Source organism: Croceivirga thetidis (assembly GCF_012272815.1).
Lineage (GTDB): Bacteria > Bacteroidota > Bacteroidia > Flavobacteriales > Flavobacteriaceae > Croceivirga > Croceivirga thetidis.
This window is the reverse complement of record NZ_JAAWWL010000001.1, coordinates 57672-115342: the sequence shown is the minus strand read 5'-3', so window position 1 is coordinate 115342 and position 57671 is coordinate 57672. Positions and strand designations below refer to the sequence as shown.

At 38.5% G+C, this 57671-nt stretch carries 54 protein-coding genes and 1 tRNA gene (2 of these 55 cut by a window edge); 30 read left to right on the top strand and 25 right to left on the bottom strand.

Going from position 1 to position 57671, the window contains the following annotated elements:
- The 13 genes from HCU67_RS00490 to HCU67_RS00430 form a co-directional block, all read left to right on the top strand.
- Positions 1–893, top strand: partial view of an FtsW/RodA/SpoVE family cell cycle protein gene (locus HCU67_RS00490; protein WP_168550654.1) — the 3' portion only. 319 nt of this gene lie to the left of the window's left edge; only the last 893 of its 1212 coding nucleotides appear in the window; its start codon lies off the left edge, out of view; it ends in the stop codon at positions 891–893.
- On the top strand, positions 880–1968 hold the full coding sequence (gene murG, locus HCU67_RS00485) for an undecaprenyldiphospho-muramoylpentapeptide beta-N-acetylglucosaminyltransferase (RefSeq protein ID WP_168550653.1): 1089 nt from the start codon (positions 880–882) through the stop codon (positions 1966–1968). Before HCU67_RS00490 ends, murG begins: the two co-directional genes overlap by 14 nt.
- Positions 1965–3317: a UDP-N-acetylmuramate--L-alanine ligase gene (gene murC, locus HCU67_RS00480; RefSeq protein WP_168550652.1), complete on the top strand. Its 1353-nt coding sequence runs from the start codon at positions 1965–1967 to the stop codon at positions 3315–3317. Before murG ends, murC begins: the two co-directional genes overlap by 4 nt.
- A complete protein-coding gene (locus HCU67_RS00475) occupies positions 3307–4026 on the top strand; it encodes a cell division protein FtsQ/DivIB (protein ID WP_168550651.1) in 720 nt (239 codons plus the stop codon). The genes murC and HCU67_RS00475 overlap by 11 nt, the downstream gene beginning before the upstream one ends.
- A gap of 2 nt (positions 4027–4028) precedes the next feature.
- Complete coding sequence (ftsA, locus tag HCU67_RS00470; protein WP_168550650.1) at positions 4029–5360, top strand: cell division protein FtsA; 1332 nt, start codon at positions 4029–4031, stop codon at positions 5358–5360.
- A gap of 25 nt (positions 5361–5385) precedes the next feature.
- Entirely contained in the window at positions 5386–7332 is a 1947-nt protein-coding gene (ftsZ, locus tag HCU67_RS00465) for a cell division protein FtsZ (RefSeq protein ID WP_168550649.1), read from the top strand.
- A gap of 159 nt (positions 7333–7491) precedes the next feature.
- Positions 7492–7941, top strand: coding sequence for a GatB/YqeY domain-containing protein (locus tag HCU67_RS00460; protein ID WP_168550648.1), 450 nt, complete (start codon positions 7492–7494; stop codon positions 7939–7941).
- Between the two features lie 37 nt (positions 7942–7978).
- A tRNA-Arg gene (locus HCU67_RS00455) sits at positions 7979–8052 on the top strand.
- Positions 8053–8418: 366 nt separating this feature from the next.
- Entirely contained in the window at positions 8419–9237 is an 819-nt protein-coding gene (locus HCU67_RS00450) for a LytTR family transcriptional regulator DNA-binding domain-containing protein (protein WP_168550647.1), read from the top strand.
- Between the two features lie 187 nt (positions 9238–9424).
- Entirely contained in the window at positions 9425–10687 is a 1263-nt protein-coding gene (locus HCU67_RS00445) for a M20 metallopeptidase family protein (protein ID WP_168550646.1), read from the top strand.
- A 156-nt stretch (positions 10688–10843) separates the two neighbouring features.
- Entirely contained in the window at positions 10844–11434 is a 591-nt protein-coding gene (locus HCU67_RS00440; protein ID WP_168550645.1) for a hypothetical protein, read from the top strand.
- A 105-nt stretch (positions 11435–11539) separates the two neighbouring features.
- Positions 11540–12103 carry a mycothiol transferase gene (locus HCU67_RS00435; RefSeq protein ID WP_168550644.1) on the top strand — a complete coding sequence of 188 codons (564 nt, stop codon included), beginning with the start codon at positions 11540–11542 and terminating at the stop codon, positions 12101–12103.
- A 134-nt stretch (positions 12104–12237) separates the two neighbouring features.
- The gene (locus HCU67_RS00430; RefSeq protein ID WP_246865675.1) at positions 12238–12936 is read left to right on the top strand and encodes a DJ-1/PfpI family protein; all 699 of its coding nucleotides are present in this window, start codon (positions 12238–12240) and stop codon (positions 12934–12936) included.
- 87 nt (positions 12937–13023) lie between these two features.
- Here HCU67_RS00430 and HCU67_RS00425 read toward each other — a convergent pair whose 3' ends face one another.
- From HCU67_RS00425 to HCU67_RS00415, 3 genes are all read right to left on the bottom strand, one after another.
- Positions 13024–14568, bottom strand: coding sequence for an SLC5 family protein (locus tag HCU67_RS00425; protein WP_168550643.1), 1545 nt, complete (start codon positions 14566–14568; stop codon positions 13024–13026).
- A gap of 10 nt (positions 14569–14578) precedes the next feature.
- Positions 14579–15730 (bottom strand): LLM class flavin-dependent oxidoreductase, encoded by a 1152-nt coding sequence (locus tag HCU67_RS00420; protein ID WP_168550642.1) that lies wholly within the window; start codon positions 15728–15730, stop codon positions 14579–14581.
- A 95-nt stretch (positions 15731–15825) separates the two neighbouring features.
- Positions 15826–16848 carry a LacI family DNA-binding transcriptional regulator gene (locus tag HCU67_RS00415; protein WP_168550641.1) on the bottom strand — a complete coding sequence of 341 codons (1023 nt, stop codon included), beginning with the start codon at positions 16846–16848 and terminating at the stop codon, positions 15826–15828.
- Between the two features lie 174 nt (positions 16849–17022).
- On the opposite strand from HCU67_RS00415, the gene HCU67_RS00410 reads away from it, so the two are divergent.
- From HCU67_RS00410 to HCU67_RS00390, 5 genes are all read left to right on the top strand, one after another.
- Positions 17023–19686 (top strand): TonB-dependent receptor domain-containing protein, encoded by a 2664-nt coding sequence (locus HCU67_RS00410; RefSeq protein WP_168550640.1) that lies wholly within the window; start codon positions 17023–17025, stop codon positions 19684–19686.
- Positions 19687–19774: 88 nt separating this feature from the next.
- Positions 19775–21088: an MGH1-like glycoside hydrolase domain-containing protein gene (locus HCU67_RS00405; protein ID WP_168550639.1), complete on the top strand. Its 1314-nt coding sequence runs from the start codon at positions 19775–19777 to the stop codon at positions 21086–21088.
- Positions 21089–21091: 3 nt separating this feature from the next.
- Positions 21092–21685, top strand: a complete 594-nt coding sequence (locus HCU67_RS00400; RefSeq protein ID WP_246865674.1) for a GNAT family N-acetyltransferase — start codon at positions 21092–21094, stop codon at positions 21683–21685.
- Positions 21682–23286, top strand: coding sequence for a sodium:solute symporter family protein (locus HCU67_RS00395; RefSeq protein WP_168550638.1), 1605 nt, complete (start codon positions 21682–21684; stop codon positions 23284–23286). Before HCU67_RS00400 ends, HCU67_RS00395 begins: the two co-directional genes overlap by 4 nt.
- Positions 23287–23294: 8 nt before the next feature.
- On the top strand, positions 23295–24425 hold the full coding sequence (locus HCU67_RS00390; RefSeq protein WP_168550637.1) for a glycerate kinase: 1131 nt from the start codon (positions 23295–23297) through the stop codon (positions 24423–24425).
- Between the two features lie 3 nt (positions 24426–24428).
- Here the strand turns inward: HCU67_RS00390 and HCU67_RS00385 are convergent, their stop codons facing one another.
- Genes HCU67_RS00385 through HCU67_RS00365 form a run of 5 tightly spaced genes read right to left on the bottom strand, consistent with a single transcriptional unit; the run spans position 24429 to position 27055 of the window.
- Positions 24429–24710, bottom strand: a complete 282-nt coding sequence (locus HCU67_RS00385) for an EF-hand domain-containing protein (RefSeq protein WP_168552011.1) — start codon at positions 24708–24710, stop codon at positions 24429–24431.
- A gap of 46 nt (positions 24711–24756) precedes the next feature.
- The gene (locus tag HCU67_RS00380) at positions 24757–25419 is read right to left on the bottom strand and encodes an SCO family protein (RefSeq protein ID WP_168550636.1); all 663 of its coding nucleotides are present in this window, start codon (positions 25417–25419) and stop codon (positions 24757–24759) included.
- A complete protein-coding gene (locus HCU67_RS00375; protein ID WP_210423591.1) occupies positions 25400–25948 on the bottom strand; it encodes a toxin-antitoxin system YwqK family antitoxin in 549 nt (182 codons plus the stop codon). Before HCU67_RS00375 ends, HCU67_RS00380 begins: the two co-directional genes overlap by 20 nt.
- A 31-nt stretch (positions 25949–25979) precedes the next feature.
- Positions 25980–26756 carry a YHYH protein gene (locus HCU67_RS00370; RefSeq protein WP_168550634.1) on the bottom strand — a complete coding sequence of 259 codons (777 nt, stop codon included), beginning with the start codon at positions 26754–26756 and terminating at the stop codon, positions 25980–25982.
- 11 nt (positions 26757–26767) lie between these two features.
- Complete coding sequence (locus tag HCU67_RS00365) at positions 26768–27055, bottom strand: EF-hand domain-containing protein (RefSeq protein WP_168550633.1); 288 nt, start codon at positions 27053–27055, stop codon at positions 26768–26770.
- A gap of 111 nt (positions 27056–27166) precedes the next feature.
- Between HCU67_RS00365 and HCU67_RS00360 the strand changes: the two genes are divergently transcribed.
- The 4 genes from HCU67_RS00360 (at position 27167) to HCU67_RS00345 (ending at position 29551) form a co-directional block, all read left to right on the top strand.
- A complete protein-coding gene (locus HCU67_RS00360; RefSeq protein ID WP_168550632.1) occupies positions 27167–27748 on the top strand; it encodes an RNA polymerase sigma factor in 582 nt (193 codons plus the stop codon).
- A gap of 33 nt (positions 27749–27781) precedes the next feature.
- The gene (locus HCU67_RS00355; RefSeq protein ID WP_210423590.1) at positions 27782–28108 is read left to right on the top strand and encodes a hypothetical protein; all 327 of its coding nucleotides are present in this window, start codon (positions 27782–27784) and stop codon (positions 28106–28108) included.
- Complete coding sequence (locus HCU67_RS00350; protein ID WP_168550630.1) at positions 28105–28557, top strand: hypothetical protein; 453 nt, start codon at positions 28105–28107, stop codon at positions 28555–28557. The genes HCU67_RS00355 and HCU67_RS00350 overlap by 4 nt, the downstream gene beginning before the upstream one ends.
- 235 nt (positions 28558–28792) lie before the next feature.
- The gene (locus tag HCU67_RS00345) at positions 28793–29551 is read left to right on the top strand and encodes a flavodoxin family protein (RefSeq protein ID WP_168550629.1); all 759 of its coding nucleotides are present in this window, start codon (positions 28793–28795) and stop codon (positions 29549–29551) included.
- 7 nt (positions 29552–29558) lie between these two features.
- On the opposite strand, the gene HCU67_RS00340 is transcribed toward HCU67_RS00345, so the two are convergent.
- From HCU67_RS00340 to rpsO, 8 genes are all read right to left on the bottom strand, one after another.
- A complete protein-coding gene (locus HCU67_RS00340; protein WP_168550628.1) occupies positions 29559–30293 on the bottom strand; it encodes a hypothetical protein in 735 nt (244 codons plus the stop codon).
- Positions 30294–30357: 64 nt separating this feature from the next.
- Complete coding sequence (locus HCU67_RS00335) at positions 30358–31335, bottom strand: YpdA family putative bacillithiol disulfide reductase (protein ID WP_168550627.1); 978 nt, start codon at positions 31333–31335, stop codon at positions 30358–30360.
- Positions 31335–31994, bottom strand: coding sequence for a ribulose-phosphate 3-epimerase (rpe, locus tag HCU67_RS00330; protein WP_168550626.1), 660 nt, complete (start codon positions 31992–31994; stop codon positions 31335–31337). Before rpe ends, HCU67_RS00335 begins: the two co-directional genes overlap by 1 nt.
- A gap of 37 nt (positions 31995–32031) precedes the next feature.
- Positions 32032–32724, bottom strand: coding sequence for a 3-keto-disaccharide hydrolase (locus HCU67_RS00325; RefSeq protein ID WP_168550625.1), 693 nt, complete (start codon positions 32722–32724; stop codon positions 32032–32034).
- On the bottom strand, positions 32702–34897 hold the full coding sequence (locus HCU67_RS00320; protein WP_168550624.1) for a DUF7133 domain-containing protein: 2196 nt from the start codon (positions 34895–34897) through the stop codon (positions 32702–32704). Before HCU67_RS00320 ends, HCU67_RS00325 begins: the two co-directional genes overlap by 23 nt.
- 221 nt (positions 34898–35118) lie before the next feature.
- The gene (locus HCU67_RS00315) at positions 35119–35982 is read right to left on the bottom strand and encodes a sigma-70 family RNA polymerase sigma factor (RefSeq protein ID WP_168550623.1); all 864 of its coding nucleotides are present in this window, start codon (positions 35980–35982) and stop codon (positions 35119–35121) included.
- Positions 35983–36148: 166 nt separating this feature from the next.
- Positions 36149–38383, bottom strand: coding sequence for a polyribonucleotide nucleotidyltransferase (locus HCU67_RS00310; protein WP_168550622.1), 2235 nt, complete (start codon positions 38381–38383; stop codon positions 36149–36151).
- Between the two features lie 165 nt (positions 38384–38548).
- A complete protein-coding gene (gene rpsO, locus HCU67_RS00305; RefSeq protein WP_168550621.1) occupies positions 38549–38818 on the bottom strand; it encodes a 30S ribosomal protein S15 in 270 nt (89 codons plus the stop codon).
- A gap of 239 nt (positions 38819–39057) precedes the next feature.
- On the opposite strand from rpsO, the gene HCU67_RS00300 reads away from it, so the two are divergent.
- The gene (locus tag HCU67_RS00300; protein ID WP_168550620.1) at positions 39058–39927 is read left to right on the top strand and encodes a hypothetical protein; all 870 of its coding nucleotides are present in this window, start codon (positions 39058–39060) and stop codon (positions 39925–39927) included.
- An 85-nt stretch (positions 39928–40012) separates the two neighbouring features.
- Here HCU67_RS00300 and accD read toward each other — a convergent pair whose 3' ends face one another.
- From accD to tamL, 3 genes are read right to left on the bottom strand one after another with little or no spacing between them, the layout of a single operon-like run.
- The gene (accD, locus tag HCU67_RS00295) at positions 40013–40891 is read right to left on the bottom strand and encodes an acetyl-CoA carboxylase, carboxyltransferase subunit beta (RefSeq protein ID WP_168550619.1); all 879 of its coding nucleotides are present in this window, start codon (positions 40889–40891) and stop codon (positions 40013–40015) included.
- Positions 40892–40906: 15 nt separating this feature from the next.
- A complete protein-coding gene (gene fbaA, locus HCU67_RS00290) occupies positions 40907–41974 on the bottom strand; it encodes a class II fructose-bisphosphate aldolase (RefSeq protein ID WP_168550618.1) in 1068 nt (355 codons plus the stop codon).
- Between the two features lie 52 nt (positions 41975–42026).
- Positions 42027–44618, bottom strand: coding sequence for a translocation and assembly module lipoprotein TamL (tamL, locus tag HCU67_RS00285; RefSeq protein WP_168550617.1), 2592 nt, complete (start codon positions 44616–44618; stop codon positions 42027–42029).
- A 24-nt stretch (positions 44619–44642) separates the two neighbouring features.
- Here tamL and HCU67_RS00280 point away from each other — a divergent pair, with 24 nt between their 5' ends.
- Positions 44643–45368, top strand: coding sequence for a TrmH family RNA methyltransferase (locus HCU67_RS00280; RefSeq protein ID WP_168550616.1), 726 nt, complete (start codon positions 44643–44645; stop codon positions 45366–45368).
- Positions 45369–45381: 13 nt separating this feature from the next.
- Here HCU67_RS00280 and porT read toward each other — a convergent pair whose 3' ends face one another.
- On the bottom strand, positions 45382–46080 hold the full coding sequence (gene porT, locus HCU67_RS00275; protein ID WP_168550615.1) for a type IX secretion/gliding motility protein PorT/SprT: 699 nt from the start codon (positions 46078–46080) through the stop codon (positions 45382–45384).
- 4 nt (positions 46081–46084) lie between these two features.
- A complete protein-coding gene (ubiE, locus tag HCU67_RS00270) occupies positions 46085–46813 on the bottom strand; it encodes a bifunctional demethylmenaquinone methyltransferase/2-methoxy-6-polyprenyl-1,4-benzoquinol methylase UbiE (protein WP_168550614.1) in 729 nt (242 codons plus the stop codon).
- Between the two features lie 171 nt (positions 46814–46984).
- Between ubiE and trkA the strand changes: the two genes are divergently transcribed.
- From trkA to HCU67_RS00245, 5 genes are all read left to right on the top strand, one after another.
- Positions 46985–48334 carry a Trk system potassium transporter TrkA gene (gene trkA, locus HCU67_RS00265; RefSeq protein ID WP_168550613.1) on the top strand — a complete coding sequence of 450 codons (1350 nt, stop codon included), beginning with the start codon at positions 46985–46987 and terminating at the stop codon, positions 48332–48334.
- Positions 48334–49824 carry a TrkH family potassium uptake protein gene (locus tag HCU67_RS00260; RefSeq protein ID WP_168550612.1) on the top strand — a complete coding sequence of 497 codons (1491 nt, stop codon included), beginning with the start codon at positions 48334–48336 and terminating at the stop codon, positions 49822–49824. Before trkA ends, HCU67_RS00260 begins: the two co-directional genes overlap by 1 nt.
- Before the next feature lie 58 nt (positions 49825–49882).
- Positions 49883–50857 (top strand): bifunctional Delta(1)-pyrroline-2-carboxylate/Delta(1)-piperideine-2-carboxylate reductase, encoded by a 975-nt coding sequence (gene lhpI, locus HCU67_RS00255; protein ID WP_168550611.1) that lies wholly within the window; start codon positions 49883–49885, stop codon positions 50855–50857.
- Entirely contained in the window at positions 50838–51902 is a 1065-nt protein-coding gene (locus tag HCU67_RS00250; RefSeq protein ID WP_168550610.1) for a proline racemase family protein, read from the top strand. The genes lhpI and HCU67_RS00250 overlap by 20 nt, the downstream gene beginning before the upstream one ends.
- 104 nt (positions 51903–52006) lie before the next feature.
- Positions 52007–53170, top strand: coding sequence for a glycoside hydrolase family 5 protein (locus HCU67_RS00245; RefSeq protein WP_168550609.1), 1164 nt, complete (start codon positions 52007–52009; stop codon positions 53168–53170).
- A gap of 32 nt (positions 53171–53202) precedes the next feature.
- Here the strand turns inward: HCU67_RS00245 and HCU67_RS00240 are convergent, their stop codons facing one another.
- Positions 53203–54393 carry a pyridoxal phosphate-dependent aminotransferase gene (locus HCU67_RS00240; RefSeq protein WP_168550608.1) on the bottom strand — a complete coding sequence of 397 codons (1191 nt, stop codon included), beginning with the start codon at positions 54391–54393 and terminating at the stop codon, positions 53203–53205.
- Between the two features lie 13 nt (positions 54394–54406).
- On the bottom strand, positions 54407–55507 hold the full coding sequence (locus HCU67_RS00235; RefSeq protein WP_168550607.1) for a fatty acid desaturase family protein: 1101 nt from the start codon (positions 55505–55507) through the stop codon (positions 54407–54409).
- Positions 55508–55601: 94 nt separating this feature from the next.
- Here HCU67_RS00235 and rsmG point away from each other — a divergent pair, with 94 nt between their 5' ends.
- Complete coding sequence (gene rsmG / locus HCU67_RS00230; RefSeq protein WP_168550606.1) at positions 55602–56237, top strand: 16S rRNA (guanine(527)-N(7))-methyltransferase RsmG; 636 nt, start codon at positions 55602–55604, stop codon at positions 56235–56237.
- A 305-nt stretch (positions 56238–56542) separates the two neighbouring features.
- On the opposite strand, the gene HCU67_RS00225 is transcribed toward rsmG, so the two are convergent.
- Together HCU67_RS00225 and HCU67_RS00220 are read right to left on the bottom strand one after the other, a co-directional pair.
- Complete coding sequence (locus HCU67_RS00225; RefSeq protein ID WP_168550605.1) at positions 56543–57073, bottom strand: DinB family protein; 531 nt, start codon at positions 57071–57073, stop codon at positions 56543–56545.
- Between the two features lie 92 nt (positions 57074–57165).
- Positions 57166–57671: the 3' portion of a DUF4442 domain-containing protein gene (locus HCU67_RS00220; RefSeq protein ID WP_246865673.1), read on the bottom strand. It continues 70 nt past the right edge of the window; the window shows 506 of its 576 coding nt (coding positions 71–576); the start codon falls outside the window, past its right edge — the gene reads right to left on this strand; its stop codon occupies positions 57166–57168.

Genomic DNA, 57671 nt, shown 5'->3' with positions numbered 1-57671 from the left:
TTCGAATTCCAGTAATCGGTATGAACTTTCAGACTTCAACTTTGGCATCCGTGGTTTTGATGGTCTGGATAGCCCGTTATTTAACAAAAGTTCGAGATAAGGATATTAGTTTCAACGAAAGTTTTGTGCCATTATGGTTACCCATAATTCTTGTTGTTGGACTCATTCTTCCTGCTAATTTTTCTACAGCGGCCTTGGTCGGTTTTTTGGCACTATTGCTATGTTTCTTAGGCGGTTATCCAATTCGTCATCTGGCCAGGATACTGATTTCAGGTATTGCGGTTGCAGGTATGTTTTTGTTTGTGCTATTCACGAATCCTGATGTAATTCCATCTTCGAGGGCGGTTACTTGGAAAAATAGAATAGAGAATTATTGGAATGGCGAGCAGAATCAAACCGATGGGCAGATTCTCACACAATTGGATAAGGCCAAAATGGCAATTGCCGAGGGCGGATTACTTGGTAAAGGGGCGGGGAAAAGTGTAATGAAAAACATTCTTCCTGAAAGTGACTCAGATTTCATTTTTGCAATTGTTGTTGAAGAATATGGCCTTGCTGGAGGATTTGCATTACTGTTCTTTTATCTACTCTTATTATTTAGAATTGTAGTTGTCGCCAATTCGGCTAAAAGCATTTTTTCAAAGCTTGTCGTCATTGGTGTTGGACTTCCGATTGTGTTCCAAGCCCTATTCCATATGGCAGTTTCCGTAGGATTGCTTCCTACGACAGGTCAACCCCTGCCACTTATAAGTAGAGGTGGTACATCTATTTGGATGACCTGTTTGGCTATTGGAATCATATTAAGCGCGAGCGATAAGAAGCAACATGAGGAGCGTAAAACTGCGACCATCGATGAAAGTAATCCTTTAGAAGTATTGAGTGGGCAATTATAGATTCATCATATCAGGGGGCGGTACAGGAGGACATATCTATCCTGCCATAGCCATTGCCAATGAATTGAAAAAACGCCATTCCAATGCCGAGTTTTTGTTTGTTGGGGCTAAGGATAAAATGGAAATGGAAAAGGTTCCAAAAGCGGGCTATGAAATCAAAGGTCTTTGGATAAGTGGACTACAACGAAAATTGACCATCAAGAACCTATTATTTCCTATAAAACTGATTCAAAGTTTGTTAAAGGCAAGAGGGATTATACGAAGATTTAAACCCGATGTGGCTATTGGAACAGGTGGTTTTGCAAGTGGCCCAACCTTAAAAGCTGCTGCATCTTCCAAAATACCCTATATACTTCAAGAACAGAATTCATTTGCTGGGATTACGAACAAACTTCTGGCAAAAAATGCTGCAAAAATTTGTGTTGCTTATGACGGTATGGAGCGCTTTTTCCCGAAAGGGAAATTGGTCAAAACCGGTAACCCTGTTCGCGCAGACTTGGTAAAATTGAATGTGACACGCGAAACTGCAAGTGAGCATTTTAAATTAAATCCAAACCAAAAAACACTCTTAATTCTTGGAGGTAGTTTGGGGGCAAGAAGAATCAATCAATTGGTTGCAGAAAAGTTGGATTTTTTCGAACAGTTGAATGTTCAATTGATTTGGCAGTGTGGTAGACTCTATTTCGATGAATACAAGGGATTTGAATCGGAAACAGTCAAGGTCTTGGCCTTTATCAACAAAATGAATTTTGCCTTTACTGCAGCCGATATTATCATATCAAGGGCCGGTGCAGGGTCAGTTTCTGAATTGTGTTTGGTAGGTAAGCCTACTATTTTCATTCCATCTCCAAATGTTGCGGAAGACCATCAAACAAAAAATGCTGAAGCCCTGGTCGAGAAGAATGCAGCAATACTATTAAAAGAGTCAACTATTGATTCTGATTTTGAGACGATTTTTAAAACACTACTAGATTCTCCAGACCAACAAAAAGAACTGGCAAACAATATCAAGCAATTGGGAAAACCAAAAGCAACGGAAGAGATAGTGGATGAAATTGAAAAATTATTAAAGTGAACCTGAAGGATATCCATAGTGTTTATTTTGTGGGCATTGGGGGCATAGGCATGTCAGCCTTGGCAAAATATTTTCAGTTCATTGGAAAAAAGGTTGCCGGGTATGACAAAACCCGTACACCACTTACCGATGAAATGGAAAAGCTTGGTATCGAAATCCATTTTGATGAAGCAGTTGCGGCTATTCCAACTCCATTTAAAAATAGTACTAGCACTCTTGTGGTATATACCCCTGCAGTGCCAAATTCACATGTAGAGCTTCGCTATTTTCAAGGCAATGATTTTCACATAAAAAAGCGCTCAGAGGTATTAGGTTTGATTACTCAAGATAGTATTTGTCTTGCAGTAGCAGGTACCCATGGTAAGACCACTACGACAAGTATCTTAGCGCATCTTTTGGCAGAATGTGACTTTCCTTTTACTGCTTTTTTAGGTGGTGTTTCGGAAGACTTTAATAGCAATTTTGTTTTTGAAGGTGAAAAATATACCGTGGTTGAAGCCGATGAATTTGACCGTTCCTTTTTGAGGCTTTCTCCAGATATTGCCAGTATAACCTCCATGGATGCTGACCATTTAGATATCTACGGTTCCCATGATGAATTGAAAACAGCCTTCGAAGATTTTGTAAATAAGATTGTTCCGAATGGTAAACTGATTGTACGTAATGGCCTACCTCTGGAAGGATTAACGTACGGTATAGAAGACGGTTCTGATTATAGTATCAAAAATATCAAAATCGAAGATGGCTCTTATGTATTCGATATACAAACGCCTACGGAGTTTTTGACTGATATTAAATTTTATAAACCCGGCGAGCATAACTTACTTAATGCATTATCAGCTTTTGCAATGGCGGTCGAAATTGAATGCCCCACCGACCGCCTTGTAAAAGCCCTTTCGACCTTTAAAGGAGTGCAACGCCGATTTACATATCACATTAGGGAAAACGATTTTGTTTTTATTGACGATTACGCGCATCATCCAACTGAAATTGAGGCGGTTCATCAGGCCATTCGACAGATGCATCCCAATCTAAAGGTAACTGTTGTTTTTCAGCCCCATTTGTATTCACGAACACAAGATTTTGCAAATGATTTTGCAGTATCACTTGGGCAGTTTGACGAAGTTATTTTGTTGGAAATCTATCCAGCAAGAGAAGAACCGATTGCGGGTATAACTTCTGCTTGGTTGTTGGATAAAATTGACAATCCCAATAAAGAGTTGGTTGAGAAGCACAATTTAATTGAAAAGATAACTAATTGTAAAACAGATGTTTTGGTAACACTTGGCGCTGGCGACATAGGTCTTGAAGTGCCGAAGATTAAAAAAGTATTAGCGCATGCGAGTTAACTGGATACCTATAAAAATTATTGTTTTGTTATTGGTCTTGGCTGGTCTGTTTGGCTTTGCCAATTATCGGGTAAATAGCAAATCTATTGAAGATATACAGATCAAATTTCTGGGTGACAATAATTTATACCTAACCGAAGAAGCGGTTAATAAATTGTTAATACAAAATCATGGTAGCGTAAAAAATAGGTCTAAGGATGCGATAATTTTGAACGATATAGAGGAGGTCATTGAGGCCAATCCTATGGTCAAAAATGCCCAAGTTTACCTTTCGGTTAAGGGGGAGCTTATTTCAGAAATTCAACTACGGAAACCTATTGCCCGTATTGCGGGAGTTGACCAGTTTTATCTGGATGACATTGGTGAACGTATGCCGTTGTCAAAGTATCACTCAGCACGCGTTCCGCTGATTACAGGCAAGATTTCCGGAGAGGCCCTCAAAGACGTTTATAAAATTTTGGAGCATGTCAATCTTGATGAGTTTCTACGAAAAAATATCATAGGAATCCATATCGAAGATAAAGGCAGTTACATTCTAAAATTGCGACTTGAAAACTTTGAGGTTCGGTTGGGTGGTGCAGAAGATTTGGATCACAAGTTCAAAAATTTTATCGCCTTTTATTTAAAGGCAACAAAAGACAAAACCTTGAACGCCTACGCGGCGATAAGTTTAGAATTTGATAATCAGGTAGTATGCACAAAACTATAACTATGGAAGCAGAAAATTTTTCGGTCGGCCTTGATATTGGAACAACAAAAATTGTGGCCATAATAGGTCGTGAGAACGAATATGGGAAAATAGAGGTTTTAGGTTCCGGTAGAAGCAAAAGCCTTGGTGTTCATCGTGGGGTAGTTAATAACATAACCCAAACGATTGAATCGATACAGATGGCTGTGGAGCAAGCCGAACTAAATGCTGGACTGAAAATAGGTTCTGTTGTTGTAGGTATTGCCGGTCAACACATTCGCAGTTTGCAGCATAGTGACTACATCACAAGACCGAATGCAGAAGAGGTTATCAATGAAGATGATTTGGAGCGACTCTGCAATCAAGTTTACAAACTGGTGATGCTTCCAGGTGAAGAAATCATCCATGTGTTACCGCAGGAATATAGGGTTGATGGACAATCTGAAATCAAACATCCGGTAGGGATGTACGGGGGCAGATTGGAAGCTAACTTCCATGTTGTTGTAGGTCAAGTTTCCTCAATTAAGAATATTGGCCGATGCATTAAAAGTGCCGGCTTAGATCTTGGTAATATTACCTTGGAACCTTTAGCTTCTGCAGATGCCGTTTTGAGTCAAGAAGAAAAGGAAGCTGGTGTTGCTTTAATTGATATAGGTGGTGGTACAACTGATTTGGCCATTTTTAAAGATGGTATAATTCGCCATACTGCTGTAATACCTTTTGGTGGCAATGTAATTACCGAAGACATCAAAGAAGGTTGCTCCATCATTGAAAAGCAAGCCGAGTTATTAAAGATGAAATTTGGTTCGGCATGGCCTGGAGAGAACAAGGATAACGAGATAGTATCAATACCTGGTTTACGTGGTCGTGAACCCAAAGAAATCACACTTAAAAGTCTTTCCAAAATCATTCATGCCCGTGTCGTGGAAATAGTGGAACAGGTCTATGTTGAAATTAAGAATTACGGGCACGAGGAACAGAAGAAGAAATTAATCGCAGGCATTGTTTTGACCGGCGGTGGTAGCCAGCTAAAGCATCTTAAGCAGTTAGTGGAATACATCACTGGAATGGATACAAGAATAGGGTATCCTAACGAACATTTGGCTGGTGATTCTGACGAGGAAGTGGCAAGCCCTTTATACGCTACGGCAGTTGGTCTTTTAATGAAGGCCATAGATGGTGACCGAAAGCCAATTCAAATTGAACCGGAGATAGAAGATAAAGAGAAGGAAGCTTCCCCAAAAGACGTTGATTCCAGGGCAGAAACCTTGGCTAGAGCACAGCAAAAAGGACGTAAATCAATTTTCGACAAATGGTCTGAAAAATTGAAGGAATTTTTAGATAACGCAGAATAAGAAAACCCCACAAAAACCTAATAAAATGAGCAAGAGCAACGAATTGGATAGTATTAATTTCGATCTCCCCAAGAACAAAAGCAATGTCATCAAGGTTATTGGTGTAGGTGGTGGTGGCGGTAACGCAATTAACCACATGTTTGAGTCGGGTATAAATGGTGTTGATTTCGTCATCTGTAACACAGATTCACAGGCGCTTCAAAATAGTCAGGTACCTAATAAGATTCAACTAGGGGTATCATTGACCGAAGGATTGGGAGCGGGTGCAAATCCCGATATAGGGGAACAAGCTGCCATCGAAAGCTTGGAAGACATTAAGGCAATGTTGGAGACCTCTACTAAAATGGCTTTTATAACTGCCGGTATGGGAGGTGGAACAGGTACGGGTGCTGCCCCAATCATTGCGAAGCTAGCTCGAGAAATGGATATCCTTACCGTTGGTATTGTCACTACACCATTTCAATTTGAAGGCGCAATGCGTTGTACACAAGCCCAAGAGGGTATTGAAAAGTTACGTGCAAATGTTGACTCACTTATTGTTATCAATAACAATAAATTACGAGAGGTCTATGGTAACTTAGGTTTTAAGGCTGGATTCTCAAAAGCAGATGAGGTGTTATCCACGGCAGCTAAGGGCATTGCCGAAGTTATTACGCATCATTATACCCAAAATATTGACTTACGGGATGCAAAGACGGTTCTCTCAAATAGTGGAACGTCCATCATGGGTTCAGCACAGGCGTCGGGTTCCTCAAGAGCACAAGAAGCTATAATGAAAGCCTTGGATTCGCCTCTATTGAATGATAACAAAATCACAGGAGCCAAGAACGTATTGTTGCTTATCGTTTCAGGTGCACAAGAAATAACCATAGACGAGATTGGTGAAATCAATGATCATATACAGATTGAAGCCGGTCATAGTGCCAATATTATTATGGGTGTCGGGGAAGATGAAAGCTTAGGTGATGCGATTGCAGTAACCGTAATTGCTACGGGTTTTCATATAGATCAGCAAGATGATATTGTAAATACGGAATCAAAGAAAATTATTCATACCCTTGAGGATGAACAAAAGGCGGTTCACGATTTAACTGGTGGTGAAAAACCAATGCGTAAGTTGGATATTGACCAACCACTTGGCATCGAAGAGCCTGTTATTAAGCACCAATTGGAAGAGTTACCAGAAGAACCGAAAGAAAATGAGTTGATACCAACAACCAATCAGATAAAGAACCTTTTTGTTTTTTATGAGGAAGTAACCGTAGAAGCAACTCAAGTGGAAGAAAAAATTGACGTTCCGGTTTCTGAAGATGACTTTATCATCATTGAATCAAAAGACATTCTTGATATTGAAGTTAAAGATGCAATAGTTGTTGAACCTGTGGATTCACAAGAAGAACAATTCGCGTTTACATTCGATTTGCCAATTAAAGAGGTGGAGAAGAAGGTCGAAGAAACACCAATTGAATTTGATCTGACCGATTCAATAAAAAACATTGAAGTAGACTATGATGAGGTTACTCCGGAGGTATTGGCGGAGCCTGTTGCCGAAAAGCGATATGATCTAGAAGAATACATGGAGTTGGAATCTCAATTGGTGTCTGCTCAATCAGATGAGCCGGTTGTTCTGGAAGAGGAATTAAAATTGGAAAAGAAGACCGTAGCTGTTGAGGAAACCCATGCTGAGGCTGAAGAGAAAGTAGACCCTTTTAATAGTTCTATAAGTGACTTGCTTAAAGAGAGGGCTGATGAGCGTAAAAAGAAGCTTAAAGACTTCAATTATAAATTCAAGAACAACAATGTGAACAGCATTGATGAGATTGAAAAGGAGCCTGCCTATAAAAGACAGGGGGTTGATATTGAGCAAAAACCTAAAGAGCAAAAGCTATCTAGAACTTCACTAGGTGAGGATAGTAACGATGAAATGCAGTTACGCTCAAACAACTCATTTCTTCACGATAATGTTGATTAGTAGTGTTTAAATTTCCCTTTCTGAGGAAAGGAATATACCCGAAAGTTTCCTGCTTTCGGGTTTTTTATTTGATGGTATTGGTACAAGGGCCCCCTAGTATATGAGAGCATATAATTGCCAAAATTCTTTCTTATCTTCGCAGCCCAAAATGCACAAAAAATGAGTTTGCAAGCAAAGGTAATGGAAGAAATGAAGGCTGCGATGAAAGCTAAGGATACCGTGGCTTTAGAATCATTACGTGCTATTAAATCCGCAATTTTATTAGCTAAAACAGAAAAGGGAGGTGGCGACGAACTTGCAGAAGCTGATGAAATAAAGTTGGTGCAAAAGTTGGTGAAACAGCGCAAAGACAGTGCTGCTATTTTTACAGAGCAGGGGCGTGATGATTTGGCTGCACCTGAGTTGGCACAAGTAGCAGTAATTGAAAAATTTCTACCAGAACAATTAACTGAGGAAGAAATAGAAAAAGTAGTCGTTCAGACCATAGATGCTATAGGTGCATCTGGAATGAAAGATATGGGCAAGGTTATGGGTATGGTATCAAAAGAGTTGGCAGGTCAGGCTGACGGAAAGACCATTTCTACTATTGTCAAAAATAAATTGGCATAAAACTGTACTCTTCGAGTAAAAGGATTGTGTTAAAAAAGGCCACGTAGCTCAGCTGAATAGAGCACTGGATTTCGGCTCCAGCGGTCGGGGGTTTGAATCCCTCCGTGGTCACGAATGAATCGAAAAAAGATTCAAAATTGAGCGAGTTTCAAAACAGAAGCTCGCTTTTATTTTGAAATAAAGTGAAAGATTGTTTTTTCGATTCTCAAAACGGAGCTTTGTAGGGAAGGATAGCGTAGCGCTGAATCTGCATCGTATCATTCAATTGCAAATTACAATTTGCTTACTTGAACTTTCTCAAATTTTTGACTTAGGCAACAGCCTTAATAAGGAGCTTTATGGGAAGAAATCTTTAAACACCAGCTCCAAATCTGTTTCCCCAAGCATCTTTTTTATCATTTTTTGATAATAGGTTATATTCATGATGAAATTTAAAAGAGGGTTTAAAAGTCAAAACTAGATTTAGTATAAACGCTAATGATAAAGCTTCTAAACAAGCATATACCATTTAATTTTAGGGTAAAGAATCAACTGGTGATAGCGTTCGTCCTAGGTTGTCTTCTCTCTCTTATCATGATTTTTTTGGGTCCATTTGGCACTTATGATTTTCAGTCAAGTTACAAGCATTTAATATTGGCGGGTTTTGGCATCGTGTTTTCAATTTTTTATTTGGTAAACTCAAGAATTGAAAGCTTGTGGTTCTCTACCCGAAATTATAAATGGACGGTAACCGATGAGATTTTTGCTTTTATAGCTTTGGTCTTGATTACCAGTATTCCCATTCATTTTTACAACCAAATCTTTTTAAACGATTGGTTCAATCAAAATGAATCTTATAACAATTATGTAAAGCACGGGATTTGGTTTTTTCGGGAAACCTTAATCCCGATAATGTTACTGATTCTACCCTTCTTTCTCTATTTAAGGAATAGGCTGGGAAAAGTTCATTCAGAGGGAAAAACAACGGAAATAGAGATTTTCGGGGTGAATAAGGGTGAGAAACTGGTTTTGCAAAAAAACCAAATACTATTTGTGAAATCATCAGAGAATTATGTTGAGATTTTTTACGAAGTAGAAAATGACATAAAACATACCATATTCAGAAATAAGTTATCCTCCATTAAAGAGCAGGCTTCATTTTTAAGCTATTGTCACCGTTCCTATCTCGTAAACACTTCTAACATAAAACGGATAAAGGGTAATTCGCAAAATGCCAAGATTCAATTTCATCTCAATTTGGAAATTCCCTTATCAAATACCTACTATAAAAAAGTGAAATCCGCCTTACCACTTTAGCCCTAAAATTTACGATTTGGGCCCATTATATATTGTTTCATCAAGAAGAATACCTATCCATCACTCTTTTTGGCGAGCCTAAGATTCTTGAATTCTCTTTGAAAAGTGATTTAAAAATATAGGCGTTCTAGAAAGTCTCTTTTTGCAACTAAAGAAACTTTAAATGGCCTGCTTAAAAAAGACAGAAATGAAATTTAAATTGGTTATTACTTTTTTTATTCTACTATTTAGTATTTCCAACGATTCAATTAAACATCTCAGATCAAATGAGAAAATAGCAAACCTCTCCCGAGAGATTTTTGATGAACTCATCGCTATTCGAAACGATTTACATGACCACCCTGAACTGGCAGGGAAAGAGAAAAGAACTGCAAAAATAGTGGAGGACTATTTGTTGAATTTAGGTTTAGAAGTGAAAACAGGAATCGGGGGTTATGGAGTAGTTGGAATTTTAAATGGAAATAAAAAAGGAAAGAAAATTGCCTGGCGCGCCGATATGGACGCTGCGCTTCATGTGTTTGACAACAAGCTCAATCATAAACCACAAGTAGCCCATATCTGCGGCCATGATGTACATACCACAATCGCCCTAGGTATGGCCAACGTTCTTTCCAAGTGTAAAGCTGACATTCAAGGTACTGTGTATTTTATTTTCCAACCTGCCGAAGAATCTTTTGAGGGAGCAAAATCAATGCTAGAAGATGGGTTGTTCGAGGAAATTCAAACTGATGAAATTTTTGGCCTTCATGTTTTTCCGACTGAAATAGGTTCTATTAGTTCGAAACCAAATGAATTGTTCGCTTATCAGAGAAGAATCAAATTGACGTTCGAAAATACTATTGAACAAGATGCTTTTAGTGATTTCTTTCAAAAGATATTAGAAGGTTTGGTTCGTCACAAAACCAACACTGAACCCTGGTCTTTGGACTTTTTGACCGACCCCCAAAATGGCCTTTCCAATCCAAATACGATTTATAGTGATTATTTCATTTTAGGCTCAACTATAGCTACGCGTTATGAAAAGAACACAACCTCATTCGAATGCACCTATTATGAGACGGATGCTGAAAGATTGGATCGTATTACCGATACTGTCATTAATTCTGAATTTGGTGAATTCTACATCAATACCTCATTTACTGCTGAACGACCAACAGTAATGAATGACCCAAAATTGACCAGTGAAAGCATTTCCCTTTTAAAGGGTTTACATGGTAAAGAGAATGTCAACCTATTTTACGGTCAGATGCCGTATTCGAATGAGGATTTTATTTATTATCAGAATAAAAAACCAGGCGTAATGTTCCTATTGGGAGCTTCAAATCATGAAAAGGGAATCTATGCCTTGCCGCATACCTCGGAATTTGAAGTTGATGAAGAGGTCATAAAAATAGGAGTTTACTATTTCTCCACTTTTTTAGCTGAAAAAATCAATACCGCTAAATCGTGAAAGAGACTAAAATTAGTATGATAATTTTTAGCCAAGTAAGACGGGATTTATTTTTTCGAAAAGCGTTAAAGCAACTATAAAGTCAAAATTGTATCCATTTAGAAGATTCTATTTAATTATTATTGTCTATAACTAAAACCGCTAACTATTACTCGAATGAAAAAAGTTTTCCCAATTTCAATTTTCGTTTTCTTTCTATCCTTAAGTGCAATTTGCCAAGAAGATGAACCTACGGATTCCCAAAAGCGAATTGCAACCTTCTCTATTGATAAACGAAACGAATTAAGTCTTGACGTTTTATCTGCAATTGCAATTCCCGCGTTGAATCCCAGGTACGAATATATTTTAGGTCGTTATTCCGGGGTTGGGGTTGATTTATTCGTGACACTTGACGGTGGGGAACTTGATGACTATTCAGAATTGGAGTCTTTTTCTATTACGCCATATTATCGTCAATATTTCTTTTCGAAGGAGGATTATGGTGCGAAAGGCTTTTACGCAGAAGGCTTTGTGAAGTTTTTTACGTTTAAGGAATTCGTATTTGAAGACTTTGATTCCAATTTTAATGAAGAAAGCTACTTTGATACTTCCATAGGGGCAGGTATCGGTTGGAAATGGATTAGTCAAAGTGGTTTTTTGGTTGACTTAGGTATTGGAGTGGGAAGAAATCTTGGTTTACCATCAGAAGAGTTTGTCGGAGAAGAAGTGCAATTGCGAGGAGGGCTCAACTTTGGTTGGCGATTTTAATTGATTGCTGTTGAGGCTCAGCATAATGAACTATAAAAACCCGTTCAGACTCTTAAGAAAACAACAAACGAATATTGCATTGGTAATAATTCAAATAGTTAAGTAATGAGATTTATAGCGATTATCGCCCTCTATTTTCTCTTTGTTTTGTGCAGTTCACCGGTAAGCGCACAAGGAGAATTAAAACCCTTAGAAGGGTACTCCCCTCAAATCGGGAACATGGTCTTTATGATGGAGGATTTAAAAAGTAGAATTACTGAACAAGTCAAAGATCTCGACCAATCGCAAACTGATTTTTTATACGATGCTAATGCGAATAGCATAGGGTCATTGTTAATGCACTTGGTATCCACGGAAGTTTACTACCAACTGGGAACCCTTGAAGGAATTGACTGGACCGAAGAGGAGTTAAGGACCTTGGAAATGGCAGGTGAATTAAATCCAAGGGTAAAAGAAATGCTCATTGGCAAGCCAATAGACTACTATTTGGACTTGTGGACCAAAGTTCGTGAAAAGTCTCTGGCTGGACTCAAAACCAAGGACGATGAATGGTTTGCTTCAAATCTTGAAGAGGGAATCAATTACCATTACGTCTGGTACCACGTCATGGAGCATTCTGCGAACCATATGGGACAAATTGCTACAATCATGAATCGACTGCCCAAATAATTAATTCCAAACAGGAAACTAAAAATGTATTGGCTTATGATTATCCAATCTTAAAGGTAGTAATGGTCAAAGAAGTTTTCGAATAACGCATTGGTAAATAAATCGATTAAAATAATATGGGTCTGAAGTTTTTTTTGAAAAGAAGATTTTCACTTTTGTTCGCTTTAATACTCATTTTGGTCGATGGAAATACCTTAAGCGCTCAGAAAAAAATTGATGCTACTAAAAAAGACACGACTATGGAAATCGCTATCATCATGTTCGATGATTATGAAACTTTGGATGTATTTGGCCCAGCCGAGATTTTTGGTCGATTGACCGACATTTATAATCTCAAATTCTATTCGTTGAAAGGAGGGGTGATTTCAAACCGGCATGGAGTACCGATAATGACAGAAAAATTGGAAATCATTAACAGTATACCCGAAATAGTCTTAATCCCTGGAGGTTGGGGGACAAGAAAAGAGGTGGATAATTTACTTCTTATCGACAAAATAAAAGAACTCGCTCAATCTAGTAATTATGTGCTTACAGTTTGTACGGGTAGTGCGCTTCTTGCAAAGTCTGGACTTTTGAACGGCAAAAAGGCAACCTCAAATAAACGGGCTTTTGCTTGGGTAGCTTCCCAAAATCAAAATGTAGATTGGAATAAGAAAGCAAGATGGGCAATTGATGGCAAATATTATACTTCTTCAGGAGTAAGTGCTGGAATGGACATGACATTAGGTTTCTTAGCGGATAGACATGGAATTGACTTTGCGAGAAAAGTTGCTAAAGAGATTGAATACAATTGGATTGAGGATAAGGACAATGATAGTTTTGTAGTCGAATGACAGCGACCTTTTAGTGGAGACTTTGAAGGAACATTCAAGTCTATCTTGCAGATAAATATCATATTGATTTTTTCACCCGTAGCGATATCAATGAAAAATAATATGTAGCAGTACCAGCGAAGCTAACATCCCAATTCCGAATTGGGTGATTTTCTTCGAAGCAGGGTTAAAAAGCTCCTTCCAAGAGGTGAATTTGGTCATAGAACCCAAAGCAATTATCAAAAAACCACAAACAATAACCCACATAGCCCGAATGAAGTAATTCATTTCAGGGAATGCGGCTTTAAAGACAAATTGTAGTGCAATAGTGGCAAAAAAGGCCAAAAAAGCCACTTTGTGCTTTGGAGCAAATAAGAATACCGCAGCGCATATCAAGACCACAATTGCACAATTAATGTAATAACGCAATTCATTCAAGGTATGGGTGAACGCAGCGTCCGGATCCGAAAATTTCAGATACAGTAGAACCACACCGATGGTCACCCCAGATATGAATGCAAATAAAATTGCACGTTTGCCAGCCTTTACTACTTCTTTATCCGGAGCATCCTTTTTTAAATATCCTTTATAAATATCAATTGACCACAACGTAGCCAATGAGTTGAAGGTTGAATCGACAGTACTCATTAAAGAGGCGAAAAGGGCACAAAGCACTAATCCTTTAGCACCAATAGGTAAATAGGTGTTGACCAAATAAGGGAAAGCCATGTCTGGGTCTCCAAGACCTTTCGAACCTAAAATACCAACCAATGCTATTCCAGGTACTACAATAATTATAGCCATTGCGTATTTCATCAGGCCTCCGACCATAAGGCCAATTTGGGCCTGTTTTAAATTCTTGGCAGCCAATGATCGTTGCACAACCGATTGGTTGGCGCACCAATAATTGATATTCAATAGGAACAGTCCAAAAATATGGGGCCAAGGTAATTTTTCATGATCCGCTGGAAGGTGTAAATGCATCAACTCAGGTGTTTTTTGATATAGCTGAGACCAACCTCCAAGATGATGAATGGCAATGAACAACACTGTAATACCCCCAGCGAATAGAATCAAAAATTGAATGACATCGGTCTTGACCACAGCACTTAGTCCGCCAAGATAGGTGTAGATAGCAGAAAACAATCCCAGAATAAAAATCAAGATGGTTATTCTAGTCAAGCGATCTTCATGTATTAAGGCAAGGTATTCACCAAAAACAATGTCTGCTGCATAGGCCCCCCAAAACAACGCAGCGCCTATAGTGATGGTCGAGAACAAAAATATGTTTGAAAGTGAATAGGCTAGTGCTACTTTTTTGCCCAATCTAGTTTTAATGAACTGGGTAATGGTCACCACCTTTTCTTTGAGGTAAAGTGGTACAAAAATGAAGGCAGCCAAAAGAATACCTTGTATGGCATTAATTTCGAGACTTGCTTGTGCCAGTCCGTAGAGGTAGGCCGAGCCCATCATGCCTAAAAACTGATAGCCCTGAACGTTTGTCGCAATGGTCGAAAATGCTATGGAGGGCCATTTTAAGCTTCTAGAACTTAAAAAATAGTCTTCACTCGTAACTTCACCTTTTTGCCGGCCAGAAATAGCTGCAATCATTACAGCTGCGAAATAGACCAGTACCAATACTAAATCAACCATTTAATATTATTTAAATACGAATTCCACCAGCTAATGGAGAACTAGGGATTTGATCAGTTACTTTTCCTTGTGATATCGGGAAGGAGACTGTTTTTAGTCGGGGTAAAACCAGTTCAGCAAAACGCTTGCATTCCTCTAGATGTGGATAACCAGAAAAAATAAAGGAACGGATACCCATTTCCATATACCTATTGATTTTATTTACTATTTGATCAGGATTTCCAACCAAGGCAGCCCCACAACCCGATCGGCCTTTACCTATTCCCGTCCATAAATGGGATTCAATATAACCATCATTATCTGCTTGGTCGCGCATTGCTGTTTGCTTGCTGACCCCATAAGATTTGGCATCCAATGCGCGCTCACGAATCTCTTTCCCTTGCTCCAAATCCAATTTTGAAATAATACTATCGGCATAAGCTCGTGCTTCTTCCTCCGTTTCCCGGACAACCATATGAACCCGAAGACCGAAATCAACGGTTCTGCCGTGGGCGGCTGCTTTTGCACTCATGTTGCGCATGTGTTTTTCCAAATTTCCCTCAGTTTCCGGCCACATGAGGTAAACATCACAATGTTCGGCACATAGGTCAACTGCTGGTGGAGAGTATCCGCCGAAATATAGCAAGGGGCCATTTTTTTGATAGGGTTTACCAGGATTTGAGGGTAATTTTAACTTGTAAAAGTTACCATCAATTTCAATTTCATCTTTGGTCCAAGCCTGTTTCAAAACTTCAATGACCTCTCGTGAACGTTGATAACGGTCTTCAGAACTCAATTCTTCGCCTGGCAGATTGGATGAGATGATATTTACGGTCAGCCTTCCTTCTAAAATGTGATCTATTGTTGCCAAGGTACGAGCCAACATCGGTGGGTGTATTTCGCCACAGCGAATCGCCGCCAAAAGATTAATGTTCTTTGTCAAGGGTGCTACAGCTGAAACAAAAGGTAGGGTATCTTGACCTACTTGATATGAAGATGGGCATAAGATGTTTCGGTACCCTAGTTCGTCAGCGGTTAGCAGTATGTCTGATGTATTTTTCCAATTGCTTTTAAAATTTGGATCGCGCTCACCTAAATAGCGATCATCACCATCACAAATTGGAGCAAACCATGAAATTTCAGCACCGTCTAAATCTTTGGAACGGATATTAATTTTCGTCATTTAGTTTAGCGTTAAGTCAGTTTGAAAAATTTAAAAATAGGAACAATTGTAAAAGTCGCTTGGTTGATAAAAATTATTTAGAAGTATGAAGACCATTAAGCAGGTAAAAATGAGGAGTCACGGATAATGAGATTCGTCTTTACCTCTATAGTTTTTGAAAATGAGTCTTCTGAAGGATTTTCGATTTCATCAACCAAGTATTTTAGTGCGGTCCTTCCGATTCTATTTCCGGGTTGATCTACGGTTGTCAAACTTGGACTCACAATGGTGGAACTTTTAGAATTACTGAAACCAACCACTGCGATTTCTTCTGGGATTTTGACCTTGAATTTATTCAAAGCTTTAATTACCCCAATAGCCGCACTATCGGTTATAGCAAATACGGCATCAGGTCTATTTTTTTGACTGAGCAAGATATTTCCCATCGATTTTCCTTTTTCAAGTGAGATGTCCTCCGTACTTAATATTATCTTTTCATCAATTTCAATATCATTATCTCGTAAAGCTTTGAGATATCCCTTAAATCGTTTTTCCGAATTATAAGAATTCTCGGTTTCTTTAATAATGGCAATCCTCCTTTTTCCGGTATGGATTAGGTGTTCCACGGCATTATAGGCAGCTACTTCTTCATCAATAACGACCTGGGTACATGGAATTTTATCGGATACCTTGTCAAAGAGTACCAAGGGTATTTGATTCATGATATTCAATATTTCTGCTATCGACTTGGTTCTTCTGGCCAAGGACATTAGAATGCCATCCACCCCAAATTGAATCATCGTCTGAAGCATTTCAATCTGTTTTTTTTCTTCGCCTTTTGATTCTGAAACGATAATGCGATATCCCAGTGCCTCCCCTTCATCCATGATTCCCTTGAGCATTGTAGTAGTGAAGTAGTGTGAAACATTCGGAACGATAACCCCAAGGATGTGGGAACGATGTGAGCGAAAACCTTGAGCAAATACATTGGGGGAGTAGTTCAGTTCTTTGGCCAGTTTTTGTACACGTTCTTTGGTCTTGTCACTGATGTCGGGATGATCTTTAAGCGCCCTTGAGATTGTAGATATTGATAAGTCCAATTTTTTGGCCAGTCCTTTTAAAGTAATGTTTTGCCGCATTGTCAGGTTTTGTGAAGGCAATAATACGTTTTGCAATCGTTTCCGCAAACGTTTGCATAAGAATTTGCTGATTTTTTAGGGGTATCAGGCATCATATTCAAATATTTTTAGCCTATAAACTGAGAATTTATTAAAAATTAACTGAAAAAAGTGTTTAACTAACAACTATCAATCATGAAAAATTTACTTATTGCGGTACTTGTTCTGTTTGGTTTTACTACGGTATATGCCCAGACAGAAATTGTTGGTTCCGTTAAAGATGAAGCTGGTGTTCCTATATTAGGTACAAACGTACTAATTGCTGGTTCGACTGAAGGTACCACAACTGATTTTGATGGCAACTTTGTGTTGACCACAAACCTTACTGGTTCTCAAACGGTCCAATTTTCCTTTATTGGATTTACCACTGTTGAACGAACGGTGGATTTAAATGGAAGTCAAGTGACTTTGGATGTCGTTTTACAAGAGAGCGGTCAACAATTGGATGAGGTCGTAATATCTGCCTCTACAACTTTTAGGTCTCAAAAGCAGGCACCATTGTCGATCAGTTCTAAAAAGATTGCTGAGATTACAAAATTATCAGCCAATTCACAGGCAGATATTTTACGTGATGTACCAGGTATAACCGCTGAAGGTGGTGGTGGTGAAACAGCCACAAACTTATTTGTTAGAGGTTTACCCTCTGGAGGTCAATACGTTTTCAATCCATTACAATATGATGGAATGCCTTTGATGAGTACGTTTGGTTTAAACTCATCTGCACACGATGTGTATGCACGACCTGATATCGGATTCAAAGGAGTTGAATTTGTTCGTGGTGGTGCTGCAGTGCTGTACGGTGCGGGTTCGGTCGCAGGTTTGATCAACTACACCAGTAAAACCGGTGACACCAACCCTGGTAACATCATTAATGTGGAATGGGGAAGCCGCGGGCGTCTCAAAACTGATTTCTACAGCGGTGGTCAATTGGGTGGTGAAGATTCGAACACCTTTTATGCATTTACTGGTTTTGTTCGTAAAGATGACGGTCCTATAGAAACAGGCTTGACTACCAGAGGTGTACAATTCAGGGGTAACATTAAGAAACGTTTTGAAAATGGTTCATTCACCATACATGGTCAATACATTGATGACAATGCACAGTTCTTCTTGCCATTGCCCCTTGGTTCTGATAGGGAGCGTATTGCAGGTAACGATGGTGAAGATGTAGAGCAATTACTTTCTGGCGAATTGGCCGAAACGTCATTCTTAACTCCTGGTGGTGTCTATAAAAGCCCGATTGAAGATGGGGTTTCCGCGAAAGGTGGTTATTTAATGGGAGATTTTGTCTACAATTTTAGTGATTTGGTAAGTTTCAAATCGAAAATCAGATACGCTAATTACGAGCACAATTTTGCACTATATGTTGGCGGTAACGGAACATTTGGAAATCCACTGACGCTTAGCAACTATGTTGCACAAGTTGCGCCAGACAATACAGCCTTTAATGCAACTTACCAAGGTGGTAGCGGTGATCAAATAAACGGAAGCGACCTTGTCGTTGAAAATTTGCATGTAGATCGTTTAAGACCGATGACTGATTATTCGGGTGATGCAAACTTGATTCTTAGAACCAATAGTAGGGAGCATACATTTACATTGGGTACTTATATGGCCAGAACTGAAGCCGAGGATGTTAACTGGCAGTATCGAGTTCTTTCAGAATTCAATAATAACCCTAGATTGGTAAACTTGAGTTACACCGATGCAGGAGGTGGTAATGTTGTGTATTCGGATGGCGGTATTTACAATAGAATCGGTATGACCTCAAATAGGTTTTTATCTCAAAGTAGAACAGCCTTTTATGTAACCGATGAGATGATTTTTGACAGATGGCGTTTTGACGTTGGAGTTCGTGTAGAGTCAACGACTGGTACATTTAACAATGGTGGTCTTGAAGAAAGCCAAGTTTATGACAATCCTGAATTGACAGCAGAATTAGCCAATGTTCGTTTTGCTGATGGCAGTTTTACCACTGCTGAAATAAATGCAACGGATTGGGCTGTTTCCTTAGCAGGTTTGTATGAACTAACTGAAGCAACAAATCTCTACGCTAACTTTTCTCGAGGATTCTTCTGGCCACAACAAAGAGGATTTGTTCCAACACCTGGAATTCGTGAATCAAATTATGATGGAGAAACTATACTCCAATTTGAAACGGGTGCAAAATTCGGAACCTCTAAATTTTCTGGTTCGATTGCCGGGTATTATGTAACCTTACAAGATAGGATTCGTATAGACCAAGCGATTGTAAATGGTCAATTGGAAGATCAGGCAAGAAGTGAGCAAACAACTTCTACAGTCGGTTTGGAAGCTTCGTGGTTATATCGCTTTACTGATAATTTCAGTTTTAACGGTACGGCAACCTATCAAAATCACGAAATCACTAAAAATGAAACCACAAACCTCCTTACCGGAGATGTCACAACCATTAACGAAGGCAATGAAATTGGTCGTCAACCTAACTTCTTAGGTAGTTTAGGGTTAAACTACGACGATAAGAAGTTTGATGCCAATTTCACCCTAAACCACACTGGTAGCAAATTTACTGATGATGGCAATAATGTTGAACTAGACGCCATTACAATTGCAAGACTGGGCTTCGGATATACATTTAGAACAGCAGATGTGAATACAGTTCGTTTGGGAGCATCAGTATTTAATTTGTTTGACAGTGTTGGACTTACCGAAGGTAACCCACGTGCAGGAATTGGTGGTCAGGTAGATGATGGTGATTTTTTCTTTGGTCGCCCCATATTACCAAGAAGATTCTTTTTGACCGCCACATTTAATTTTTAGAATTGTACGAATTAGTTTAAGTTAGTTTAGTTCATTAAAACACTGGTGATGGGTTGCAGTCACCAGTGTTTTTCTATAAACCAAATCAATGAGTGAAGAACTGTTGGCGAAAGCTAAAAAGGTCTTAAACGACAACTATCAAGATGGTGGATTTACAATTCCCAGTAAAGGTCTTTATCCTTTTCAATGGAAATGGGATTCGGGTTTCATCGCCTTGGGTTTTGCCCATTATGACGTTGCTAAGGCCAAAAAGGAGGTTGAAACAATATTGAATGCCCAATGGGGTAATGGTTTTATTCCCCACATAGTATTTCATACAGAAACTGACACCTATTTTCCTGGTAAGGATTTTCATGAGTCAAGTCTTCATCCAAAATCATCAAAAGAGTATCCTTCTACAGGTATGACCCAACCGCCAGTTTTTGGATTTATCCTAGAGCATTTGTACCGGATTGCCGAGGATAAAAATGATATGTTGGCATTTATTGAAAAACACATTGACAAGGTTTTCAATAACCATATGTACTTCTACGAAAATCGTGATATCCATAAAGAAGGGCTGGTTTATATTTATCACAATTGGGAATCGGGTACCGATAACTCTCCTATTTGGGATGATATCTGGAAGACCATGAATCCTCCAGAATATACATTTGAAAGGCGCGATACCACCCATGTTGATGCTGCCCAGCGTCCAACAAAAAGGGAATATGATCACTACTTATATATCATTGATATTGCCAAAAAATATAACTATGATGATAAAGCAATAGCCGAACATTCACCTTTCTTGGTCCAAGACCCGTTGTTCAACACAATGCTCATACAGTCCAATGCTTCATTGATAAGACTTTATGAATTGCTCGGTGGTAATGAAGACATAACCGCACTTTTAAGAGAGAAACAAGCTTTGAGTATTTCGGGCATGAATACAAAATTGTTCAATGAAGATTTGGGAGCATACGTTCACTATGATTTACGACAAGGTAAACAACTGCCCTACATTTGTTCCTCTTCGTTCACACCTCTGTATTCTGAGGTGCCTGACGCCATAAAGGCCGAACGACTTGTTAGTACCATGCTTGAACGCTTTGGTGGAGAAGATAAATACTTGTGTGCATCATTTGACCCTACCCATGAAAGATTTAATCCAAGAAAATACTGGAGGGGTCCGGTTTGGATAAATGTGAACTGGATGCTTTATCAAGGATTAAAAAATCATGGTTACAATGAACTTGCTTCAAGAATAAAAAATGATTCCATTGAACTGGTAAAACAAAATGGATTTTTCGAATATTTTGATGCTAGAAAGGAAAATCCTGATGCGGAAAATAGCGGTTATGGCGGAGACAACTTTTCTTGGACAGCCGCACTTTTAATAGACTTTTTGCTCTCAGATTAAACTATGTTGTTTGATTTCAATGAAAATTATGTTCTAGAAAACAATCGGGTACGTCTTGAACCCCTTGAAGAGCATCATTATCAAACATTAACTATTTGGGCAAAAGAAAAGGAAATTTGGACCTATTTTTTAGGTCGTTCAAATGGTGCCCATGACTTTAAACACTACATTTCGGATGCAATTGATTTCCGTAAGCTGAAAAAAGAATACCCCTTTGCCATATACGACAAGAAAAAGTCAAAATATGCTGGATGCACTCGTTTTTTCGACTACCAATCTGATTTAAGGATCATCAGGTTGGGGTACACTTGGTATGGACAAGAATTCAGAGGAACCGGACTCAATAAGAATTGTAAGTATCTTATGTTCCAATTCGCCTTCGAGAAACTAAACCTTGAGCGTGTAGGACTGGGTGCCCATATTGAAAACAAAGTAAGTATAGCGGCCATGAAAAGTGTAGGGTGTAAGGAAGAGGGGAGAATTAGAAATGCATTTCCATCCATAAACAGTATTGGTCGTTCCGATGCTGTTTTATTGGGTATTTTGAAAGATGAGTGGTTTAGTACCGAAAAAGAAATTTTAAAAAACAAATTATGAATATTGTCGATTATGTCATCATCATAGTTTACCTCGTTGGTTTTCTGGGTATTGGATACCTGTTTAAAGAAAATAAAAGTTCTGGTGATTACTTTTTGGGGGGAAGAAGTATGGGCTGGTTTCCATTGAGTTTGTCAACTATGGCAACACAGTTGTCGGCCATTAGTTTTATTTCGGCTCCCGCATTTGTAGGTTTAAAAGAGGGTGGGGGATTGCAATGGCTTACCTACGAATTTGGTGTGCCTTTGGCAATGGCGTTTTTATTGATTGCAGTAATTCCGACACTTTATAAATCTGGTATTGTTAGTGTTTACGAGTATTTGGAAAAACGATTCGATGCTTCATCTCGACTATTGATAAGCTTTGTATTTCAAATAAGTCGGTCAGTTGCTACAGGGGTTATGGTTTATACTATGGCGTTGATTTTGCAAGCAACTGTTGGTGTTAATTTCTTGATTTCAATTTTAATAATTGGAGTAATTACCCTTGTGTATTCATTCCAAGGGGGAATGAAAGCAGTAATATGGGGTGATGTAATTCAAATGATCATTCTCTTTTTGGGTATTGTTATTTGTTTGATTTACGGTCTCAGTGAATTGGGTGGCTTTGATAACTTCTTGACCCATGTGGATAAGGACCGTTTAACAGCCGTCGATTTTTCAAAATGGGGTTTTAACAATGCTGACAAGAATGATGAATTTGGTTTTTGGCCAATGATAATAGGTGGTTTCTTTCTATATGCCTCTTATTACGGTACAGATCAGACCCAATCACAACGATTGCTTTCTGCAAGTGGAATGCCCACAATTAAAAAGTTATTGTTGGCCAATGGTCTTTTCCGTTTTCCATTGACCTTGACCTATTGCATTATGGGTCTTGTTTTAGGAACCTTGCTTTTACAAGATGCAGGTTTTCAAGAACTATTAGATTCAACGTATCAAACGAACATAAGTTCGTTAGAGGGTAAAAAGGCTGATTTAATGGTGCCTGTTTTTATTTTGAAATATTTGCCGAATGGTGTAATTGGTGTTTTGATTGTAGCTATTATGTCGGCTGCCATGTCATCATTAAGTTCAACAGTTAATTCACTTTCAGCGGTAACTATGGAGGATTTTGTAAAACGATTTAAACCTGAGATGAGTGATAAGGCTTATGTGTTCAATTCTCGTTTGCTTTCTCTTTTTTGGGGTGTGGTTTGCTTGGCCTTTGCACTATTTGCAGGTGAGATTGAAGGTACTGTCATTGAGGTGATCAATAAAATTAGTTCTGTATTCTATGGTCCAATATTGGCAGCGTTCATTTTGGCGATTCTTACGAAAAAGACACACGCACTAGGAGCAAATATCGGTATTGTGGTAGGAGTTTTGTTCAATATGTACTTGTGGTTATATGTGCCTGAGGTATTCTGGTTCTGGTGGAATGCCATTGGTTGTTTGGTAACGATGATCGTAGCCTATTTTGTCAGTGTGATAGTTAAGAAGCAGGCTAATGAAGGATTGCCTGTGGTATATTACTCTGGTAAAAAAGAGGTGTTGATTTTGGTCGGTTTTTTCTTGTTCATTATAGCAATTAGTATAGCCCTGCCGAATATCCTAAGCTAGTTACAAGCATGAAATTTGTTATTGCACCCGATAAATTTAAAGGTTCGCTTTCAGGCCAGGAATTCTGTGAAATTGTAGCTACGGAGATTAAAAAGATTTATCCAAGTGCAGAATTGGTACAGCTTCCGCTTGCGGATGGTGGAGATGGAACTTTGGAAGTCGTCGAGCGATATTTGGATGCTTCAGTGGTAAATAAAACAGTTTCCGATCCTTTTTTTAGATCAGTTTCTGCTACTTATCTCTATTCACAATCTAAGAAGACCGCCTTTATTGAAATGTCAACAGCTTCAGGTCATCGATTACTAGATCACTCAGAATTAGATTGTAAAGAGGCTACCACCCTGGGGACCGGAGAACTCATTTTTGACGCCATTCAAAAAGGTGCAAAAAACATCATCTTAGGAATCGGAGGAAGTGCCACCAATGATGGTGGAATGGGGGTTGCTCAAGCTCTTGGTTATCGTTTTATGGATATAAATGGAGAGGAATTAAGTCCTACAGGAAAAAACTTGAACAAGGTTGCCAGAATTGAAAAACCTGAACTGGATATGATGGAGGCGGTTAAAGTTCAAGTTGCTTGTGATGTTGATAATCCATTTTATGGAAAAAATGGGGCAGCTCAAGTCTATGCCAAACAAAAAGGAGCTACACCTCAAGAAATTGAATTACTTGATAAAGGATTGGAAAATTTCGCAGGATTGATTCAAAGTACTTTTGGTCTAAATCTTCAAAAAATACCGGGTGCTGGTGCAGCCGGCGGTCTTGGTGGTGGTGCGGTAGCCTTTTTAAATGGTGATTTGGTCTCAGGAATTGATTTGATTAAGGAAATTGCAGACTTTGACAATCAAATTGAAGGGGCGGATTGGATTATTACCGGCGAAGGTAATTTGGATTCACAAACACTTTCGGGTAAAACAATTGGCGGTGTTCTGTCTTCGGCCAAGTCTAAAAATATACCTGTAGCCGCTTTTTGTGGTGGAATTGAACTCAGTGTTGAAGACCAGAGCACAATGGGTCTGGACTATGCGGTCTCCGTTTCAAAAGGTATAAGTAATCTCGAGGAAGCAATGGTAAATGCAAAAGAAAACCTCGCTTTTGCGATTTATAACTTTGCATCTATTTTAAAGAAAAATAGCTAAAAGTTATTCTGGTTTAGGTTGATTTGGCAGGTCGAATTTTTCGAGATCTTCTTTGGTTAAAACCCCATCTTTATTGGCATCCAATGTGGTAAAATTTAAAAGAAGAGTGCCCTTTGCTTCTCCTAAAGTAAGTTTACCATCTTTGTTTTCATCCATCTTCTCAAACATATCTTTTAAAACTTGTTTTTGGGATTGTTTTTCAACTTTGTCCTCTTGGGCTAGACTGCTTGAAAAACTAAATATAGAGAAAGAAAATACTGTGAATTTGGTTAGCGCTTTTATCATGGTAAGATTTATTTCTAAAGCAAACGAAAGAAGCTTTAGAAATATTTCATCCTTCCTTTTTGAGAGTTTTTATATCAGCAATTAATTGGGAAATAGCTGTTTTGTTGAGCCCGTTGTAGATACCACGTATATGACGGTTTTTATCTATCAAAATGAAGTTTTCGGTGTGTAAAAAGTCTTCTAAGCCTTTTGGTTCACCCAGGTCCTCATCGACGAAATAGGCGGTACGCCCAAGCTTATAAATTTCGTTTCTATTACCGGTAACTAAATGCCATTTTTGTTCCAATACTCCCTTAGCATCCGCATAATGTTTTAGTACTGGTACCGAATCATATTCAGGAGTCACAGAATGAGAAAGTAGAAGAACCTCCTCATCTTCTTCAAATGCTTCCTGAACCAAGAGCATATTATTGGTCATTTTAGGGCAAATACCAGGGCAGGATGTAAAAAAGAAATCTGTCACATAAATTTTGTCATTGAAAGTTTGTTCGGTGATAGTATCACCGAACTGATTTATAACTTCAAACGGTGGAATTTGGTGCAAACCACTTTGTTCACTCTCAGAATCTACCCAATGTGGAGTGAAAGATGCATCATTATAAAATGGCAACTTTTCAACCCTACTTGATTTCTCTTTTTTAACCTGTGTATTGCAACTGACCAATAGTGTCAGAATACAAATACCAAATTTACTTTTGAACCACTTCATCCTTTAATTCATAACAAAGATTTGAACGCCTTAATCCAAAAAAACGACCATGTTTGGCTTCATAATTGACATAAAGCTTGCCAGATGGTAACCAAGCTTGTTGTAGGCCTTCCTCTTTACCTTCATTAAAATGCATGACTCTTGCCAATAACCCATTAGGGTACCATCTTTTTTGTTCACCATGTCGAATCCTATTTTTGTAGTTGGATTCAGAACTTAATTGTCCATTGGACCACCAGGTTTTGGCTATTCCTTCTTGTCGATTCGCTATATAATTTTTTTCGCTTGCTAGAGCACCATCATTGTGCCAAGAGTATGCGGGACCTTGTTTTTTCCCATTAGAGAATCCTATTTTCTCTTTGAGTCGTCCATTTTCAAATCTAGTGATGGCGTAACCATTGAAAACTGTCTGATTAAAATACCATCTTCCTTCTAGTTTGTTTAGTTCTAATTTGTCTTTTTCAATCCATATTTCTTTAATCAGAGGACCGTTTTCCTTCTTTTCTTGGTCTAATCCAATCAACGACATTATTCCGAAAACTATTACGAGGATAATAGACTTAATTGATGCTGCTAGGGGTACCCTGGTAATCACCTGGAAATATGACATAGTACTGATTTAAGTAGAGTTCATTCTGTATGTGGTAATGATATTCCTCTTCAGGATTATGCGGTGTAGGTCCAAAATGTCCTCCCGATTCATCCAAATCTGTGGGGTAATTTCCGTCATAATCCCGTCGTCCATAAATGAAGAAACCATCGGCTAAAATCCCAATTAAAGCACCGTCATCATCTGACCATGCTTTAGGCTCAAGATGATAATGATAAACACTGGGTCCAATATGGGCTCCTGTCCAATCAAGACTTCCTGCTGCACCGGATAAGGGACCATTCCCTTCTTGGTCATTGAAAATTGCCGCACCACTGACTGCAATCCCAATTGCGCCTAGACTGGTAGAAGTACTTGAAGACGCCAATTGTGGATTGGCTGAAACTACCAAGGTTGCCGATCCATCAAAATTTGGTATTCTACTTGGTGTTAAATCAACATCGGGTTCTTCGCGGTATAGTTCATTGCCGACCCCCCAATAGACAGTTTCATGGTTGGGAAAACCTGTTGTTTCAATAACCACATTGTTTCCATCCAAATAGATGGTTGTCTCGTTAGCGTCAAATTCACTGAATGCCGCACTAAGCGTAACCTCTTCTGCCGTACCATCGTCATCGGTTGTTGATTCGTCATCCGTGAATACAATTGAATCATCAGCATCTGAACTACAGGCTAGTACTGCCATTATACCAATACTTAAAATCAATATTGCTGTTTTTACTTTCATGACTTTGTTTTTTAATTTCTGTTAGGTCTATCTCTTCTTTCTGGTTTTGGCGCTTTCTCGATTTCTTCTCTTGAAAGGAGACCATCTTCGTTTGCATCAATTTTTGCAAACATTTCTTTAAGAGGTCCTTTTACTTCTTCTTCTGAGAGGAAGCCGTCTTCATTTTTATCCATATGCTCAAATAACTTATCTATACTTGGGGGTTGTCGTCTCTCCCTATTATTTGATTGCTGTGCGTTAACTGATATCATGCAAATTGTGCTAATAACTATACTGGTTAAAATTGCTTTAGTTTTCATTTAAATAATTCTTTATCGTTTTAGGGTTAGATGTGACTTGGAAAAAAAACTTGTGCTCCAAACAATTTTTTTTCAAATACATTTATGGAAATAAATCTTAGAGATTTCTAATTGGAGGATAAAAAACTCTTAGAGCAATTAAAAAACAAAGACCAAGCGGCCTATTCGATATTATTGGATACCTATCAAAAAAAAGTGTTCAATACATGCTTATCATTTGTGCCCAATGCCGAAGATGCAGAAGATTTAGCTCAAGAAGTTTTTTTAGAGGTATTTAATTCAATAGATAAGTTTAAAGGGAACGCAAAGCTCTCAACTTGGATTTACCGAATTTCAGTTAATAAATGCCTTGAATTTATCCGGAAAAAGAAAACCAAAAAAAGATTTGGTTTTATGGAATCAATATCGGGCGGAGAGATACCATTAGACCGAAAAAGTTATTTTACAGAGTTTAACCACCCTGGTATACAACTCGAAAATAAAGAGAAGACAGAGATATTATTTTCTGCAATAAATGAACTACCAGAAGCACAAAAGGTAGTTTTTACCTTGAGTAATATCGATGGACTCAGTTATAAAGAAATTGGTGAGGTAACGCAGAAGAGTATTTCCTCCATCGAGTCCCTTTTATTTAGGGCTAGAAAAAATTTAAAGCAAAAGCTTACCGAATTCTATAAAAAAGAAGGTTGGTAACGCAAGTTTTTAGAATAAATATTGTCTAAACTGTTGAAATCAAAAAGAACCATGAATGATAAGAATACTACACCAGACCAGGTAGAAAATCTTTTAAATTCACTTAGTGCAATAGAAAAAGTAGAGGTAAGCCCCGATTTTAAGAAAAACGTCATAGACAAGCTTGCCAATCAGCAATCAAAGGTTGTTGAATTTCTCCCTTGGTTTACACCCAAATATCAAATTGCTGCTGTATTGACGTTTTTGGTCATTAATCTCTCAGCACTATTTTACTACAATACTACCTTGCAAGAAGAAAAACTCGAAAGTTTAGCCAATAGTTATGGTATTACAACCACAGAAAATGAATCGTCACTATGAAGAAGAATTTACCATTTACGATTTTATTGATATTTCTGATGGCCATGAATGCCGCCTTGATTTTGTTGTTATTCCGAAAGGATAAACAAAATGAACGGCTACCCAGAGTATTAATGTCAGAGGTTCTAAATTTTGATGCGAGCCAAGCAGAACAGTTTCAACTTTTAGATGTAGAACATCACGATAAGATGCGTGAATTATCACAAGAACAATGGAGATTAAAGGATAAACTGTTGAATGAAATTGATAATATAAACTTTTCAAAATCTGAAAGAGACTCACTGATTCGTCTAATAGGAGAATATGAGGAGGAGAAAAATAAGGAGTTGTTTTCTTTCTTTGTCGCAGTAGATAAATTATGTACCCAAGACCAAAAAAAGAAATTGAGGAGAATAATTCAAAGACCTAAGCCTGGTAATGGTCCACCACCACCTCCAATGCACAAGTAATTCTTTGTAAATGCATCTAAACGTATTCATGCCATAGTTGGTTGATGATTTGGTTTTTTTTAAAGCCCGGTTTTAACGTTCCCGGGCTTTTTTATTCCTTCTAATTGTCATCAAAACACAGCCTAGTTTTATCGTTTAATTTTATGTAAATTACTGGTTATTGATATTACCATAATCTTGGTGAGAACACCTAAAAAAATACCAAAAAACTATTCCGTAACAAACGACACTAAAGATGAGTGAGCAATTACATCAACTAACTGAAAAACACTGCGAAAATCCACCAGCAAGATATGATGACCTAAAGGTCCTTTTTCTGAATTGTACTTTGAACAGAACACCGGTTTTATCGCATACCGAAGGTCTGATTAATGTGGCCAAAAATATATTTGAGAAAAATGGTGTAAGTACCAAAGTCATTCGACCAGTTGATTATGTAATACCAGCGGGATTGGGATTGGATATGTCTCAAACTCCAGAATGGGACAGAGATGATTGGCCACAGATACAAAAAGAAATCGATGCCTGTGATATTTTGATTGTTTGTACCTCTGTTTGGTTGGGCGAAAAATCATCTGTTTGCAATAGAACTTTAGAACGCATGTATGGCTATACCCATCAGTTCAATGAAAAAGGTCAATATCGTGATTACGGTAAGGTTGGTGCTACACTCATAACTGGTAATGAAGATGGGGTTAAGCATTGTGCCATGAATATTCTTTTCTCGCTTTCACATATTGGTTACACGGTACCACCACAAGCTGATGCTGGATGGATGGGTGAGGCAGGACCAGGCCCTTCTTATCGGGACGAAGGCTCTGGCGGACCCGAAAACGATTTTACCAATCGAAACACCACCTTTTTAGTATGGAACTGTTTACATTTAGCAAGAATGCTCAAAGACCAAGGAGGAATACCTGCTTATGGTAATCAACCTGATGAATGGGCTGCAGGATGCCAAGCAGGATTTGACAGTCCTGAACACAAGCGATAATTATATCCTACTTTTTATATTGGGAAAGTGCTTCATTTAGAAATTGAACTGCGTGGTTTTGTGAAATATCTGAGACGGGTAGTACGGCGCCCTTAAATCCCTCATTCTTCCATTGACCCAAGCTCAATGGATTAAAATTGGAAGTGTCAATCCCATTATGTCCAACATATCCACTTAGATAGAGGTAATGCTCATCTAATAATGTGTCAGGAATGGCCATTCCCATCCCTACAGATTTTTCTGTCCCCTCTAATAAAACAAATGCACCCGTGTCAAAATGGTGGGGCCAAATACGAATAGCTGAACTAAGATTATTTTCGGTCAAAAATTCTTGCAGTGCATTATTTGCCATTGTTCGCAATTCGATTTCGCTTCGTAATAGCGAATTATCAGGCATTTCAAAAGTGAATGAATCATCCCACTTAAAGGGGAGTTCATAGTGAAGTTCAAAATTATAGGGTTTATTAAAATCAAACTCGTTTGCCGAAGACTCAAGCCATTGGACCACCGTGGCATGTGTTTTTCCATCCAACTCGAATGAAGTACCCGTAGACCATTGTAATCGAAAATCGGGCAAGTCAAATTGCAGTTTTAGGCCATTTTGATTTAGGCTCCATGTCTCAAACGACTTATTTTCTGAATTAAAACACAAATTGGTATGACTGTCATCGGGTTTTGGTTCTAAAAATCTCTTTCCGGCCATTGCCAGGTATTGCGTTATGAAATGAATTTGATTGCTCATTGGTTGTTGACTTTTAATATAGGATTTATGACTACCTACTTCGATTAAGTCGTAAGATATTCTCCTAGTTAACAGCTTCTGAGCGCTTTAGGATAGAATTTATGATAATTGGTGCATGAATTCTCGAATTCTCAATGAACCATTTGTGAGTCTCCATTCCGCCGCAGATAACTCCAGCTAAGTACAGGCCTTCAATGTTTGATTCCATTGTTTCAGGATTGTACTCAGGTAATCTCTTTTCATCTGGGGATAGTGATACCCCTAAATTTTCAAGGAAGTTGAAATTGGGCATGTAGCCGGTCAATGCCAATACGAAATCATTTTCTATTTCGATGTCACCTTCATTGATAGAAACTATAAGACTACCCTCCTTAATCTCTTTGACTTCGGCATTGTAAAGCGCTTTAATACTACCTTCTTCTATTCGATTGATTATGTCTGGCCTAACCCAATATTTTACACGTTGACCAACTTCTGGGCCACGAATAATCAAAGTTACTTCTGAACCCTTGCGCCAACACTCCAAGGCTGCATCGATAGCAGAATTACTAGCCCCAATTACCGCTAACTTTTGACTGGCATAAAAGTGCGGATCCTTGTAGTAATGGGAAACCTTTGGTAATTCTTCACCAGGAACGCCAATCAAGTTTGGAATGTCATAAAATCCAGTGGCAACGATAATATTAGTTGAAGTATAGGAGGCTTTGGAAGAATCAATAGTAAATAAATTATTGTCCTTTTGGACTTTTTCAACCCTCTCGAAGAGATGGATGTTTAGTTCATTTGATGTTACTATTCGGCGATAGTATTCCAAGGCTTCGTTCCTTTTTGGTTTTGCCTCCTTACTGATAAATGGAATCCCGTCTATTTCAAGTTTTTCTGATGATGAGAAAAACTGCATATTGATGGGGTAATTAAAAAGTGAATTGACAATTGCCCCTTTTTCTAAAATCAGATAATTAAGTCCATTTTTTTTAGCTTCCAGCCCACAGGCAATGCCTATGGGGCCTCCACCAATAATGATAACATCAAAATGCGACATTAGGCAATTTCCTTTTTCAGTGATTGAATGGTTTCGGTTGGGTTAGAACTCTTAAAAACGGAACTACCGGCAACTAATACATCGGCACCTGTTTGGGTCAACTTTTTGGCATTAGCAGAAGTTACACCCCCATCAATTTCAATTAAGGTATCCGTCTTTTTTGAAATGATGATATTCTTCAAGTCAGCAACTTTAGTATAGGTGTTCTCAATAAAAGACTGCCCTCCAAAACCTGGATTAACACTCATTAAACAGACCAAATCAATGTCATTTATGGTATCGGTCAATAGGTTAACCGAAGTATGCGGGTTTAATGCCACACCAGCCTTCATACCAGCTGCCTTAATGGCTTGCAGCGTGCGATGAAGATGCGTGCAAGCTTCATAGTGTACCGTAAGGATATCTGCACCTAAATCTGCAAAGGTTTGAATGTATCGGTCAGGTTCAACAATCATTAAATGCACATCAAGTGTTTTTTTGGCATGCTTGGCTATATCACGAATAACCGGCATACCAAAAGAAATATTTGGTACAAATACCCCATCCATTACATCCAAATGAAACCAATCAGCTTCACTTTGGTTCACCATTTCCACATCACGTTGTAAATTGGCAAAATCAGCTGCGAGTAGGGAGGGGGCTATTTTTTTCTGTGACATATGTTACTTCTTACCGCAAAATTACAGAAATAGAATTTCAGGTTTGAATTAAGGGAGCAGTTGTTTGCCTAACGTATTTTTCAGGATTATTCGTAATTATTTTTATGTTTCGCCATTCTACTTTTTTACCTGAATGCTTTTTTTTACCAATACTATGAACTTGCAGTCCAATAAAGCCTAATGATGTTTCATCATCATCTAAATTGGCCGTATTGATGCCGTTTACCCAAATTGCTAGCCGGTTACCGATTGCTTCAATCCTATAATGGTTCCACTCTCCGTTTTTAAAGGCTTTTCTCCCAGCTTCATTTTTTTCCAAATTGTAAAGCCATCCTCGTTTTCCCTCTTCGTAAATGCCGCCACTCCAAGCTCTTTTGCTAGGGTCAACTTCTGCTTGATATCCATGAACTTGGCCGTCGTTGTATTCTTTTAAACTATTACTACGAAATTGAACCCCTGAATTAATAGCCGAATCTACACGTACTTCAAACTCAAGAATAAAGTCATCATAATCTTGAGTTGTGCAGAGAAAGGTATTGGGCGTATCCATTTTGGTAGTACCTATGATAGTACCATTTACAATTTCAAAATTGGCAGTTCCATTTTTCACTTCCCAACCATCAAGGTTTTCACCATCAATTAGTTGGATCCAAGGCTCATTTACTTCTTGACAGGAGAGTGTTGAAAGGCAAAAAAGAACATAAATACTAGTTTGAAGCAAAGATTTCATCCAATTCATTTTGAGTAAAGGTTTTGTCGAAAGGTCTCTTAATATTTCGTAGGCTATCAACCATTTGTTCATTTATATTTTGAGGAGATGTGGTAAAGGCATTTCGAATAAAATTACCGATATCACGTATGTTTTCGTTTGTTAAGTTTTCATTTGAGCCAATCCCGGGCATTGCATTTAAAAAGCTGTAATCCTTATCATTTACCGTTAACGGACCATGCATACCATACAGCATAATGGCAACCAAGCGTTCCTTTTTATCTGACACGAATTCGGAATTCAACAAAGGTGGAGCCAAGTTTTCCAGACCCCTACCGTCAGGACCGTGGCAAGTAGCACAATTGGCGTTATATAACAATCTACCACGAGTTAGTCCATCTTCCCCAATTTTAAAGTCTTCATTTTGAACCAATTCAATCATTGAAATGGAATCCATTAATGAACGGGTATTCGTTAGTAGAACGGACTCTTTTAACTCAAGAAATGATTCTTCATTTGGGTGAATGCCCGATAGAACAGCTTCAACCAGTTCTTCTTTTTCATCTCGATCATCCAATAGTGTAATGAGGTAATTCGAATTGTCGGCAGTAAATCTTTTGGATAGATAATAAGCGAAATAAAAATCTACTTTATCATTTTTTAGATTTAAAAAAGCTTCTAAAAGGGCACTCGATATTTCGTAATCATTTTCGGCCATGAGTTTTAGTGCATGTGAAGTGAATTCGGGGAATACAATTTGGTTTTCATTGAAAATCTTTGATAAATCAAGCAGCCCCATACCTTCTAAACAGTACATTGCATGGATTTTGGCAATTTCATTGGAAGACTGGCCTATAACATTTTCTAATTTTTCAACTACTGAATCATCATTTCTATGAATCAGTATTCGCTGTGCCATATCCCGAATCCAAATATTTTTGGAGGAAAGTGAATCAACCAATTCTACTGAGGTTTGGGCATCCAGGTTTATAGTTGAGTAGCTATGTGAATTATTGGCTAAACGAAGGATTCTTCCCATACCTTTGATGGTGTCCAGCCCCTTTTCGATATACTTGTTCCTTAAATAGCTAGTGAGGTAGGTCTTATGCTGGATAATACCCTTGTGCATATCAACAATGTACATTGCACCATCTGGACCATTAAATAAATTCACTGGTCTAAAAGCTTCATCACTACTTCTTAAAAATTCTGCTTCATTGTAAGCTTGAGTTCCAGAAATTCGCAACCCATCAAAATTGACTAGATTTCGTTTGATGAGATTAACTTCAGGGCCACAGACAAAAAAGTTTTTTTGATAGTTTTCATCAAGGCCAACTCCTTCAAAATAAACAGGTCCACAAGCACTTGTAAAATTTTTCAACTTGCCATTTTCATGCAACATGCCAGGAATATAACCTCTATTGACCGCTGTGGCATTTATGGGATAAACCGATTGATCCTGAACAATGGTTTGACGTACCGTTTTTGTTGGTCGATATTTTGGATTTTGATTCGCCAAATTAGGTAGGCTATAGTCACCTCGAAGTTGGTTTGAGTTATTGTTGTAGTATAATCGACCTGAAGCGTCGCGGGTTATTCCCCATTGACCTCTAAAGGTTGTTTTTTCTTTTAACCAAGCTCCATTTTTCATACGGTATCTTTTGGGGTCTTTGGCACTATAAATCCAATTGTCGATATTGGGTAGGAGCCCATTAGGTTGGTGCTCGACATTTCCACCGACGGCATAAGCCGAATCAACGACAACTGTTCGGCCAGGTGTAAAATCATCGTTGATTTGGGTAAAATAAAGATTGGGAGGTTCGGCATACAAAAGTCCCCCATAAACATGAGCAAAGGCCCGCCCCAATTGTAAGCTATCTAAAAAAACGGTTGTATGGTCAGCTTGACCATCGCCATCCTTGTCTTGAAGTATTAGAATACGACCAATTGGGTCTTCTTCATTAACACCCTCTAAGGTTCGCATATACCCTGGCATTTCAAGAACCCAGATATTACCTTTTTCATCAAAACTTAGGGCAACAGGTGCCTCTACCAATGGTTCGGCTGCAATTGCTTTAAGTGATAGGCCTTCTTGTACCTCATAAGAAGAAAAATCAACAACGGTCTCAACATAATTTTTTTTGCAGGAATAGGTGAGGGCAATTAGTGAAATAAGAAATAGACGAAGCTTCATTAAAGCCTAGGATTTTCCTCTAAAGATAGCGAACAATAGGAATTAAAATCAGGGAGGATTCGAAAGGAAATGTCCTAAAATGAAAAAACTCCGGTAATCAGCCGGAGTTTATTCATCAATCAAAAAACGAACAGTCATGATAAACTGTTATATCTAGTAAAAATACAACATTCTTGCCATAAAACCAATTTAACTCATTTTTAACGGCAAAAAATTTAAAATTACCCTAAGTATGTCTTAAGAATCTTACTTCTTGATGTATGTTTTAACCTACGAATTGCTTTTTCTTTGATTTGTCGAACTCTTTCACGAGTTAAATCAAAGGTTTCGCCAATTTCTTCCAAGGTCATGCTATGTTGACCTGCCAGACCAAAATAAAGACGAATTACATCGGCCTCTCTTGGTGTTAATGTTTCCAAGGCTCTTTCAATCTCAGTGCGTAAAGATTCATGCAATAAGTCTTTATCTGGATTTGGAGATTCACCACTACGAAGAACATCATATAGGTTAGAATCTTCACCATCGATTAATGGTGCATCCATCGATACATGACGACCTGAATTTTTCAAAGATTGTTTTACATCTTCAACGGTCATGTCCAATTCTTTTGCGATTTCTTCAGCAGAAGGCATACGTTCGTGAGCTTGCTCTAAGAAGGCAAAAGTCTTATTGATTTTATTGATGCTACCGATTTTGTTCAATGGCAATCGAACAATACGTGATTGTTCGGCCAATGCTTGAAGGATTGATTGTCGAATCCACCAAACTGCGTATGAAATGAATTTAAAACCACGGGTTTCATCAAATCGTTGTGCAGCTTTAATCAAGCCAAGGTTACCTTCATTGATTAAGTCAGGTAAGGTTAAGCCTTGGTTTTGATATTGCTTGGCAACCGAAACAACGAACCTTAGGTTTGCTTTTGTCAATTTTTCCAAAGCAAGTTGGTCACCTGCTTTGATTTGTTGGGCCAATTCAACTTCCTCTTCGGCAGTAATCAAATCTACTTTACCGATTTCTTGTAAGTACTTGTCCAACGATGCGGTCTCCCTGTTGGTGACCTGTTTTGTAATTTTTAACTGTCTCATCTAATTTTCCCTATCATTTAATTACGTAGGCAATAGCCTGCATATACTAATACGTAAGAATTACTAAAAAGTTACATTTTGATAAAATTTATTTCAAAAATATTTTGTTAATGAAAAAGCCCTGATATGCATCAGGGCTTTATTAAAGACATATTTAAGTTCAATACTAATCTTCGTTTCTTGGTTTTCTATCGCGGTTATCACGATTTCCACCTCTACGATCGTTATTTCTACGATTGCCGCCACCATCACGTCTTGGTGGTCTTTCTACATAACCTTCGGGTTTCGGCAACAAGGCTTTTCTAGAAACCTTTTCTTTTTTGGTTCTTGGGTCAAATCCGAAGTATTTTACATCTAGAACATCACCAAGTTTAAGAACATCCTCCACATTATTGGTTCGTTCCCAAGCTAACTCTGAAATGTGCAATAGTACATCGTTACCAGGTGCATCCATATATTCAACAACAGCACCGAATTCAATGATTTTGGTAACCTTAACCTCATAGACACTACCAACTTCAGGTTTGAACATTATGGCGTCGATTTTTGCCAAAACGGCATCTATTCCATCTTGGTCAGTACCCAAAATTTCAACGATTCCTTCTTCTGTCTCAGGATCTTCGTTAATAACAATGGTAGTCTTAGTAGTTTTCTGTAGTTCTTGAATCACCTCGCCACCTTTTCCAATCAAAGCACCGATGTACTCCCCAGGAATAATACGCGTCACCATTTTCGGAGCATAAGATTTCACTTCCGGTCTTGGAGCCTCGATGGTATCCGTCAAATGCTTAAGAATATGAAGACGGCCATCATGTGCTTGTTTCAAAGCTTGGATTAAGATTTCGTAAGAAAGGCCTTTTACCTTAATGTCCATCTGACATGCAGTAATACCGTCTTCTGTTCCTGTAACCTTGAAATCCATATCGCCCAAATGATCTTCATCTCCAAGGATATCAGAAAGTACGGCATATTTACCGGTTTCCGCATCTGAAATTAATCCCATGGCTATACCTGAAACAGGCTTGATCAATTGTACACCGGCATCCATCATTGCCATAGTACCAGAACAAACGGTCGCCATTGAAGAAGAACCATTACTTTCCAATACTTCAGAAACCACACGTACGGTATACGGGCAGTCTTCTGGAACCATTCTTTTTAAAGCCCTTTGGGCTAGGTTACCATGACCAACTTCCCGTCTTGAGGTTCCCCTAATTGGTCTTGCCTCTCCAGTTGAAAACGGTGGGAAATTGTAGTGCAGATAAAAACGTTCTTCACCTTCGTAAGAAGGCATGTCAATGATATTGGCATCCCTAGAGGTACCTAAAGTTACCGTTGCCAGTGCCTGGGTCTCACCCCTTGTAAAAATTGAAGACCCGTGTACAGATGGCAAGTAATCAACTTCACACCAAATTGGGCGGATATCAGTGGTTTTTCTTCCATCTAATCTCAGTCCTTCATCCAATGTTAGGTTACGAACGGCTTCTTTTTGGGTTTTTCCGAAATATTTGTGGATGAAACCACCAATTTCGTCGTGCTCCTCTTCTGGAAATGCAGCAAAGACCTCTTCTTTTAAATCACTAAAAGCTTGACCGCGTTCGTGTTTGGAACTACCGGCTTTTGCTATGGCGTACGCTTTGCCGTATACCATATCATAAACCTTTTTCTTAAGTTCTTCGTCTTCTGGTTCTGGATCGTATTCTCTAATATCCTTTTTTCCAACTGCTTCGGCCAATTTAACCTGTGCAGCACATTGGACTTTAATGGCTTCGTGGGCAAATTTGATCGCCTCGACCATTTCTTCTTCTGAGATTTCGCTCATTTCTCCTTCGACCATCATTACTGAATCTTCAGAGGCTCCGATAACCATATCAATATCGGATGCAGCAAGCTGTTCAAAAGTTGGGTTGATAATCAATTGACCGTCAACACGACCTACACGTACTTCCGAAATTGGACATTCAAATGGAAGGTCAGAAAGTTGAATTGCCGCAGATGCAGCTAAACCAGCCATGGCGTCTGGCATTACTGTTTCGTCATGAGACATCAACTGAATCATTACCTGTGTCTCCGAGTGGTAATCTTTTGGAAATAGTGGACGCAATACACGGTCAACCAATCGCATGGTTAAAACCTCACCATCACTTGGTCGTGCTTCACGTTTAAAAAATCCTCCAGGATAACGACCTGCTGCAGCAAATTTCTCCCTGTAATCAACGGTAAGTGGTAAAAAATCCACATCTGCAGCATGATAGTTAGATACAACAGTACAAAGCAACATGCATTTACCTGATTGGATTACAACAGAACCATGTGCCTGTTTTGCTAATTTTCCGGTTTCGATAGAAATCTCCCTACCGTCACCAAGGTCAATGACCTCTTTAAAAGTTTTTGGAATCATAAATTAAAATGTGCCCCTAAATAAATGGGGTGTTAAACATTTGGTCTGCCGCCTGCCTGACGGTCGGGTTGTGTTGTTGTGTTAGACCAATGAAAAACCGGGTGCAGCTTTTAGAATTGCCAATTGGCAATAAAAAATAGGGGAGGCCGAAACCTCCCCGTAAAATTATTTTCTAATACCTAACTCCTTAATGAGCTCACGGTATTTTTGAATATCTTTTTTCTTTAGGTAATCCAAAAGACTACGTCTTTTACCTACCAATTTCACCAAAGAACGTTCAGTATTAAAATCTTTATGGTTCTTTTTTAGGTGTTGGGTCAAGTGATTGATTCGATACGTGAACAATGCGATTTGACCTTCGGTTGATCCGGTGTTCGTTTCAGAACCACCGTGTTTCTTAAAAATTGTCTGTTTTTCTTTTTTGTCTAAATACATGCCAATATTGTTAAAATGATTTTTATGTACCTGATTTTCCATAAATCAGAGCGCAAAGATAATCCATTTTCATTCATAAAAAATTTTATAGTCGAATTAAACCTTTTAAAAAGAAAACCGTCAAAGAAGCAAACGTTAAAAGTTTGTTAGTATGATGCCTGCCCCAAATTACAATGCTAGCTAAAATTTAGGCATAAGCTTCATCCCACCAAATGTAGAATCAATTAAAATTTAAAATGATGAAAAAGAATTCAAAATCATTTCAATTTATGGGAACCTTATTGGTTTCTGGATTGCTTTTAGTTGGATGTTCCAACGAGGAAACCCAAGACGAGGTATTATTTGAAAACCAAGCTGTTATAAGTGCGACGCAGCTCAATTACAGTGATGAGGCCGATCAAATGTCGGATGATATTGCTGAAGTAATAGAAGACGTATATGTGTCGGATGAAATCAATAGTACTGCAAAAGGCAGCTATATTTCTGATTATCTACCCGATTGTGTTACCATTACCACAGTTGTAACAGAAACCTCCAAAGAGAAGACCATTGACTTTGGTGAAGGCTGTGAATTGCGCAACGGGAATATACTTTCAGGCATATTAAAAATGAGTTATGCCTTGGATATGGAAGCTGTAAGCAAAACCATTATGGTTGAACTTGAGAATTTCTCTTTAAATGATGTCGCCTTAGAAGGTAGTAAGTCTGTAGTACGAGTTCGTTCAAATGAAAATGGAAACCCCCAATCCACGGCAACCCGTAACTATAGTGCTACATGGCCTGACGGGGAGTCCGCTTCTATTACCGGCACCCGAACTCGAGAATGGATTGAAGGTTTCGGTACTGGATTCTGGGGAGATAATGTTTTTGAAATTACTGGCAGTGGTACGTATATCAATAAAGCTGGAAATACATTTTCAAAAGAAATCACAACACCCCTTCGAAGGGAAATGTCATGTAGATTTATCGTTAGTGGTGTAGTTGATATTTCAAGAAACGATGCTACTGCATCCCTTGATTTTGGTGATGGTAGCTGTGATGCCAAGGGTCTACTTACAGCCCCAGATGGAAGCCAAGAAGAAGTTTTTCTGCGAAGATTCTGGAATTAATTTTTTGGATTTTTTGTTTTATAAAAAAGCCCACTTACGAGTGGGCTTTTTCTATGTCATTTTTATGATATTTTGAGCAACCATTTTACTCAACTTCTTCGGTCATTCTTCGGAAAGGTTGATTTGTAATCAAATCGATGTATTGGTTGACCTTTTTCTTGAGTTCACGTCTATGAACGATAAAATCTAAAAAGCCGTGTTCCTGAACAAATTCTGCTGTTTGAAAACCTTCAGGCAAATCTTTTCCAACAGTATCCTTTACCACCCTTGGTCCTGCAAAACCTATTAGCGCACCAGGTTCCCCGATGTTGATGTCACCCAACATGGCATATGAGGCAGTTGTACCACCAGTTGTAGGGTCGGTACATAATGAAATATAGGGAACTTTAGCTTCAGCCAATTGCGCTAATTTCACTGAAGTTTTTGCCAATTGCATAAGTGAAAGTGCTGCCTCCATCATTCGGGCACCTCCCGATTTTGAAATCATTAAAAAGGGTAATTTTTTCTTTTTGGCATAATCAATTGCACGAGCAATTTTTTCCCCAACAACACTACCCATTGAGCCACCTATAAAACTAAAATCCATACAAGCTACTACCAGGTCTTTGCCCATAGATTTTCCGACGGCAGTTCGAACGGCATCGTTCAATCCTGTTTTCGATTTCGCAGCTTTTAGTCGGTCACTGTATTTTTTTGTATCCTCAAATTTCAAAGGGTCTTTTGATGATAATTTCTCATCCAGTTCCCTGAATTTATTATCATCGAAAAGAATTTCAAAATACTCTTTGCTTCCAATTCGAACATGGTAATCGTCTTCCGGACTAACGTAAAAGTTTTTGGCTAAATCTTCAGATTCAACAATTTTACCTGTAGGCGATTTGTACCACAACCCTTTGGGAGTGTCTTTCTTTTCTTCGGTAGTCGTTTGAATTCCCTTTTCTTTCCTCTTGAACCAGGCCGTCATAAAAAAGGTTTTTAATTAAAGTGTATTCACGTTATTCAAGTCTTCAAAAGCTTGTTTTAATCTGGCTTGAAAGGCTTTTTCACCTTCTCGTAACCAAACTCGAGGGTCGTATTTTTTCTTATTCGGAACATCTGCTCCTTCAGGATTTCCAATTTGTGCTTGCAAATAAGCAGAATTATCTTGAACGTAATCACGAACACCTTCCATAAATGCATATTGCAAATCGGTATCAATATTCATTTTGATAACGCCATAACCGATAGCTTCTCTAATTTCTTCTAAAGTCGATCCCGATCCACCGTGAAAAACAAAGTCAATGTGGTTGTGCCCAACCCCATATTTATCAGAAATATATTCTTGCGAATTTTTCAAAATCTTAGGGGTCAATTTCACATTACCTGGTTTATATACCCCATGTACATTACCAAAAGCCGCCGCTACGGTAAACCTTGGACTGATTTTAGATAACTCCTCGTACGCATAGGCCACTTCTTCTGGCTGGGTGTACAGTTTTGAACTATCGATATCAGTATTGTCAACTCCATCTTCCTCACCACCTGTCACACCTAATTCAATCTCTAGCGTCATGTCCATTTTGGACATACGTTCCAGATATTGCTTGCATATTTCGATATTCTCTTCGATAGGTTCTTCCGAAAGGTCAATCATGTGAGAGCTGTATAATGGCTTTCCTGTAGCCTTGAAATGAGCTTCACTGGCGTCAAGTAAGCCATCTATCCATGGCAACAATTTTTTCGCACAGTGGTCGGTATGTAAAATAACCGTAGCACCATAAGCTTCTGCCATTTCATGAACATGCTTTGCACCAGCAATGCCGCCCAATATTGCTGAGCGTTGATTTTCGTTTGAAAGGCCTTTCCCAGCATTGAACTGTGCCCCTCCATTTGAAAATTGAACAATTACAGGTGAATTTAAATCGGCGGCAGTTTCCAATACAGAATTGACGGTATTCGAGCCAATTACATTAACTGCAGGAAGTGCAAAAGCCTTTTCTTTTGCCAATTTAAAAATCTCTTGAACTTCGTTTCCGGTTGCTACACCAGGCTTGATGTTGTGCGCCATTTTTTAGTCGGTTGAATAAAATTAGGTGACAAAAGTAAGAAATAATTCAGGTCTAAAAAGGATAGTTAATACCGATATTTAAGACCGCATCACTTAGGTTAAAATCAGTAAACCACCTTCTCGATCCTTCTTTTGCAGGATTGAAAGTTTTAAAACCGGTATCTAGGCGAATTACAAAGTAGGTAAAGTCATAGCGAAGGCCGAAACCAGTGCCCAATGCAATATCTTCCAGAGAAGAAAATCCGTTAAATGTGGCCTCAGGATCTTCAACGTTATCAAAGACATTCCAAATATTTCCGGCATCAGCGAAAAAGGCACCTTTGAAGTCTCCCAATAGTGGAAAACGATATTCCAAATTCAAGGCTATCTTTAGATTAGCTTCATTAAAGTCATTTTGATTATCGGTTCTACCTGGGCCCAGGGAATAAGGATTCCAAGCCCTATTGTCGTTAGACCCACCCCCAAAATAACTTCGTACGAAAGGAACACTTTCCGAATTACCATATGGGATTGCCAATCCAATAAAACTGTGAAATGCTAAAACTTTCGTATTGCGAAAATCCCAGTGTTTGATAAAATCGAATTCAGTTTTGACATATTGGGTATACGGAACACCAAATACTAATCCACTACCATCTCGTTGCTCGAAGGGAATAAAGTTTTCGGCCAAGGAAAGTAAATTACCCGCACTTTCAAATCGACCTCTAAAAGAATAGAATTGATTATCGTTTATACCTTCGCGATTATTTTTTTGAAATGTGAAACTTGAAGAAAAAATCAGGTTATCCTCGGTTAATCGATCTCTTCGTTCCTCTATACTTCTAACCGTACTTAAATCTTCAGCAGTAATGTCGAATCCAGGTTCGGTAACTGCACCTATAAAATCATTAGCCCCATTTGGTACAATTAGATCTTGTAAATCATCATCATCGATTGATGGGTCAACATTTTCATCATAAAAGTCAGCAAATTCCGGAATGTCTTCAAAGCCATCAGCAATTCCGTTTAGGATACTGTATGTTGCATCATAAACATTAAAAAAGGCATCGGTATTTGTATTTCGGACAAATTCAATATTTAGTAATTCAAAGGTGTTTCGAACAAAACTAGACGGTGTCCAATTATAACTAAGTATAGAATTTAATGATTGCCTGTCCAAACCTACATTTTGTTGAAAATTGGTACCAACTGAAAAACGGGTTTGGGGTGTCATATAATATGGTATGATTTGCTCTGTATTAAAGGGCAGCCAAATTCTCGGAAAGGTTAGATTGATATCCCCTCCAATTTCGGAGGTAAAGGTTTCATCAGAAACGGGGTCATCTAAAATACCCACAGATCCCCGGGCAGATAGACTTAATGTTTCTGAACCTCCAAAAACATTTCTTGTAATGACGGAAGTTCCTAACCCAACACCGATTTGTTGCAAATTAGAACGAGAGATGTCGAAATTGATATCAAAAGAATATTTAGGTCGAGGAGCTAAATAAATATTTGAAATCAATTCAGCGTTCGTTGAATCGGCAATGAACTCTATGTTTGGATATTTGAAGGTGTTTAGGTTGGTAATCTGACCTAATGTACGCTTTCTATTGATATCGCTATACACACTATCCTTTTCAAAAAATACCGCATCTGTAAGGGCTTTGGGTTGGTACTTGAGTTCTTTGTCATACCAGATTTTGTAGCCTTTGAAGTCCAAAGAAAAAAGTGAGTCCGTCTGTGAATTAAAGCTGTAATCAGCAAAAATATTAATCTCTTTAAAGGTGTGGATTTTGTAGTCTACGCCATCAGGATTCCCATCGCCTTTAGGTAGGTTCTTTATATCTAATTCTACCTCTAATAATTGATCGTCAGCAACCAAGGAGGTGTCTCTTAAAATATTGAATGATATGGAACTTTCTTGAAAATTGTATACACCTGAATTTCGAAAAATATTAGTCAATCGACCTCTTTCGGCGTTAAAATTTTCCAAATCAAATTGTGCTCCATTTTTGACCAAAGATTCGTTTTTATGCAACTGGTACAAAGAATCTAAATCAGTTGATGGAATTTTATACTGCAAGCTATCGATGAAATAGGGTTTCCCTCTATTGACCTCGTATATAATTTGAGCTTTTTTTTTACGCTCTTCTGAAACTATTTTAAAATTTGAGGTGCTATTAAAATAGCCTTTACTTCCAAAATATGATTGTAGTCGTTCAGTAGATTTTCTGGTTTTTACGGTGTCAATTATTGATGGTGGTTCTCCAATTCGTTCAAATAAATTACTATAACCCCTGACTACAAAAGACTCACCCAACCGGTCAACTTGTTTTTTGGATAGAAATGAATTCAATCGCTGTTGACGCTTTTCTTTTTTGTTTAGCCAATTTTGGTAAAGCGAATCAGGATTTTTCTTTGCAAGATTGTAGAGGTTTAGCCGTAAAGGATAGCCGAGGATGCTGGTGTTTGGGTTTTGCAGAATAAGACCTTTAATTGTTTCATCGGTTATTTTTTTACCATCTGCCTCAATTATATTTTTGGTTAACAAAAACTCGTCTTCGCCAACCTTTTTAACCGCATTACATGAAGCCAAAAAAAGTACCAAAAACAGTATACCTATTTTTGGGCTAACTTGTCGACACCCTAACAAAAGCTTCATAACGGCCAAAAATACAGATTTAACATGGTTGCCAAAAGCCAATTAAAACTCATTAAAAAGCTTCATCAAAAAAAGTACCGAAATGAAAATAAACTATTTTTTGTTGAGGGCATAAAGGTCATAACTGATTTGTTGGCTTCGGGTTTAAAGCCTTTTCAACTTTTGGCTACTGAAGAAAAAATTGAATCTTTCCCACAGGGAAGCCAAGTTGATAAAGTCGCGGCCAACGATTTAAAGACTATTAGTGCCTTAAAAAATCCGAACGGGTATTTTGGGGTTTTTCATCATCCAAAGAACTTGGGTATAGATTTTGAAGATTGGATTTTGGCGTTGGATGCTGTACAAGATCCCGGAAATTTGGGAACCATTATACGATTATGCGATTGGTTCGGAATTGCACATTTGGTCTGTTCAAATGATACGGTTGATTGCTTTAATCCTAAAGTAGTACAGGCGACTATGGGTTCTATAGCACGAGTTAATATCCATTATCTGGATTTATCAAATTTTCTAGATGATATTGATGTGCCAGTTCTTGGAGCCTTTATGAATGGAAATTCGGTTTATAATGAAAGTTTTCGAAAGCCTGGTGTTCTATTAATGGGCAATGAAGCAAACGGGATTTCTACTACCCTTGAGGCACTTATATCCAAAAAAATTTCCATTCCTCAATTCGGCAATCAAACCACAGAAAGTTTAAATGTGGCAATGGCCACAGGTATTCTGTTAAATGAAATTAGGAGAATCTAGTTAATAAAACCGACTACTCAAACGTGAAGTTTATGAAAATGCCTCGAGTGCGCATAGCTTCAATATTACCTGTCCAAGGGCTATTGGGATCATTGTCAGGAATGAGTTCGTTGGTTAGCGCAAAAACGCCCCGAATACTTGGGGTGAACTTAAAAAATTCGGTATAAACATCAATTCCGAATCCTAGTTCATAGCCATAAACGTTGGTTTTCATTCGAAATTCCCCGCTTCTGTTATCATCCAAGCTATCTTCGTTACTCCCTAAATTAATAGCGGTATATCCACCAACAGCGACAAAGGGCTTAATATTTCCCATTCGTCTGGTGCTTAATTTTGCCAAAAGTGGGAATCTGATATATGTTGACCTAACTTCTCTAATTGCGTCTTGTTCAGTGGTAAAACCCGGAAAACCAAGTAGTCTTGATGTATATAGCAAACCAGGTTCAAAGCGAAGATCAACAAATTCATTAATTCTCATTTCACCAATCAGGCCAACATTGAAGCCATAACTTCGGTCTACCAAGATATCTTGACCAATATCATTTTTGTATTCAAATTGAAAGTCATATTGATTTAGACCAAGGTAGTATCCCCAATTTAAAAGTCGCTTATCTTCAGTTTGAAGATTCAAAATAGGATCTTTGCCAAATAGCTGAGAATTTGCCTGTAAGCCAAATAGGCAAAAGATGAGGGAAAAAAATATGTTTTTCATTCAATTATTTTGAGGCTACATATATTGTTGCCACCCCAAAGGTTTGGGGTTTGTGTTCCATAGCTATAAACCCATTTTTCCCCAAAATATTGTTGAATGCCTCTCCATATGGAAAGGCAGCTGCAGATTTAGATAAATAGTTGTAGGCCACCTTGTCCTTTGAAAAAAGTTTCCCCATTAAAGGTAAAATGTAGTTTGCGTACACTTTATACCCTTGTTTAAAGGGAAATTTTGTGGGTACAGAAGTTTCAAGCACCACAAATCTTCCACCAGGTTTTAAGACTCTATGGATTTCTTTTAAACCTTTATCCAAGTTCTCAAAATTGCGAACCCCAAAAGCTACGGTTATAGCATCAAAAGAATTCTCTTCGTAAGTTAAATTCTCACTATCACCCAGAACCATTTCAACAGTTTTGTTGAGTTTGTTCTTAGTTACCTTTTCTTTTCCCACATCTAACATACCCGGTGAGATGTCGAGTCCAACAATTCGTTTTGCACCGGTACTTGCCATTGCTACAGCTAAATCTCCTGTACCCGTGGCAATGTCAAGAATGGTCTCAGGTTTTACCTCATTAACCAATTTGACCACTTTTTTTCTCCAAGAAGTGTCAATTCCCAAAGAAATGATGCGATTTAAACCATCATAATTTTTTGAAATGGTATCGAACATTTTGGTAACCTGTTCTTTCTTACCAGACTCTGAATCGTTATAAGGTTTTACTGGAGACGACATATGCAATTTTGCCGGCAAAGATACGTGAAGACCACCATAAATAAATTATGTACTTTTGCCTCACTAAAAGAGACACCCTTTCATGGGATTACGTGCATTTGTATCTAAAAAAATACTGACGGATTATCTTCAACTTATGTCAGGGTCGAATTCAAAACTATAGCTTAAAAAATGAAAATAGTAATTGCTGGGGCAGGTGAAGTTGGATTTCATTTGGCAAAGCTATTGTCTTACGAGGCACAAGAAATTACCTTGGTAGACACCCATAAAGAAAGCCTGAGTTACGCAAGTGCTCATCTCGATATTAAGGTTCTTCGTGGCGACGCAACATCAGTTGCGGTTTTAGGTGAGGCTAAAGTTGAAGATGCTGATTTGGTAATTGGAGTAACAGCCTCTGAAACGACAAATATTACCTTATGCTTTTTGGCCAAGCAACTTGGTTGTAAACGTACTATTGCCAGGATTTCAAATACTGAATTTATTGATAATAAAGAGGTTTTACGTTTTGATGAACTGGGCATTGATGAACTGATATCACCCGAAGAGTTGGCCGCATCAGAAATTCAACTGCTTTTAAATCAATCTGCTTTTAGTGATTCTTATGAATTTGAGGGTGGCCTTTTGACCATGGCAGGAATGTTTTTGCCAAAAAATGCACCATTCGTTGGAAAAATGGTTAAAGAGGCAGCAAATATTTTTCCTGAACTTCATTTTATGCCAATTGCCCTTCGTAGAAAGGGTACCCAGTATACCTTAATACCACGAGGTGATACCATTTTTAAGGAAGGAGATCAAGTATATTTCATTACTTCTGCAGAGGGAGTTGATGAATTGTACAACCTTACTGGGATGAAGAAAAAGGAAATCAAGAATGTTATGGTTCTTGGTGGTAGCAAAGTAGGTTATAAGACTACCCGTGATTTATGTGCGAAAAAGTTCAACGTTCGCTTGATTGAAAAAGACAAGCAAAAGGCATTTGATATTGCTGACGAGATACCTGGGGCACTTGTAATCAATGGTGATGGTCGCAATGTGGAATTGCTAGAAGAAGAAAGCCTCGATTCGATGGATGCCTTTATTGCGGTTACTGGTAATTCTGAAACCAACATCATGTCTTGTTTGGTGGCCAAATCAAAGAGCATCAAAAAGACAATAGCACTGGTAGAAAACATGGATTATTTTCAGCTTTCCCAATCCATTGGCATAGATACGTTAATCAATAAAAAACTACTTGCCGCTAATAATATCTTTAGGCATGTGCGTAGGGGTGAGGTGTTGGCTTTGACCCGACTAAATAACCTTAATGCTGAAATTCTTGAATTCGAGGTGAAATCCACCTCATTGGTAAATGGTGAATTGATTAGGGAACTTGATTTTCCAAGGGATGCCATCATTGGTGGTGTTATTAGGGATGGTAAAGGAATCATCGCCTTAGGTGATTTCATTATAAGGGAAGGCGATAAGGTGGTAGTTTGTACGCTGCCAAAAGCAATTCCACGAATTGAAAAAATGTTCCTGTAATGGGCCTTAATCTCAGAATTATTGCACACATCATGGGTCTACTGCTACTTTGCAATGGCTCCTTTATGATCCTTGCTGCATTAGTAAGTGTTGTATATTCTGATGGTGCGACACCAGAAATATTTATGGCCGCAATCGTTACCATGTTAGTAGGTACCATGGCCATGTTCTACACTCGGGGTCATAAAAAAGAGGTAAAACCCAAAGAGGGCTATATCATAGTGACCGCCGGTTGGTTGGTGATGTCCATTTCAGGAGTTCTACCCTATATATTTACAGGTTCCATTCCAAATTTAACCAACGCCTTTTTTGAGACTATTTCAGGATACACAACTACTGGTGCATCCATACTCTCTGATATCGAAGCTTTGCCTGAAGGTATTCTATTTTGGCGGAGTTTAACCCATTGGATTGGGGGTATGGGTATCATTGTGTTGGCCATTGCGATACTGCCGTTACTGGGTATCGGAGGCATGCAATTATTTACTGCCGAAGCTCCGGGTATCAGCAGTGATAAGTTACACCCGAGGATAACCGATACCGCAAAACGACTTTGGCTAATTTATGTTGGGTATACGCTTTTGGAAACCTTGTTATTGAAATTGGCGGGAATGTCTTTTTTTGATGCTATTAACCATGCGCTTTCAACACTTTCTACTGGAGGCTTTTCAACAAAGAACCAAAGCGTTGCTTTTTGGAATGATAACCCATGGATTCAATACATCATAATGTTGTTCATGTTTTTGGCTGGAACCAATTTTGTGATGAGTTATTTGGCCTTCACCGGAAAGGTTCAAAAAGTATTGAAGGATGAAGAGTTTCGAACGTATTTTTTCTTCATTCTTTCCTTCACCATTATAGCAGCGGTTCTTGTTTATTTTGAAGCCGATGTTCAAATTTCGGACTATCATCCAATGGTATGGGGTGCCGCTGAAAGTGCTATAAGACATGGCTTATTTCAAGTATTGGCAGTGGTCACTACGACTGGTTTTGTAACGGCTGATTTTACCAATTGGACACCTTTTTTGACAGTCTTCTTTTTCGGTTTAATGTTTCTCGGAGGTTCTGCAGGTTCTACAAGTGGTGGCATTAAAGTAGTTCGCCATTTATTGATTATCAAAAATGGAATTCTTGAATTCAAACGCACCCTTCATTCGAATGCAATTATCCCGGTGCGATTGAATAATAAATCGGTCAGTGAACACATTGTTTACAATGTCATTGGATTTTTTGTGCTCTACATGCTCCTATTTATAATTGGGGCGTTGGTTTTGGCATATTTAGGTCTGGATTTTGAATCTGCAATTGGTGGTGCAGCTTCCTCATTAGGAAATGTAGGACCGGCCTTAGGAGATTTAAACCCAGTGGTGAACTTTAGTATTTTACCCCCTTTCGGCAAGTGGTGGTGTGGCTTTTTGATGCTTTTAGGGAGATTGGAACTCTTTACGGTTTTAATTTTATTGACCCCAGTTTTCTGGAAGCGTACCTAAGACTTGGTATATTTATCTGGATTTCAAGTTGTATTTAAAAACAACCTGGTCAGCAATAATGCAAAAGCATCCTATTTATATCGACGAGGGTTTTATTGATTCCAATTGCTTTTTTGAGGAGTTGGTTTCGGTTCTACAAGTGGCATTTTCTTCCAATAAAACTATTGTTCCGCAACGACACCATCATAATTTTTCGAATTCAGAGGTTGAATCTGAAACAACGATGTTACTGATGCCTGCATTTAACCCTAAAGTAGATTCGGGAGTTAAAGTAGTTACAATTAACCCAAATAATTCGAAATATAAATTGCCATCAATTCAAGGCAGTTATTTGTATATGGATGCAACTACTGGTCAGCTAAAGGCCATACTGGAAGCAAAAAGTTTAACGGCCAAAAGAACGGCAGCAACTTCAGCTTTGGCATCGAAATACTTATCTAAATCGGAATCCGACTCCTTGTTGATGATTGGTACTGGTGCACTTTCTCCTAATTTAATCAAGGCCCATACCTCAGTACGCCCAATAAAAAAGGTCTACGTATGGGGGAGAGAACTGAGTAAGGCTAGAAAAGTAGTTGACCAATTTAAGGCTGAATCCTTCGAAATCAAGGCAGTATCTGATATTGATGAAGTAATTTCTGAGGTCTCCATAGTTTCATGTGCCACGCTTTCCGAAACACCCTTGGTTTTGGGAGCAAATTTGACCGAAGGTCAGCATATTGATTTGGTGGGGTCCTATAAGCCCAATATGCGTGAAGCTGATGATAATACAATTAAGAAGGCGACAGTGTTTTTAGATAGCTATGAAGGTGGGCTAAAGGAGAGCGGAGATATTGCAATTCCGCTTCAAAGTGGAGTTTTAAAAGAAGAAAGTATAGGTGCGGACTTATTCGAACTATGCTCGGGTAAGAAAAAAGGCAGAACCAATTCCAAGCAAATTACGCTTTTCAAATCGGTAGGACATGCCTTAGAAGATTTAGCCGGTGCTGCCCATTTTTACGAAAAATTTATCCATGCAAACAACCTACGATAAAATATTAGCCACCAAAGAACTCAAAATTCATAAGGATTGGTTACGGCTAAAGACCATTGATATGCACACAGGGGGCGAACCCCTTAGGGTAATCATTGATGGTTTTCCTGAATTGATTGGAAATTCGGTGTTGGAATACCGACAATATTGCAAAGAGAATTTTGATTATTTGCGAACAGCCCTCATGTTCGAACCTAGGGGTCATGCCGATATGTATGGATGTTTACTAGTACCACCAAATGATAATGAGGCTGATTTCGGTATTCTTTTTTTACATAATGAAGGCTATAGCACTATGTGCGGTCACGCCATTATTGCCATTTCCACCTTAGCAATTGAAATGAACTGGATTACCGTAGTTGAAGGTGAAAACATCTTAAGGATTGATGCGCCCTGTGGGAGAATTATATCCTTTGTAAATGTGGATGATAGTAAGGTCAAAGGTGTACGATTTCATTGTGTTCCAAGTTTTGTCGTTGGCCTTGATAAAAAAGTGATCGTTCCAGGAGTAGGGGAAGTTATTTATGATTTGGCCTATGGTGGAGCGTTTTATGCATATGTAGATTTGAACAAGAACAAGTTAAATATTGACCTTGAGCCTGCTTCATATCAAAAACTAATTCAAATCGGCATGGACATTAAGCATGCAGTAATGTCCATTAATTCTGAAATTGAACATCCCTTTGAAAATGATTTAAGCTTTTTGTACGGCACAATTTTTATTGGTCCATCGAAAAAGAATCATATACACAGTAAAAACGTCTGTATTTTTGCTGATGGTGAAGTAGACCGTTGCCCTACAGGCTCAGGAGTATCAGGGAGAATGGCAATTCATTGGGAAAGAAGAGAAATTGAACAGGGTAAATCTGTCAATATTGAAAGTATTACGGGTTCTGTTTTTAAAGGAAGTGTAGTTGCCGAACAAAAATATGGTAAGTACAATGCTGTAATTCCGGAGGTCGAGGGTACCGCTCATATTACTGGACAACATACCTTTTTAATTGATCCTGAAGATCCAATGAAAAGTGGTTTTATCCTGCGTTGAGACTTTCAAGGTTGGCCAAATCTTTAAGTTCTAAACTGATTTTCAATTAAACCTTTATTTTACTCCCTTACATTAAATTCCTAATTTTAGAAAAAGCCCCAGTTATGAATAAAAAATTTGTTGCCCCAATAACCTCAATCCTCTTTGTTTTATTTTTTTGGATAGCCTGCAGCTCAAGTGATGCGGGAAGTGATACAGTACCAGATACCCAATCAGATGGAATGATCGATACTGATGATGATGGAACTTCAGGAGATGACACAGTCGATTTTGATACTTCATCAACGGCTAGTGCACTGGTCGCTCAAATGGGAGTAGGTTGGAACTTGGGCAATAGTTTTGATGTCGAGAATCGAGATAAAACCTTTTGGGGCAATCCGCTACCAACTAAAGCCATGATTGACCTTGTGGCATCTGCGGGTTTCAAGACATTGCGAATTCCTGTCACATGGGGATATCATCAATCCATTACCGAGCCATTTACCATTGAACAAGATTATATAAATCGTGTGCAAAAGGTTGTTGATTATGGTATTGAAAATGACTTATTTGTAATTATCAATGTGCATCATGATGATGACTGGGTTCAGTTGGTTTCGAGTGAAAAGGAATATGTTAAGTCTAGGCTTTCAAGTCTTTGGCAACAAGTAGCCACCCACTTTAAAGATTATAATGAACAATTGATTTTTGATATTCTCAACGAGCCCAGATTAAAGGGAACATCATTGGAATGGACAGGTGGTGATGCGGAGAGTAGAAGCATTTTGAATGAGTATCATCAGGTAGGAGTTGACGCCGTTAGAGCAACTGGTGGAAACAACACATCACGTTTTTTAATGGTATCAACCTATGCAGCAAGCACTTTGGATGGTCCTATGAATGATTTAGTCATTCCCAATAACGACCCAAATATTATCATCTCTTTGCATACTTATTTCCCTTGGTCTTTTGCTGGCGATGAGAACGGTCCAACTACTTGGGGTAGTGCTGACGAAAGAGCAGCATTAAACACCGAAATGGATAGAATTCGACAAAAATGGCAAGTGGAAGAAGGTCGAGAAGTAATTTTAGGAGAATGGGGAACCCGAAACAAGGGTAACCTTTCCGAACGTGTTGAGTATGCCCAATTCTATGCAGAAGCTAGTTTAAGTAGGGGTTTTGTGCCCGTGGTTTGGGATGACGGAGGTAATTTTATGTTGCAAAATCGGAATACTACTTCTTGGCAATTTCCAGATATTGTAAATGCTATTATCAATGCATCAAATTAAACTGGTAATCGGAAAAACTAGAAAGTAGAATATTACGAGACTGCCTTTTTTATTCTTGAAATGGCTTCGCGAATTTGGTCTTCAGAGGCCGCGTAAGAAATTCGAATACCATTGCTATTACCAAATGCGTCACCAGTGACAGTAGCAACATTGGCATGTTGTAAAAGGTACATAGCCAAATCTGATGCGTTGTTGATTTTTACACCATTCAATTCCCTACCAAAGAATGCAGAAATATTTGGAAAAACATAAAACGCCCCTTCTGGTTCGTTACATTCAAAACCGTCAATATCATTCAATAAATCAAGAATTAGTTTTCTTCGATTCTTGAATTCGTCAACCATGTATTGCACTCTATCAGGTGATTCATTCAAAGCTGTAATGACAGCTCGTTGTGCAATACAATTGGCACCGCTGGTGACCTGTCCTTGAAGCTTGTTGCAGGCTCTTGCAATATAACTGGGGGCACCAATATACCCGATTCTCCAACCGGTCATTGCGAATGCTTTTGCCACCCCATTTACAGTTACGGTTCGGTCATACATGTCTTCAAAATTGGCCATGGAAGCATGTGCGGTTACACCGTAATTGATATGCTCGTATATCTCATCACTGACCACAATTATTTGCGGGTGCTTTTGAAGCACGTCTGCTAGGGCCCGTAGTTCATCGCTGCTATAAATCGAACCACTGGGGTTACAAGGAGAACTGTACCAAAGCATTTTGGTCTTAGGCGTAATTGTTGCTTCCAACTGTTCGGGTGTCATTTTGAAGTCACTCTCAATAGTTGTTGGAACCTCAACAGGAATCCCTCCGGTTAATTTCACAATATCGGCATAGCTTACCCAATAGGGGCAAGGTAGAATTACTTCATCACCGGCGTTCAAACAAGCTTGTGCCACGTTGTAAAGTGCTTGTTTAGCTCCAGTAGAGACCACAATTTGCGAAGGTTCGTACGTTAAATTGTTATCCCTTTTGAACTTAGTGATTATGGCATCCTTAAGTTCGCCGTAACCGTCAACAGGGGTATAAGAGTTGTAGTTTTCATCAATGGCCTGCTTTGCAGCTTCCTTAATGTAATCTGGAGTGTTGAAATCAGGTTCACCAAGGCTTAGGCCAATTATATCTTTTCCTTCGGCCCTTAATTCCCTCGCTTTGGCAGCCATAGCCAAAGTGGCTGAAGGCACTAAACTATTAATGCGGTCAGAAAGTTGGTTGCTCATAATCGTTACTTCGCTAGTATTGTAAAACAGGCTCTTTACCGAGCTCCTTCAAATGTTTGAAGTGCGAAATTATGGCTTTTCTGGTAGTTTTATATTCGTTGTAAGGTAAATTGAATTCCTTCGCGGTCTCTTTCACAATTTTCGCAATTTTTGTGTAGTGAATATGACTGATATGCGGAAAGATATGATGTTCTACTTGGTGGTTTAATCCTCCTGTAAACCAGTTTACAAGTCTGTTCGTTGTTCCGAAATTTATCGTGGTAAATAGTTGGTGAATTGCCCAGGTATTCTTCATGTTTCCAGTCTCGTCTGGTAGTGGGGTCTGTGCATCTTCACCGATATGCGCCAATTGAAATACTACACTTAAAATCAACCCAGCTACGTAATGCATAATAAAAAAGCCTATTAAGACATGCCACCAAGGAATGTCGACAATCACGATTGGCAGAACAATCCAAACAGTAAAGTATAAGGCCTTTGTTACCCCCAAAATGGTCCAGTTCAATGCAGGCTTAGGAAATTTTCCAAACGAAAGTTTCCGTTTGGTATACCGGTACATTTGTTTAAAATCCGTGGTAATTGACCAATTGAAAGTTAATAGTCCGTACAAGAAAATTGAATACCAATGTTGAAATTTATGATGCCTTTTCCATTGGGCATGTTTTGAGAAACGGAGTACACGGCCAGCGTCTAAATCTTCGTCATGATCTTGAATATTCGTGTAAGTATGATGCAAAACATTATGCTGAACTTGCCAGTTATAAACATTACCCGCAAGAAGATACATGCTGCTTCCCATCAATTTGTTGACCCATTTTTTATCTGAATAAGAGCCGTGGTTCGCATCATGCATTACGTTCATACCAACTCCCGCCATACCAACGCCCATGACAATGGTCATTAGTATTTGAGCCCACGTTGGTAGGTTTAATGAAAGCACCAAGAAATATGGTGCAAGGAACAAACTGAACATCACAATGGTTTTGAAGTGCAATTTCCAATTGCCTGTTTTCTTGATATTCTTTTCCTTGAAATAGGTATTAACCCGTTTATTAAGTGTTCTAAAAAATTGCGCGGAATCTTTTCTTGAAAAACGAACGGTTTCTAACTGCATAATTTAGTTTTTGTCATTCAGCATTCTAGGGCTGTAAAAATAACGGCTGCTAGGGTTTTAAAAGTATTAATTTTGCACAAATTAACATGTTTACATGGGTGTAGATTTACTGCTTAAGTATTTTCCTTCATTATTAAAGCTGCAACTATCACAATTCGAGAAACTTGGGTTCCTTTATCAAGATTGGAACAAAAAAATAAATGTAGTCTCAAGAAAAGACATTGATGAGCTTTATTTAAGACATGTTCTTCATTCTTTAGGGATAGCAAAAATTCAACAATTTAATGAAGGTGCGGAAATTTTGGATGTAGGCACTGGAGGGGGATTCCCGGGAATTCCCTTAGCTATTTTATTTCCAACTACGAATTTTACCTTGGTAGATGCCATAGGAAAAAAGATAAAAGTTGTCAATGAGGTTGTGGATGGTCTAGGTTTGGAAAACGTAACGGCGCATCATTCAAGGGTTGAGGACCTATCAGGCCAGTTCGACTTTATAGTGAGTAGGGCCGTTGCCGCAATGCCCACTTTTGTGCATTGGACAAAAGGGAAAATCAAGAAGGAATCTGCCCATGAAAGAAGAAATGGTATTCTATATCTAAAGGGTGGTGATTTGACTGATGAGTTGGCACCTTACCAGAATATTGAATTGTTCAATCTCAGTACCTATTTCGAAGAGGAGTTTTTTGAAACGAAAAAGGTTGTTTACCTACCTCAGAAGTTTAGAAGTTAGCGGGTTTTCTACCTCCATATTCTACGCCTGGTTCTAATAGTTACGTCCCATGGACACTTTTGTATACCCTTCTACATTTATAGGAATAGCACTTTAGACTGTACCATAACTTTTCAATCGTATTCCCGAGCCGAATGAATAAATTCCCTAAGATTGTCATATTCCAAAATGTTTTGAAACAATTACTAAACAATTAATTAACGTTAAATTTACATATAAATTATTTGTTGGAAGAAAAATCTTCTGATTTGTAGCGATTGTTTTTTAGCAAGACATAAAAAAAGCCCCTTTAAGGGGCTTTTATTTTATTCAGGTTGTGGTTGGCTCCAGGGCGGAACTACTTCGTTTGAACGCGCATAGGCAATCAACTGTCCTTTATGTTCTGCATTATGGTCCAATACGACCAATACTCCGCTTAAACGATTCATTTTCATAAAACCAAAATCAACCTCTTCGCCAAATTTGGCAGCTTCCTCTTGACCGATTTTGTCCAAAATAAATTCGTTGGAAGCTTTGAGGGCTGCAATCACATTGTCTTTACCTGTGATATTTTTTTCCATTCCCATCCAATCAACATCTGCTGGTGGCGCATAACCCATTTTAGAGGCTAAAAAGTAATTTGCTGCCGCGACATGAAGTATTGCTTCACGAACAGAACGTACACCTTCAGCAGGTCTCCAATCGTATTGGCCCTCATCAAATGCTTCTGCCAATTGTATTATTTGTCCTTGCACAAAAGTGACCATTCCTTTAACTGAATTTTGAACGACCATTTCTTCTTGGGCGAACCCAGTAAATGACACCAAACAAAGTGCCGCTACTACTAATTTTTTCATTTTTAAGTGTTTTTTATTGATTTGTTCCCTGATTATCAGGGGAATCTAAAGGTAGTGAAATAAATAGGGCAAACCTTACAAATTTGGTAGTGTTAAATTTTAGATTTTTCTTGTTTTCGTGCTAGTTGCTTCTGTTTATAATAGAGTTTATCAGCTATATACAAGGTTTTGTCAATAACACAGAATTCCTTTGAACCATCTTTGTTCGTTAAAGAAGTAGATTTTACGATTTCAACCTCATTTTCATTGGCAACCCTTTCTCTTATGTCGTTTAATTCGTTTTGGGTGTAGGTGAATTCAGCATAAAGATGTTCATTGGCCGGACGTTTGAATTTTATTTGGGCACTTTTATCCCAAACAACATAATCATCGCCTAATAGATTGATCAATTGTACCATGGGGATTGGGTCGACTGAGGCAAACATACTACCACCAAAAATGGTACCTACGTAGTTTCGATTTCTCCAACTCAAGGGAATCTTAATCGTAATTCTGGAAAGATCTTTTGTCACGGTTTGGACCCTTCCTGTGCTCCTACGATACATTGGGGAAAGGTTGAACCCATATTTGAACAAAGTGCTGTAGCCAATAAATTTTT

Excerpts from the sequence above, each read along its gene's own strand:
- HCU67_RS00445 (WP_168550646.1), top strand. The coding sequence starts at position 9,425 with ATGAAATTTAAATTGGTTATTACTTTTTTTATTCTACTATTTAGTATT.
- HCU67_RS00340 (WP_168550628.1), bottom strand. The coding sequence starts at position 30,293 with ATGAGCAATCAAATTCATTTCATAACGCAATACCTGGCAATGGCCGGA.
- HCU67_RS00245 (WP_168550609.1), top strand. The coding sequence starts at position 52,007 with ATGAATAAAAAATTTGTTGCCCCAATAACCTCAATCCTCTTTGTTTTA.
- ftsA (WP_168550650.1), top strand. The coding sequence starts at position 4,029 with ATGGAAGCAGAAAATTTTTCGGTCGGCCTTGATATTGGAACAACAAAA.
- HCU67_RS00365 (WP_168550633.1), bottom strand. The coding sequence starts at position 27,055 with ATGAAAACTAAAGCAATTTTAACCAGTATAGTTATTAGCACAATTTGC.
- HCU67_RS00400 (WP_246865674.1), top strand. The coding sequence starts at position 21,092 with ATGTTGTTTGATTTCAATGAAAATTATGTTCTAGAAAACAATCGGGTA.
- rpsO (WP_168550621.1), bottom strand. The coding sequence starts at position 38,818 with ATGTATTTAGACAAAAAAGAAAAACAGACAATTTTTAAGAAACACGGT.
- HCU67_RS00405 (WP_168550639.1), top strand. The coding sequence starts at position 19,775 with ATGAGTGAAGAACTGTTGGCGAAAGCTAAAAAGGTCTTAAACGACAAC.
- HCU67_RS00420 (WP_168550642.1), bottom strand. The coding sequence starts at position 15,730 with ATGACGAAAATTAATATCCGTTCCAAAGATTTAGACGGTGCTGAAATT.
- HCU67_RS00410 (WP_168550640.1), top strand. The coding sequence starts at position 17,023 with ATGAAAAATTTACTTATTGCGGTACTTGTTCTGTTTGGTTTTACTACG.
- HCU67_RS00440 (WP_168550645.1), top strand. The coding sequence starts at position 10,844 with ATGAAAAAAGTTTTCCCAATTTCAATTTTCGTTTTCTTTCTATCCTTA.
- HCU67_RS00450 (WP_168550647.1), top strand. The coding sequence starts at position 8,419 with ATGATAAAGCTTCTAAACAAGCATATACCATTTAATTTTAGGGTAAAG.
- accD (WP_168550619.1), bottom strand. The coding sequence starts at position 40,891 with ATGACGGCCTGGTTCAAGAGGAAAGAAAAGGGAATTCAAACGACTACC.
- HCU67_RS00320 (WP_168550624.1), bottom strand. The coding sequence starts at position 34,897 with ATGAAGCTTCGTCTATTTCTTATTTCACTAATTGCCCTCACCTATTCC.
- porT (WP_168550615.1), bottom strand. The coding sequence starts at position 46,080 with ATGAAAAACATATTTTTTTCCCTCATCTTTTGCCTATTTGGCTTACAG.
- HCU67_RS00325 (WP_168550625.1), bottom strand. The coding sequence starts at position 32,724 with ATGAAATCTTTGCTTCAAACTAGTATTTATGTTCTTTTTTGCCTTTCA.
- HCU67_RS00335 (WP_168550627.1), bottom strand. The coding sequence starts at position 31,335 with ATGTCGCATTTTGATGTTATCATTATTGGTGGAGGCCCCATAGGCATT.
- HCU67_RS00425 (WP_168550643.1), bottom strand. The coding sequence starts at position 14,568 with ATGGTTGATTTAGTATTGGTACTGGTCTATTTCGCAGCTGTAATGATT.
- fbaA (WP_168550618.1), bottom strand. The coding sequence starts at position 41,974 with ATGGCGCACAACATCAAGCCTGGTGTAGCAACCGGAAACGAAGTTCAA.
- lhpI (WP_168550611.1), top strand. The coding sequence starts at position 49,883 with ATGCAAAAGCATCCTATTTATATCGACGAGGGTTTTATTGATTCCAAT.
- HCU67_RS00240 (WP_168550608.1), bottom strand. The coding sequence starts at position 54,393 with ATGAGCAACCAACTTTCTGACCGCATTAATAGTTTAGTGCCTTCAGCC.
- HCU67_RS00345 (WP_168550629.1), top strand. The coding sequence starts at position 28,793 with ATGAGTGAGCAATTACATCAACTAACTGAAAAACACTGCGAAAATCCA.
- HCU67_RS00375 (WP_210423591.1), bottom strand. The coding sequence starts at position 25,948 with ATGTCGTTGATTGGATTAGACCAAGAAAAGAAGGAAAACGGTCCTCTG.
- HCU67_RS00380 (WP_168550636.1), bottom strand. The coding sequence starts at position 25,419 with ATGAAGTGGTTCAAAAGTAAATTTGGTATTTGTATTCTGACACTATTG.
- HCU67_RS00300 (WP_168550620.1), top strand. The coding sequence starts at position 39,058 with ATGAAAAAGAATTCAAAATCATTTCAATTTATGGGAACCTTATTGGTT.
- rpe (WP_168550626.1), bottom strand. The coding sequence starts at position 31,994 with ATGTCACAGAAAAAAATAGCCCCCTCCCTACTCGCAGCTGATTTTGCC.
- trkA (WP_168550613.1), top strand. The coding sequence starts at position 46,985 with ATGAAAATAGTAATTGCTGGGGCAGGTGAAGTTGGATTTCATTTGGCA.
- HCU67_RS00460 (WP_168550648.1), top strand. The coding sequence starts at position 7,492 with ATGAGTTTGCAAGCAAAGGTAATGGAAGAAATGAAGGCTGCGATGAAA.
- HCU67_RS00370 (WP_168550634.1), bottom strand. The coding sequence starts at position 26,756 with ATGAAAGTAAAAACAGCAATATTGATTTTAAGTATTGGTATAATGGCA.
- rsmG (WP_168550606.1), top strand. The coding sequence starts at position 55,602 with ATGGGTGTAGATTTACTGCTTAAGTATTTTCCTTCATTATTAAAGCTG.
- ftsZ (WP_168550649.1), top strand. The coding sequence starts at position 5,386 with ATGAGCAAGAGCAACGAATTGGATAGTATTAATTTCGATCTCCCCAAG.
- tamL (WP_168550617.1), bottom strand. The coding sequence starts at position 44,618 with ATGAAGCTTTTGTTAGGGTGTCGACAAGTTAGCCCAAAAATAGGTATA.
- HCU67_RS00435 (WP_168550644.1), top strand. The coding sequence starts at position 11,540 with ATGAGATTTATAGCGATTATCGCCCTCTATTTTCTCTTTGTTTTGTGC.
- HCU67_RS00280 (WP_168550616.1), top strand. The coding sequence starts at position 44,643 with ATGGTTGCCAAAAGCCAATTAAAACTCATTAAAAAGCTTCATCAAAAA.
- HCU67_RS00475 (WP_168550651.1), top strand. The coding sequence starts at position 3,307 with ATGCGAGTTAACTGGATACCTATAAAAATTATTGTTTTGTTATTGGTC.
- HCU67_RS00395 (WP_168550638.1), top strand. The coding sequence starts at position 21,682 with ATGAATATTGTCGATTATGTCATCATCATAGTTTACCTCGTTGGTTTT.
- HCU67_RS00385 (WP_168552011.1), bottom strand. The coding sequence starts at position 24,710 with ATGATAAAAGCGCTAACCAAATTCACAGTATTTTCTTTCTCTATATTT.
- HCU67_RS00315 (WP_168550623.1), bottom strand. The coding sequence starts at position 35,982 with ATGAGACAGTTAAAAATTACAAAACAGGTCACCAACAGGGAGACCGCA.
- HCU67_RS00250 (WP_168550610.1), top strand. The coding sequence starts at position 50,838 with ATGCAAACAACCTACGATAAAATATTAGCCACCAAAGAACTCAAAATT.
- HCU67_RS00260 (WP_168550612.1), top strand. The coding sequence starts at position 48,334 with ATGGGCCTTAATCTCAGAATTATTGCACACATCATGGGTCTACTGCTA.
- HCU67_RS00415 (WP_168550641.1), bottom strand. The coding sequence starts at position 16,848 with ATGCGGCAAAACATTACTTTAAAAGGACTGGCCAAAAAATTGGACTTA.
- ubiE (WP_168550614.1), bottom strand. The coding sequence starts at position 46,813 with ATGTCGTCTCCAGTAAAACCTTATAACGATTCAGAGTCTGGTAAGAAA.
- HCU67_RS00350 (WP_168550630.1), top strand. The coding sequence starts at position 28,105 with ATGAAGAAGAATTTACCATTTACGATTTTATTGATATTTCTGATGGCC.
- HCU67_RS00235 (WP_168550607.1), bottom strand. The coding sequence starts at position 55,507 with ATGCAGTTAGAAACCGTTCGTTTTTCAAGAAAAGATTCCGCGCAATTT.
- HCU67_RS00225 (WP_168550605.1), bottom strand. The coding sequence starts at position 57,073 with ATGAAAAAATTAGTAGTAGCGGCACTTTGTTTGGTGTCATTTACTGGG.
- HCU67_RS00310 (WP_168550622.1), bottom strand. The coding sequence starts at position 38,383 with ATGATTCCAAAAACTTTTAAAGAGGTCATTGACCTTGGTGACGGTAGG.
- HCU67_RS00390 (WP_168550637.1), top strand. The coding sequence starts at position 23,295 with ATGAAATTTGTTATTGCACCCGATAAATTTAAAGGTTCGCTTTCAGGC.